A 55,958-nucleotide genomic window follows, 5' to 3' on the forward strand; every position below is an offset into this window, starting at 1 on the left:
CACCGCGATCACGCGGGAGTTCGTGCCCGGCGCGGACGTGCAGGAGGACGTGGTGCACCCCTTCCGCAAGTCCTTCGACGAGATTCAGGTGGGGGACAGCCTCCTCACGCACCGCCGGACCGTCACGGAGGCGGACATCGTGAACTTCGCCGGCCTGACCGGCGACCACTTCTACGCGCACGTCGATGAGATCGGCGCGCGGGAGGGCATCTTCGGGAAGCGCGTGGCGCACGGCTACTTCCTGATCTCGGCGGCGGCGGGGCAGTTCGTGTCGCCCGCGCCGGGGCCGGTGCTCGCCAACTACGGCCTGGAGAACCTGCGGTTCATCGAACCCGTCGGCATCGGGGACACCATCCGCACCCGGCTCACCTGCAAGCGCAAGATCCGCAAGGACCTGCGCCCCGGCGAGACCCGCCCGACCGGCGTGGTCGAGTGGCGCAGCGAGATCACCAACCAGGACGGCGTCCTGGTCGCCACGTACGACATCCTCACGCTCGTCGAGCGGGCGCGCGACGGGTTCGATCCGCCCGCCGGGGAGAGCGGCGTTCAGGCGTAACCCCGGGCCGTGACCGGAGGCGGGGCGTGCCGTGGCGTACGCTCCGCCTATGTCATTCGTCACTGGACTGGATCACGTGCAGATCGAGGCTCCGGCGGGGTGTGAGGCGCAGGCCCGCGCGTTCTTCGGGACGTTCCTGGGGCTGCCGGAACGCGTGAAACCTGAAGCCCTGCGGCGCAATGGTGGCGTATGGTTCGGCCTGCCGGACGGCTGGCAGCAGCCCGTGGGCGTCACGCCGGAGGTCGTGCCGCGCGGGAAGGGTCACCCTGGCCTGCGCTGCGCCGATCTGGCGGCGTTCACCGCGCACGGCGTTCGTCACGGCGTGCCGTACCGCGCCGATCGGGAGGCCGGGGTGGCCCGCGTGTTCCTGACCGATCCGTTCGGGAAGCGGCTGGAGGTCGTGCCGCGCGGCCATCCGGGCGTGCGCCGAGCGGCGGGCGGGTCAAGGAATCGTGAATTCACGCGCCTGACGGGGCCTTCCGGGCGGATGGTACGTTGACCTCATCCGGCAACAACTCCCGCCCGTTCCGCGTGTGCGTCGTGACACGCCCGGGCGGGGTGAGCGGGCGTGGAGGCGCCGGGCACGTCACGGACGGACCGTGAACGCCCCACTGGGAGGACTGCATGGACTTCACCGAACTTCTGCACGCTTTTTTCGATGAGCAGGCGGCCACCCAGCTGGGGCAGGCCGCCGGGCTGGACGCCCCGGCGGCGCGCCGCGCCCTGGACGCGGCGCTGCCCCTGGAACTCGAGGCGCTGGCCGCGCAGGCGGACACCCCGGCCGGCGGGCACATCGCCGAGGCGATCGCCAGCCTACCGCTGTTCGAGAGCGTCCCGGCCGCGCTGAACGAACCGGACGGCGCGTCGAACCTCCAGCAGGCCGGTGAGCTGCTGCTGCCCGCGCTGCTGGGCGATCAGGCCGGGACGCTGGCCGGGCAGGTGGCGGGCCGCGCCGGCATCCCGCAGGAGAGCGCGGCGCGCCTCACGCAGATGACGCTGCCGCTGCTGCTCAGCCTGCTGGGCCGGTTCGGGGTGAACGCCGGCAATGTCGGCGCGCGCCTGGGCGAGGTGCGGGGCGGCCTGGCGCAGCCCGGCGCGGCCCACGTGGAGCCGGCCGGCCTGACGGCGGGCGCGCCCCACGTGACGGCGACGACCCCGGGAATGGCGGCAGTCGGCGCCGCCGGACTGGCGGCCCTGAGCGGCCCCGCCCTGCTGGACTGGCTGCGCGCCCAGTTCAGTGGCAGGACTGCCGAGCGGATCGGGGTGGCCGCCGGGTTCAGTGGCGGCGCGGCGGGCCGGGCGACGCAGGCGGCCCTGCCGGTGCTGCTCGGCGCCCTGGTGCAGCGCGCCGGTTCGGAGGCGGGCGCGCGGGATCTGCTCGACCGCAGCGCCGCTGCCATGGATCTGGTCGGGGCGGACGGCACGCTGAAGACCGGGCTGCTGGGTGACCCGGCCGAGACGGCCCGCGTCGAGGGGCAGGGCCGCACGCTGATCGGCACGCTGTTCCCGGACATGGGCATGGTCACGGGTCGCCTGGGGTCCGCGCTGGGCGGCAGTGGCGCCAGCGCCGGGCGCCTGCTAGCGCTGATGGGCCCCCTGCTGCTGGCCCTGCTGGGCGCCCGCGCCCGCGCGGGACAGCTTGACGCCGCTGGGGTCCGGGGCCTGCTGGCCGGCCTGGAAGGTCACCTGCCGGGCCTGCTCCCGGCGGGCATGACGGGGCTGGGCGCGCTGCTGGGCGCCGGAGCGCTGAGTACCGGAGCGCTGAGTACCGGAGCACCGGGCGCCGCGACCATCCCCGTCACCCCGGCGCCCGCAGCGGCCCGCGTGCCGCCGGGGGCGGCGCCCGTCACGACCTCCCCGCTCACGACGCCCCCGCCCCCGGCGGCTCCGGCCTCGACCCCGCCCGAGCGGCGCCGGGGCTTCCCGTGGTGGCTGCTGGCGCTGCTGCTCCTGCTGGGCCTGGGGGGCTGCTGGCTGGTCAACCAGAACCGCGCGGCGACCCCGGCGGCCACTAGCGCGCAGGCGGCGAGTCTGGTGGTGACGAATCCCACGTCCGGCGCGGACCTGCCCGCCGAGGGGTTCACCATGAGCGGCACCGGCCCGGCGAACACCGAGCTGACCATCTCGGATCAGGGGCAGGAGGTCGGGAAGGCCACCGTCGGCGCGGACGGCAACTGGTCGGCGGACCTGCCCGCCCCCACCCCCGGCGAGCACACCTACAGCGTGGACGGCGGCGGCGCGCGCAGCGAGCTGAAGGTGAACGTCACCGACGCCAGCGGCACGCAGACCGGCAGCGCCGATGCGGGCAGCTCCGACGCGACGGGCACCGACACGAACGGTGCCGACACCGCCAGCACCGACCCTGCCAGCACTGATACCGCCAGCACCGACACCGCCAGTGCGGGGACGGACAGCGCGGACACCGCCGGGACGGGCGCCACCTTCACGATCAGCGAACCCGCGGCGAACGCCACGCTGCCCGCCGGGACGTTCACGCTGCGCGGCACCGGCGCGGCCGGGCAGGCAGTGGAGCTGTTCGAGGACGGCACCAGCCTCGGCACCCTCACCATCAGCGAGGACGGCGCCTGGAGCTTCGACGTGCCCAGCCCGGCCGCCGGGGCGCACACATACACGGTGCGCGGCCCGAACGGCACGGACCTCGGGTCGGTCGCGGCGACCGTCAGTGCGCCCGCAGCCGACGCCAGCGCCGCCGCCTGCGACAGGGACTACACCCTGAGCATCACCGACGGGCAGACCGTGAACGAACCCTTCCGCTTCGGCGGGGTCGGCCAGGGCGAGGGGTACAGCGTGACCGTCAAGCGCGGCGCGCGCACCATCGGCACGAAGGACGTCCCGCTGGACGCCACCTGCGGCTGGAGCTACCAGAGCCGCCCCGGCGCCGGCCGGATCACCTACGAGGTCCGCCCGCTGGGTGACGCGGCCGCCGCGCCCCTGAGCACCGTGAACCTCACCGTCGGCCGGTAAGGAACAGCCTTCACGGCCCGCGCCTCCACCCGGAGGCCGCGGGCCCGGTCCTGTGTGGGGCCGCCAAGGCAACACCCCCGCGCGGGGCGGGGGTGTCGTCCGTGCGGGCGGGGATTAGACCGCGAGCACCTGACGGCCGTTGTAGTAGCCGCAGCTGGGGCAGATGTGGTGGCTGAGCTTCTTCGCGTGGCACTGGGGGCACTCGGTCAGGTTGGGCGCGACGAGGGCGTGGTGGCTGCGGCGCATGTCGCGCTTGCTCTTGCTGGTCTTCTTCTTGGGAACGGGGTGCTTGGCCATGTCTGTTCTCCTGGGCCACACGGCGTTTCTCGCCGGGGCGCGATTCTCGCCGGGGGAACCCAGCCGAGACAACAGCGGGGAGTATACCACAGCCTCGCCGATCCGGGACAGTGAGCCGCGCCTCGCTGTTCATGAAGGTGCGTGGCCCCTCCAGCCGGGCTCCATCTGGGGTGCGTGAAGCCGCGCCGCCGGGGGGCGTCTTACAGTGGGAGGCGTGCATGAACTGGAGTGGGCGCCCATCACGCTGGAGACCGGCCTGCGTGTGCTCGACCTGATCGGCGTGCTGGCCTTCGCGATGTCCGGCGCGCTGCTGGGCGTGCGCAAACGCTTCGACCTGTTCGGCGTGCTCGTGCTGGGCTGCGTGACCGCCGTGGGCGGCGGCGCGATCCGCGACACACTGACCGGGCAGACCCCGCCGCTGTTCCTGCGGGACGAGACGTACCTGTACGCCGCGCTGCTGGGCTCCGGGCTGGCATTCGCGTTCGGCACGCGCCTGGCCCGCTTCGAGCGGACCCTGAGCATCTTCGACACGGCGGGCCTGGGCCTGTTCGCGGCGTCCGGCGCGCTCGGCGCGCTGAACTTCGGGCTGGGCCCGCTGGGCGTGGTGTTCGCCGGGATGCTGTCCGGCGTGGGGGGCGGCGTGATCCGCGACCTGATCGCCAACGAGGTCCCGGAGATCATGTACCGCAGCGAGCAGCTGTACGCCACCGCCGCCGCCGCCGGGGCGCTGACCGTGTGGCTGCTGTACCCCCACGTCACGCCGTTCCAGGCGCAGTTCAGCGGCGCGGTGGTCGTGTGGGGGCTACGCTGGATCTCCCGGCGCGGCTGGGTGCGCCTCCCGGTCCGCCGCCTCCCCGAGGACACCCCGCAGGGCTGAGCCCCGACGTGAGCTGCCAGGGAACGGTCAGCGATCCCACCCCCGCGCGGCCCGCACGGCTGGTACAACGGCAGGCATGATCCATGACGCCCGCGTGCAGCCCCTGCGGCCCGGCACGCCCCGCCGGGAGGGCTTCGTGCTGCTGTGGGTGCAGGCCAGCGTCCGCACCCGCGACAACCACGCCCTGGAATACGCCGTGCGCGAGGCCAACCGCCTGAACCTGCCGCTCGTCGCCGCGTTCGGCCTGACGCCCGGTTACCCCGAGGCGAACGCCCGCCACTACGCCTACCTGCTGGAGGGCCTGCGGGACCTGCGCGCCAACCTCGCCGCGCGGGACGTGCCGCTGCGCGTGACCCTGGGCAGCCCGCCCGAGGTGGCCCTGGATGCGGCGGGGGAGGGCGCAGCGCTCGTCGTGACCGACGTGGGCTACACCCGCCTGCAGCGCGAGTGGCGCGAGTGGCTGGCCGACCGGCTGGACGTGCCGCTGGTGCAGGTGGAATCCGAGGCGGTCATTCCCGTGGGGGTGGTCAGCGGCAAGCAGGAGTACGCGGCGCGCACCATCCGCCCGAAGATCCACCGGCTGTGGCACGACTACCTCGTCCCGCTCGACGCCCACGACCTGAAACGCCGCGCGCGCGACTGGGACGGCGGCGTGGACGTCACCGACCCCGCCCGCCTCTTGAAGACCCTTCCCATCGATCACAGCGTCCCGCCCGGCGAGGAGGAAGGCGGCGAGACCGCCGCGCACGACCTGCTGGAAGACTTCATCACCCGCAAGCTCGACGGGTACGACACTCGCCGGAACGACCCCACCGTGGACGGCAGCAGCCGCCTCAGCGCGCACCTGCACTACGGGCACCTCTCCCCGCTGACCGCCGCGCTCGCCGCGCGCGAACATCCCGGCCCCGACACCGACGCCTTCCTGGAAGAACTCATCGTGCGGCGCGAACTCAGCTTCAACTACTCCACCTACAACCCCGACTACGACCGCTACGCGGGCCTCCCTGCCTGGGCGCGCGCCACGCTGGACGAACACGCCGGGGACCGCCGCGACCACACCTACACCCGCGCCGAACTGGACGGGGCGCAGACGCACGACCCGTACTGGAACGCCGCGCAGCGCCAGATGACCCGCACCGGCCGCATGCACAACTACATGCGCATGTACTGGGGCAAGAAAGTCCTCGAATGGACCCCCACCCCCCAGCAGGCCTTCGATACGCTGCTGTGGCTGAACAACCGCCACGAACAGGACGGCCGCGACCCGAACTCCTGGGTGGGCGTCGGCTGGGTGTTCGGCCTGCACGACCGCCCCTGGACCCGCCGCCCCATCTTCGGCACGGTGCGCTACATGAACGCCGGCGGCCTGAAACGCAAATTCGACATCGACAAGTACGCCCGGCAGTGGGCGGAAAAGGGGAGCCCGGCGCCCCGCAGCCGCTAGAGTCCGCTCATGACCGACGTGGCCTCCCTTCCCGCGCTGCACGTGACGAGTGGCGGCACGCGCGTGTACACGCTGCCGGTGCGGGCCTTCCCGAACTTCCGCGCGAACGTGTACCTGCTCGTGCGCGGTGATGCGCACGCCCCGGCGTATGCGGCCCTGGTGGATACGGGCGGGGCTGGACCGGACAGCCTGGGTGACCTCCAGGCGGGCCTTGCGGCGGTGCGGGATGGGTACGGCGAGGCGGTGAGCCTGGAGACCCTGAGCCGGATCGTGATCACGCACCCGCACCCGGATCACCTGGGCGGCCTGAGCGCCCTGCGGGAGCACACGGAGGCGCCCGTGGCAGCGTTCTACAGCGCCGTGCCGTTCATCGAGCAGCCCGGCTGGGTCCGCGCGGCTTGGCTGACCCCGCCCGATGCGCAGGCCGTGTGGCTGGGGCTGCCGCCCGGCAGCGAGCTGGACGGCCGCATCCGCCGCCGGGGCTCGAATCTGACCGTGCCGCGTGCCCTTCCGGTCGCCACGCCCCTGCGCGACGGGGACGTGCTGGACGACCTGCTGCACGTCATCCACACGCCGGGGCACGAGGGGAACCAGATCTGCCTGCGCATAGACGACGTGCTCCTCAGTGCCGATCACCTGCTGCCGCTGAACTCGCCGCCGCTGATGCCCGCGCGGTTCCTGCCCGGCAGCGGCGTGGCGGCCTTCCTGGCATCGCTGGACCGCGTGGAGGCGCTGGACGGTGTGACCCTCGCCCTGGGCGGACACGACGGCCCCATGCGTGACCCCCGCGCCCGCATCCACGCGCTGCGGACCCGCACGCACGAGAAACTGGACGGTCTACTGGCCGCCTGCACGCAGCCCATGACGGTCCACGACCTGCTCCTCGCGCTGCATCCGCGCCTGCGGCCCATCCAGGCGGTGCTGCTGCTCGACCAGACGGCCGCCCTCGCGGAGTATCTGGCCGGGACGGGTGACCTGAGCGAAAACGTCCGCGAGGACGGCGCGGGGCTGTTCACCCGCGCGTGACCCCGCCCCCTGCCCTGCTGCTGGACTGGGGTCTGCGCGACCCGCAACTCCTGGGGGGCCGCCTGAACCGGCACTGGCAGGTCCGTGCCGGAACGGAGGCCGCCGCGCTGCGCCGCTGGCATGATCCGCACGCCGCGCCGTACGAACTGGACCTGCTAACCCGCCTGACCGGCTGCGGGCTGAATCTGCCCTGGCTGATGCGCGGCCCCACTGAACTGGAGGGAGCGGTGTGGACGCTGCACGCCTGGGTGCCCGGCGACCCCGCCCCCGCGAGGACGCCCGCGCGCGGGGCCGCTGGCTGGCGGACCTGCACGGGCGCTGGGCTTCACTCCCTCTCCCCGAACCCCGCCCCGGCTTCCCGGACGAACTGGTGGTCCTGCACGACCCGTCCAGTGACGCGCTGCTGGACGCCCACGAGGCCGCGCAGCCGGGCTGGGTGGGCCTGCTCCGCGCGCACCTGCATGCGGCCCGCGCCGCCACCGCGCACGTTCAGGTGCGGCCCCGACACCTGATCCACGGGGACCTCACACCCTGGAACCTGCGCGTGCAGGGGAACCGCTGGACGGGGCTGCTCGACCTGGAATTCACGCGGCCCGCCGATCCGCTGGCGGACTTTGCGCTGGCGTGGCGCGGCACGCACGACGACGTCATTCACGGGTACGCCGACGTGCGCCCCCAGAGCGACGAGGACCGCGCGCTGATCCCGGCGCTGTGGTGGGGGCACCTCCTGGGCGGCGCGCTGCGCGACCTGTGAGCCGGGACGCGGGATGACGGCTGGACGGCGCGGATGCTCGCGCGCCGCTCCCCGCTGATGGGCGCGCTCGGGGCGCTCCGCCCGGCGGACGTGCGGTACTCTGGAGCGTTATGACCCCGGAGCGTTACGCCAAGATCCTGCGCGTGCTGAGTAAGCGGCAGCCCACCCTGACCGTCCTGATGGACGAGGTGAACAAACCCCACAACCTCTCCGCGATCGTGCGCACCTGCGACGCGGTGGGCGTGCTCCAGGCGCACGCGGTGCCGCCGCGCGGCGGGCGGCTCGTGGATTTCGACGGGCACACCTTCGAGGCCACCAGCGGCAGCGCGCACAAATGGGTGCCGGTGCAGAAGCACGCGGATGCCGTGGGGGCCGTGCGGGAATTGCAGAGCCAGGGCTTCCAGGTGCTCGCCACGCACCTCTCGCAGCGCAGCGTGGACTACCGCGAGGTGGACTACACCCGCCCCACCTGCGTCCTGCTGGGCGCCGAGAAGTGGGGCGTGGGCGACGAGGCCGCCGACGCCGCCGACCACAACATCATCATCCCGATGTTCGGCATGGTGCAGAGCCTGAATGTGTCGGTGGCCGCCGCGACCATCCTGTTCGAGGCGCAGCGCCAGCGGCTCGCCGCCGGGATGTACGGCGCCCCGCAGCTGAGCGACGAGGACCTGCGCCGCTGGGCGTTCGAGTGGGCGTACCCCGACCTCGCCCCCGGCTACCGCGAGCGTGGCGAGGCCTACCCCGCGCTGGACGAGCACGGGCAGATCCTGGCCTGACGCCCACCTGCCGCCCCCGGACGGGTGTCCCCCGGGGCGTGCCCACCTTGCGTGCAAAACGTTCACGAAGCCTCAGGGTCAGGCCCCGCGCCGCCCGTTAGACTGACCAGACCGCGCCTCTTGAGCCGCCCCCGAGGCGGCTGTGGGGCCAGAGGAATGCCACACATGACCAATACCACCGCACGGGCGGCCCGCGCCGCCACCGGAGCCCGCTGATGTTCGGCCTGGAAATGCCCCCCATCACCCCGGAATTCTGGGCGATCCTGGGCACCCTGATCCTCCTCGAAGGTCTGCTCTCGGCCGACAACGCCCTGGTGCTGGCCGTCATGGTCCGCCACCTCAAGGGGGACCTGCAACGCAAGGCGCTCGCCTACGGCATCGGCGGGGCGGTCGTGCTGCGCATCATCGGGGTGCTGCTCGCCAGCTACATCCTGGAGTACTGGTGGCTGCGCGCCTTCGGGGCCGCGTACCTCGCGTACCTCGCCATCTCGCACTTCGTGAAGAACAAGAGCGCCGAGGACGAGGCCGACGACAAGAGCAAGGGCCGGGGCTTCTGGGCGACCGTCGTGCTGCTGAACCTCACGGACCTCGCGTTCAGCGTGGACTCGATCCTGGCGGGCGTCGCGCTGATTCCCCGCGGCATGCCGCGCGAGCAGGGCCTGACCATCGTCGTGATCGGCGGGATCATCGGCCTGATCCTCATGCGGATCGCGGCCACCGTGTTCCTGAAACTCCTGAACAAGTACCCGGCGTTCGACCACGTCGCCTACGCGCTGGTCGGCTGGATCGCCGTGAAACTCGGCCTGGAGACCCTGGAAGCCGCGCACGAGGTGTTCCCCGCCGTGCCCTACTGGCACATGCCCACCCCGGTCTTCTGGGGCGTCATGGCCGCCATCGGCATCATCGGGTCGTTCCTGGCGACCCGCCAGCCCGCCATGAGTGACGAGGCCGCCGAGGCGAAGGCCGACGCCGTCGTCCACGAGATCGACGACACGGTCGCCGACGCCAGCGACGGCCGCATCGACGGCCGCTGAAGCCGCCCTTCCCCTGCGCGGGCCGCTCCCTTCACCGGGACGCGGCCCGCCTGCTGCTTTGAGGTTGCACCCGGTTCAAGCGAGTGCGAACCCGCTGAGCTGTGCGCCGTCCAGCACGGATAATCCAGCCTCGTCGGCATTCTGGCGACCACCGCACCTGCCCATATGCCCTGACCTGCCCCAGTTCGTGTCCGGCGTACACTGACGGGCATGAGCGACCTTCTGGACACCATCCGCGACCTCGCCAAACCGACCGACAGCAAGATCCTGATGGTCGTCCTCGACGGCGTGGGCGGCCTGCCCCTCGAAACGAACGGCGACACCGAACTCGCCGCCGCGAAGACCCCCAACCTCGACGCCCTGGCCGCGCAGAGCCAGCTCGGGCAGGTCGAACTCGTCGGTGCGGGCATCACCCCCGGCAGCGGCCCCGGCCACCTCAGCCTCTTCGGGTACGACCCCCTGCGCTACGTCGTGGGTCGCGGCGCGCTGAGTGCCGTCGGCATTGGCGTAAAACTCGGCGCGGGCGATGTCGCCGTGCGCGGCAACTTCGCCACCCTCGGCGAAGGCCGCATCGTGCAGGACCGCCGCGCGGGCCGCCCCAGCGACGAGAAGAACGCCGAGATCGTGGGCAAGCTCAAGGCCGCCATCCCCGACATCGACGGCACGCCCGTCGAGATCTACACCGAGTCGGAGCACCGCTTCGTGGTCGTCTTCCGCGCAGGCGGCGGCGCGGCCCTGGGTGCGAACCTCAGCGACGTGGACCCCCAGGCGACCGGCGTGCAACCCATGACCGCCCAGGCCCACGACGACGCCAGCCAGAAGACCGCCGACCTCGTCAACGCCTTCGTGCAGCGCGCCGAAACCGCCCTCAAGGACGAGACGCAGGTCAACGGCGTCCTCTTCCGCGGCTACAGCGACGTCCCCCACTTCCCCAGCTTCGACGCCGCCTACCAGCTCAAGGCCGCCTGCATCGCCAGCTACCCCATGTACAAGGGCCTCGCCAGCCTCGTCGGCATGGACGTCCTCACCGTGCAGGGCGAAGAAGACGCCCTGGACGGCAAGGTCCAGGCCCTCAAGGACAACTGGAGCAAGTACGACTTCTTCTACTTCCACGTCAAGAAGACCGACAGCACCGGCGAGGACGGCGACTTCAAAGCCAAGGTCAAGAAGATCGAACTCTTCGACGCTCTGCTGCCCCAGCTGCTGGCGCTGAACCCCGACGTCATCGCCATCGTCGGCGACCACAGCACCCCCAGCAAACTCGCCACGCACTCCTGGCACCCCGTGCCCCTGCTCATCCGCAGCAACTACGGCCGCCGTGACCTCGCCCAGCGCTACACCGAAGACGAAGCCCTGAAAGGCAGCCTCGGCCTGCGCCGCGGCACCGACCTCATGCCCCTCCTCATGGCCAACGCCCTGAAGCTCAACAAGTACGGCGCGTAACCACACAACCTTCCCCGCACGGCCCCCTCGCCCCCCCCGGCGACGGGGCCGTTTCCTCAGGGCCCACTCAAGCCGCCCTTCAGCCCAGCGTCAGATTCAGGCGGCAAGGTGAACCCATTACGTTCCCACGCGGAACACGGAGGACCACCATGCACAGAGCCATCCTGACCACCGCCCTCGCGGCCACCCTCGGCGCCGCCACCCTCCCCAGCAGCGCCGGCGCCCAGACGCTCAGCGTCAACATCAGCGCCAGCCTCCAGTACCCCAGCGTCATCCAGACCACCGCCACCCTCCTGAATCTCCTCAGCCAGGGCGTCAAAGTCACCCTCCTCACCCCCACCAACCAACCCGCCGCCACCATCAGCAGCGGCGGCGGCATCATCGTCAACCCCGCCTACCCCACTACCCACCTCACCCAGGTCCAGGTCATGACCCAGGTCCCCGGCACCACCACCTACGCCAAAGAGATCTACCCCCTCGCGCGACCCATCACCACCGCCCAACCCCTCAGCGCGCAGAGCATCGTCGTCACCGCCAAAGACGGCACCCGCCAACCCCTCATGAACGTCATGGCCCGCCAGGCCGCCTGGGCCAAAGCCCCCGGCCTGCAAAAGAAACCCGGCGGCATGCCCCCCGGCCAGTACAAGAAAACCCAGGGCCACAAGTAACCCCAGACCCCTCCCGCCCGGAGGGGTTTTTCCTATCCTGACCCATGCCGCCCCGGCCCCTCCTGATCCTCGACCTGGACGAAACCCTCTGGCATGGCGCCCCCGACCCCACCCACACCACCGCGCACATCACCCTCCGCCCCCACCTCCGCGATTTCCTCCACGACACACACGCCGCGTACGACCACGCCATCTGGACCGCCGCCAGCCCCGACTGGATGCACGCCGGACTCCAGCTCATCCACACCCAGATCGGCCTCGACCTCGCCCGCACGGCCGCGTTCCTCTGGCACCGCGACCGCTGCTCCTGGCACCGCGACGAGCACGGCGACCTCCATCCCCGCAAACCCGCCCGGAAACTCCGCGCCACCTGGATTCGGTCCCGCTCCCCCCGCGAACGCATCCTCGCCATCGACGACCGACCACAGAACTGGGCCTCCGGCTACGGCCACCTCGTCCGCGTCACCCCCTGGACCGGCGACCCCACCGACGACGAACTGCCCCGCCTCGCCCGGTACCTGCTGAGCATCGCGGACACACCCGACCTGCGGCGGGTGGAGAAGCGGGGGTGGCGGGGGCGGGTTCTGGAGTGATTGTTGGAGTGGTTGCGCCTGGCGGCGGGCCTCCCCACCCCCCAACCCCCTACCCCAGAGGGGCAGGGGGGGGCTACGTTGGCACTGGGCAAGAGTTTTTACTCCTGTGGCGTGTTTGTGGTGGGCGGTGACGGGTCCGGCTTCGACGCCATCCTGCCGCCCCCTCGCAGGCCCGCGCGCTGCGCGCAAGACGGCCGGTGGGGGTCTGCGGTCAGGTGATCGGTGGGACGCTTCGCGCCGCTGATCGACTTTCAAAACCCCGCTTTTGCCAAAGCGAGAATGAGTAGAACCTTCTGGCCCGCACCAGGTTGTGTGGCCTCAGAATCGTCGTGGCAGACGAGCCCGTCGTGCGCGCAGCGCGCGGGGCGAACGCGGCGCGACCGGAGGCACGCAGCCCCATCCGTGGCCGTCCCCGCCAGTGCCCCACCCAGCAGGCCAGAGAAAGACCTGCCGAGCGCAGCGACCGCTCCCCCGTCCCCCCTGGGGATGGGGGCTGGGGGGTGGGGAGGCCCGCCGCAGGCGCCCACCTTCCAACCCAATTCACGCCAGCCGCTCACTCCCCCGGCTCGTGAACTCCCCCCAAGCCCGCGCGAGCCGCTTGACCGCTTCGGGAATGTGGTCGGGGTGCAGGGTGAAGGGGATACGGAGGTACTGGTCGGGGAGGGGGGTGACGCCCATGCTCGCGCCGGGGTAGAGGCGCAGGCCGTGGCGGGCGGCGTGGTGGGTGTAGGCGCTGGCGGTGGGGGTGGGGAGGGTGATCCAGAGGAACTGACCGCCGGGTGGGGTGGTGAACGTCCAGTCGGGCAGGTGGGTGCGCAGGAGCTGGGCGAGGTGGTCGCGGGCGGGGGTGATGGCGGCGCGGCGCTCGCTGATGAGGGTGGGGAGGTCGCCCAGCAGCTGGAGGGCGAGGTGCTGGGCGGGTTGGCTGCTGCCGAAGTCGGTGAGGGTCTTGGCCTGTTTGAGGGTGGGGGCGAGGGTGGGGGGGAGGCGGAGCCAGCCGATGCGCAGGCCGGCCCAGTAGAGCTTGCTGAGGGAGCCGACGTTGAGGATGGGGGCGTGGGGGGCGAGGGTGCTGAGGCGGGGGGGTGGGGGGTGTCGGTGAAGGGGAGGTCGAGGAGGGTGTCGTCTTCGAGGGTGGGGAGGCGCGTGTCGTGGAGGTGCGCGGCGAGGCGTTGCCGGGCGGGGTGGGGGAGGGTGGTGCCGGTGGGGTTGTGGTGGGTGGGGGTGAGGAACGCGAGGCGGGGGTGGTGGGTGCGGGTCTGGTGCGCGAAGTGGTCGGGGTCGAGGTGCTGGGCGGTGACGGGGGTGCCGGTGAGGTGGGCGCCGGCGGCGCGCATGACGTCGATGGCGCCGAAGTAGGTGGGGGTCTCTAAGAGGGCGGTGTCGCCGCGCCTGAGGAGGGTGTGGGCGGTGAGGGCGATGGCCTGCTGGGCGCCGCTGGTGATGAGGATCTGGTCGGGGGTGGTGGGAAGGCCCGCGCGGGCGTAGTGCTGGGCGATGAGGTCGCGCAGGTCGGGGAGGCCGTGGGGGTGGTAGGGGCTGTCGTACTGGGCGTGTGTGGCGGCGTCGCGCAGGCGGGTGCGCTGCTGGTCGGTGAGGACGGGCACGGCGATGGTGAGGTCGATCTCGCTGGGGTGGGCCGCGCCGACGGGGGTGCGCAGCGTCAGGAGGGGCTGGGCGCGGGGGGCGGTGGGGGCGACGTGCGTGCCGCGTCCGACGTGCCGGGTGAGGTAGCCGCTGGCGGTGAGGTCGTCGAGGGCGGTGACGGCGGTGGCGCGGCTGACCCCGAGCAGCGCGGCGATGGTGCGTTCGGCGGGGAGGCGCTGCCCGGGCGTGAGTTCGCCCCGGTCGATGGCGGCCTGGAGGTGAGTGTGCAGGCGGGTGTGGAGGGGGCCGGGGTGGTCGCGCCAGCCGCGCAGCAGGGCGGCCCAGTGGGGCGCGTCGGGGGGGCCGGACTGGGGGGGCATGGGGTTCAGCTTACGGGCCAATCTGTCTGGATGAGCAGGCCAATGCGCGGGCCATTGCCTCTGCCGTCAGGGGGCCATTCGGGTGCACACTCTGGGGCATGACCACGCTCCCTGCCGCCAGTCGTGCGCCCTCGTTCTGGCGGGATTCGCATCCCAGTGCGGTGCTGGCCGGGCTGATCACCATGCTGATCGGCTGGGCGGGCCCGAACGTGCTGATCTACTCGGTGGCGCAGGCCGCGCACCTCAGTGACGGTCAGGCGATGTCGTGGCTGTGGGCGCACGCGCTGCTGGCGGGCCTGACCGGGATCATCCTGAGCCTGCGCACCCGCATGCCGATTCTGGTGACGTGGAGCACGCCGGGCATCGCGCTGCTCGTGACGGCCCTGCCGGGTATCCCGTTCCCGGAGGCGGTGGGGGCGTTCCTGACATCGGGGCTGCTGGTGCTGGGCCTGGGGCTGTTCCCGCCCCTCACGCGGGCGTTGCAGGCCATTCCGGCGCCGCTGGCGGCCGCGCTGAACGCCGCGATCCTGCTGCCCTTCGGGTTCCGGGCCCTTCAGGCCTTCGGCACGGCCCCGGCGCTGGTGGGCGTGATGATCGTCGCGTACTTCGCGCTGCGGCTCGTCGCGCCGCGCTGGGCGGTGGCGGGCGTGCTGCTGACCGGCGTGGTCGCCAGCGGCGTCCTGAACCTCTGGCACCCGCAACCCGTCGCGCTGGCCCTGACCCGCCCGGAGTTCGTCCTGCCGCAGTTCAGCCTGCATGCCACGCTGAACCTCGCGCTGCCGCTGACGCTCCTGGCCTTCACGGGGCAGTTCGTGCCGGGCTTCGGCGTCCTGAAGACCAGCGGCTACGAACCCGCGCCCGGCCCGATCCTGCGGGCGTGCGGGATCGCCAGCAGCGCCGCCGCGTTCGCCGGGTGCCACAACCTCACCCTGGGGGCGCTGCTGGCGAACATCGTCACGGGTCCCGAGGCGCATCCGGACGCGCGCAAACGCTACACCGCCGCCGTCTGGGCGGGCGTGTTCAACATGATCGTGGCGCTGTTCGCGGGCACCGTGCTGCACCTCCTCGGCATTCTTCCCACCCAGGCCATCGCTGCGCTGGCCGGGCTGGCCCTGCTGGCCGCCATGGGCAGCAGCCTCCAGGCCGCCTTCCAGGGCGCCCAGGCCGGGAGTCTCGCCGCGCCCGTCGTCCTGCTCGTCGCCCTGAGCGGCATCGCCCCACTCGGTATCGGCGCGCCCTTCTGGGGCATCCTGGCCGGGCTGATCGTGTACGCCATCGAGCGGCGGCCGCTCAGACCGGCGGCCCGCTGACAGCCCTGGCCTTGACCTGCGCGGCGATGAGGTGCGCGCAGGCCAGCGCGTCGCGGCCCGTGGTGTCCACCGTCAGGTCGTACTGCACGCCCCGGTGCACCAGTGCCGCCTGCGCGCGGGCCATGCCGGTCACGCGGTCGCCCCGCGCCGCCTCGCGCGCAGCGGCAACCTCCGGATCGCACTGCACACCCACCCACAGCACCTCCAGGTCCGCCAGCGCGGCCTGCCAGCGCGCCTGCGAGGCCGCCCCCCCCAGGAACACCTCGTCCACGATCACGGGCGCGCCCGCCCGGGCGACCTGCGCCACGCCCAGACTCCACGCGGTGTCCACGCGCCGGAACACCTCTCCGGTGGCGACGGTGCCGTCCGCCGCGAACGTGATCCCGTCCCCGGATTCCCGCAGGGACGCGGGCAGCGCCGCGACCAGCGTGTCGGTGCCCAGCGTGAGCCACACGCCGGGAAGCAGCGCCTGAAGGTGGCGGGCTATGCTGGACTTCCCGGCGCTGGACCCGCCGTTGAGGACGATCACCTGAACGCTCATGACCACACCCTACCCGTCCCCTGACAGCCGGATGCCGCGGCGCCGCGCCGCGTGGCGAGCCCTCTCGGCGCTGTTCCTGGACACCGAGGTCGACCCGGCGGACGTGGCGGTGCAGCTGCGCGCCACGGGTTTCAGCCTGCCGGAACTGCGGCAGATCCTCCGGGCCGAGGTGGCGCCGGTGCTGGGGGGCAACCTGCTGAGCGCAGCGGGCGTGTGGGACGCCTTCGACCTGTCGGGTCTGGAGGACCGCTTCCGGGCGGGCCGGGCGCGGCCCACGCTGACCGGCGCGCTGGCCCTGCGGGTGATCCGCGCCGACTGGCAGGCGGTGGAGGCTCGGTTCAGGGCAGAACAGGCGCCCGGCAGTTGACAGATGGCGAAACGCCTGTCATACTTGTATTTCTGACCTGACGAGGTCGTGCCGTGCCTATCCCGCTGGTTCTCACGAGCGAACGTCCACTTCGGACTCTGCGCGAGTTTTCGCGCCCCGGCACTGGAAAGGCATCACTGCACTTGAGGGAGGCGTCCACCTCTGGGATTCACAAAAAACGGACGCGCGAGCAGGTGACGCTGGTCAACCCAGTCCGTCTGCACCATCAGAGCAGCCCCTCAGCGGGCTGCTTTCTCTTTGGGCGTGCAGCCACGTCAGGATGCCGGGCAGTGCGTCGTGCTGGGTGGTGTCCACGGTCAGGCAGGGGGCGTCGCCCAGGTCGAGTGGCGTCCAGCAGCAGTGGGCAGGCAGGGTCGCGTACTCCATCGGAAGGTCAATCCCGGGCCGGCGGCACGACGCCACCCGCGCGTCGTGCCGCGCCTGGAGGACGTCCACAGGCGCTTGGCAGAACACCTGCGCGACCCTCGCCCCGTGGGTCTTGGCAAGCGTGAGGATGTGCCTCTCGCTGACCCCGTGGTAGAAGTGCGATTCCAGCAGGGTATCCACACCAGCGGTGAGGGTGACGCCCGCGACGTGCCACATCACGTCGAAGCTCAGGGGGCCGGAGACGTCCCGCGACAGGTCCGGCAGTCGGGCCAGCAGCAGGGCCTTGTATTCGTCCTTCGTCACGAACGGCAGGTTCAGCGCGGCGGCCAGGCGCGCGCCCAGCGTGGATTTTCCGGAGGCGGGCAGGCCCGACACGATCAGCAGGAGTGGCATGCGGGCCACGTTACTACCGGTGCCGGGCCGCCGCGTCACACCTTGTGGGGACTCACAGCGGTGTCCAGTTCCATTGAAGGGTCGACACCGCGCCCTTCAATGCCACTTCCAACCGCTGATGTCACGGCATCTCGCTCCGCTCGGTTCAGATGTGCTGAGACGATCCATCAGCACATCTGAACACCGCTGTCAGCGCCAGCCCAGGCCCGGCGCGACGTGCGTGAGGATGCTCTCGATCAGGTGCGCGTTGTAGTCCACGCCCAGCTGGTTCGGGACGGTCAGCAGCAGCGTGTCCGCCTCCGCGATGGCCTCGTCCTGCCGCAGCTGCTCGATCAGGCGGTCCGGTTCGTCGGCGTAACTGCGGCCGAACACGGCGCGGTACTGGTCGATCACCCCGAACTGGTCCTGCCCACCCTGCCGTCCGAAGTACATGCGGTCCTGGTCGTTCACGAGCGCGAAGATGCTGCGGCTGACCGACACGCGCCCCTCGCGGGCGTGCCCCGCCTCCTTCCACGCCTCGCGGTACGCGCGGATCTGCTCGGCCTGCTGCACATGGAAGGGCTTGCCGTTCTCGTCCACCTTCAGGGTGGAACTCTGGAGGTTCATGCCCATCTTCGCGGCCCATTCGGCGGTGGCGTTCGACGCGGCGCCCCACCAGATGCGGTCGCGCAGGCCCGCCGAGTACGGCTCCAGCCGCAGCAGACCGGGCGGGTTCGGGAACATCGGGCGGGGGTTGGGCTGCGCGAAGCCTTTGCCCTCGATCATGTCGAGGAACACCTCGGCGTGCCGCCGCGCCATGTCCGCTTCCGTCTCGCCGGGGGCGGGCGCGTATCCGAAGTGCCGCCACCCGTCGATCACCTGTTCCGGCGAGCCCCGGCTGATGCCCAGCTGCAGGCGCCCGCCGGAGATCAGGTCGGCGGAACCGGCATCCTCGGCCATGTACAGCGGGTTCTCGTAGCGCATGTCGATCACGCCGGTGCCCAGCTCGATGCGGTTGGTCTTCGCGCCCATCGCGGCCAGCAGCGGGAACGGCGAGCCCAGCTGCTGCGCGAAGTGATGCACGCGCACGTACGCGCCGTCCGCGCCCAGTTCCTCGGCGGCGACCGCCAGCTCGATGGTCTGGTGCAGCACATCCGCCGCCGAGCGCGTGCCGGACTGCGGGGACGGATTCCAGTGCCCGAACGAGAGAAAGCCGATCTTCTTCATGCCCACAGGCTAGCGCGGACGGTTGAAAAAGTAAAGCGGTTTGGTATGTAAATCTAAATGGACATGCGCCCTGTGTCGGATTCCAGCATCCGGCTCACTGACTTCCATAGAAGAAAGCCGGAGCATCACGCCCCGGCTTTCCCTATTTCAGCCTTCTGCGTTTCTGGTGGCCTCAGACTCGGGGGCGGCCCCTCGTCTTTCTTGACCAGTCAGCGCAGGAGTTACTGCTCTTAGAAGTCCATGCCGCCCATGTCAGGGCCGCCGGCGGGCGCGGCGGGCGCGGCCTTTTCGGGCTTGTCGCTGACGATGGCTTCGGTGGTGAGGATCAGCGCGCCGATGCTGGCGGCGTTCTGCAGCGCGGTGCGGGTGACCTTGGCGGGGTCGACGATGCCGGCGGCGACCATGTCTTCGACGTACTCGCCGGTGGCGGCGTTGAAGCCGAAGCGGGGCTTGTCGCTGTTGATGACGGCGTTCACGATGACGCTGCCTTCTTCACCGGCGTTCGCGGCGATCTGACGGGCGGGCTCTTCGAGCGCGCGGATCAGGATGCGGGCGCCGGTCGCTTCGTCGCCGACGAGGCTCTCGGCGGCCTTGCGCACGGCGGGGATGACGCGCAGCAGGGTGGTGCCGCCGCCCGCGACGATGCCTTCTTCCACGGCGCTGCGCGCGGTGCTCAGGGCGTCCTCGTAGCGGTGCTTCTTCTCTTTCAGTTCGGTTTCGGTGGCGGCACCGACGCGGATGACGGCCACGCCGCCGGCCAGCTTGGCGAGGCGCTCCTGAAGCTTCTCGCGGGCGTAGTCGCTGTCGGTGGTGTCGAGTTCGCCCTTGATGGCGTTGACGCGGGCGTCGATGGCGCTCTGCTCACCGCGGCCGTCCACGATGGTGGTTTCGTCCTTGGTGATGCGGATGCGCGCGGCGCGGCCGAGCATGTCCATGGTGACGTTCTCGAGCTTGTGGCCGAGGTCTTCGCTGACGACTTCCCCGCCGGTGACGGCGGCGATGTCGCGCAGCATTTCCTTGCGGCGGTCACCGAAGCCGGGGGCCTTCACGGCGGCGATGTTCAGGGTGCCGCGCAGCTTGTTGACGACCAGGGTGGCGAGGGCTTCGCCTTCGACGTCCTCGGCGATGATCAGGAGGGGACGGCCGGTCTGGGCGACTTTTTCGAGGATGGGCAGCATGTCCTTGAGGTTGCTGACCTTCTTCTCGTTGATGAGGATGTAGGCGTCTTCGAGGACGGCTTCCATCTTCTCGGGGTTGGTGATGAAGTAGGGGTTGATGAAGCCCTTGTCGAACTGCATGCCTTCGACGACGTCCACTTCGGTGTCGAAGCCCTTGCTCTCTTCGATGGTGATGACGCCTTCCTTGCCGACCTTGTCCATCGCGCTGGCGATTTCCTGACCGACCTGCTCGTCGTTGGCGCTGATGCCCGCGACCTTCTTGATGGCTTCGCTGTCCTCGACGGGCACGGCGAGCTTCTTGATTTCCTCGATGGCGACGGCGACGGCCTTGTCGATGCCGCGCTTCAGGGCGAGGGGGTTGGCGCCGGCGGCGACGTTGCGCAGGCCTTCTTTCACGACGGCCTGGCCGAGGACCGTGGCGGTGGTGGTGCCGTCACCGGTGATGTCGTTGGTCTTGCTGGCGACTTCCTTCAGCAGCTGGGCGCCGATGTTCTCGAGCTTGTCCTCCAGCTCCACTTCCTTGGCGACGGTGACGCCGTCCTTGGTGATGGTGGGGCTGCCGAACTTCTTCTCGATGACGACGTTGCGGCCGCGGGGCCCGAGGGTGACTTTGACGGCGTTGGCGACGGCGTTGACGCCACGCTCGAGGGCGCGGCGGGCCTGTTCATCGAACACGAGCTGTTTAGCCATGATGGTGCTCCTTTGAAGTGAGCGGCGGTGCGCTCAGAGTGGGGGGTGTTGCACGCCTCTCCCCTTGTGGGAGAGGGGGAGCCGCGAAGCGGCGGGGGTGAGGGGGCGGGCGGTCAGGCCAGCTGGTCCCTCACGGCTGGTTTACTCGACGATCGCGAGGATGTCGCGTTCGCTGAGGAGGCTGTAGTTCTTGCCTTCGAGGCTGACTTCGGTGCCGCCGTACTTGGCGAAGTACACGGTGTCGCCTTCCTTGACGTCCAGCGCCACGCGGGTGCCGTTGTCGAGCATCTTGCCGTTGCCGACGGCGATGACCTTGCCGCGCTGGCTCTTCTCTTTGGCGCTGTCGGGGACGTACAGGCCGCCGGCGGTCTTCTGCTCGGCTTCCTCGATGATTTCAACCAGAACGCGGTCACCTAGTGGTTTCAGCATGTTGTGTCCTCCTTGAATGGGGTGGGCCTCGGCAGGGGGCCGGGGTTCCCGGCTTTTTGCCGTTCCGCACGCAAGAATAGGGCTGTACTGGAAGAAATGTCAAACTTCAGAATCCGACAATCTGAGCGTGGTGCGCTCAAGGTGCGCCAGCACGCGGATTCCACATATCCGCTTGCCACGTATATCTCTGAACGTATATATGTAAAGTGAACATACGCCCTGCTTCCCACCTCGCCGCCGCCCCGGAGGACCCCTGCCCATGCCGCGCCCCACCATCCTGACCCGCGCCGACTTCGAGACCGCCTTCGACGCCCTCCGGGGCGCCCCGCTGACCCTGGCCGTGCTGGACCTCGACCACTTCAAGAGCCTCAACGACACGCTCGGGCACGCCGAGGGCGACCGCGTGCTGCGCGGCGTGGAACGCCTGCTGTCCGGCAGCCTCCCCACCGGCAGCGTCATCGGGCGCATCGGCGGGGACGAGTACGCCGCCATCCTCCCCGAGACGGCCGCCGAGACCGCCCTGATCCTCCTGGACGAGGTTATCCGGCACTTCCACATTCACCGCGACCCGCAGTGGCCGCGCGGCCTGGGCCTCAGCGTCGGGCTGGCCGCGCGGCCCGCGCACGCCAGCACCTACGACGACCTCAAGCGCGCCGCCGACGAGGCCATGATCCGCGCCAAACGCGAGGGCCGCGGCCGCGCGTGCATCTACGTGGAAAGCAAGATGGTCCTGAAAAGCAACTACTACCCCAAGAGCCAGCTCGAACGCCTCGCCAAACTGTCCGGCGCGCTGGGCCGCACCGAGGCCAGCCTGCTGCGCGAGGCGCTGGACGACCTGATCGAGAAGAACCGGGGCGAACTGTGAGCGGGGGTGTGGGCGGTGGGGCGTGGGCCGTGGGAGGCGAGGCCGGGGCACCCGGCGCGGGCTGGCACGCGGCCCTGTCGGAGGCGTGGGACGCCTACTGTTCGGGGTCGCTGCCCATCGGGGCGTGCGTGATTGACGCCACTGGGACCGTGATCGCGCGGGGGCGCAACCGCCTGAACGAGCCGCGCGGCGTGGCGGGCGTGATCAGCGGCTCAGACCTGGCGCACGCGGAGATCAACGCGCTGCTGGCCCTGCAAGGCACGCCCCGCCCGGACTGCTACGGGTGGACGGTCCTGACGACCGTGCAGCCCTGCCCGCAGTGTGCCGGGGCGATCGCCATGAGCGGCCTGCGCGGCGTGGCGTACGCGGCGGCAGACCCGTGGGCGGGCTGCACGCACCTGCTGACCCATGACCCGTACGTGTCCCGCAAGCGCATCCGCGTGGAGCGCGCCCCGGCGGACGTGCAGCGCGCGGCGCTGCGGCTGATGCTGCACGCCCTGCTGGACGAACTTCAGACGGGTGGGAGCCGCAACGTGCTGGACAGTTTCGACGCGGCGCACCCGCAGGACGTGGCCTTCGCGAAGGCGCTGCACGCCTCTAACACCCTGACGGCCCTGCGCGACCGCCGCGCCCCGCTGGCCGGGGCGCTGGCGGCGCTGGCATGACCCGCTCCGCCTTCATCGACCTGTCCCCCAGCCTGGACCGGGTGGGCCGCGCCTGCGCGTGGATCGAACGCGAGGACGGCTTCGTCCTGATGACCGGCCTGGAGTGGGGCGGCTGGACGCTGCCGGGCGGCGGCATCCACCCCGGCGAGACGCCCGAGGTGGCGGCGGCCCGTGAGGCGTGGGAGGAGGCGGGCGCGCGCGCCGAGGTCGCGGGCGACCCGTTCCCGATCGTGGGGGTCAGTGGCGCCCCGAGCGTCTGCGTGCCCCTGCACCTGACCCGCCTGGAACCCAGCCCGGAGGGCCGCCCCGTCGCGTGGGTGGATCCCCGCTCGCTGCCGTGGGCGGAGGATCACCAGCTGCGCCAAGGTCTCGCGGCGCGCGGGCAGACGCCGGCGCACCTGCTGGCCCCGCCCCTCGTACAGACGGCCGTGGACGCGGCGCAGACCGCCGGATTCACGCGCTCCTGCTCGCCGGAGGTGGGGGCGCTGCTGCGCACGCTGGCCGCCGCGCGGCCCGGTGGGCGACTGCTGGAACTCGGCACGGGCCTGGGCGTGGGCGCGGCATGGCTGCTCTCGGGCCTGCCCGATTCGGGACGGCTGCTGAGCGTGGACTGGGACGGCACGCGTGTGGGCCGGGCCTGGACGGTGCTGCGCGCCGATCCGCGCGTGCGGGTGCTGCTGGGCGACTGGCACGACGCGCTGCTGGAGGCCCCGTTCGACCTGATCTTCGCGGACTGCGCGGCGGCCAAGACCCCGGACACGCTGCCGGCCCTGGCGCGCGCCCTGCGGCCCGGCGGGACACTGATTCTGGACAACCTCACGCCCCGCGCCCGGCTGGACGGGGCGTGGCACGCGGGCGACCCGCTGCGCGACGCGGCATTCACGCACCCGCAGCTCTGCGTGAGCGAGGTGCAGGTCAGCTCCCGCGAGTGCGTCCTCCTCGCCACGAGGACCACGTGACCGGCGAGCTGCACCTGACCATCCTGCGTCACGGCCGCAGCCGCGCCGACGACGAGAACGTCCACGAGGGCACCTGCGACAGTCCCCTGACCCCGGCCGGGGAGGCGCAGGCGGCGGCGCTGGCCACGTACTGGCAGGCGCACCCGCCGGGGTTCAACCGGGCGTACACCTCCACGCTGGCCCGGGCGCACGACACCGCCCGCATCGTCACGGACGCGCTGGGCGTCCCGCTGACCCCCACCGACCTCCTGCGGGAATGGGACAACGGCCCGCTGGCCGGGATGGGCCGCGAGGAGGCCCTGGCGCGCTACCCCATTCCCGCGTTCCGGCACGACCTCGACCCGTTCACCCCGGACGGCGGCGAGTCGCAGGCGGCCATCCGCGCCCGCGCTCTGCACGCCCTGGAACTCGTCTGGCAGGGCGGCGGGCAGCGCGTGCTGGTCGTCACGCACGGTGGCTTCGGGAACAGCCTGCTGCGCGAACTGCTCGGCGCCTCGCGCGGGTGGGTCGCGTTCGGGGACACCGCCTTCGCCACGCTGCGCCTCAGCCGGGGCCACCACACGGCCGTGCTGACCGGGGTGAACCTCGACCCGCACCTCTAAAGTCTTCCGCAGGGTGAGCGCCCGGGGGGCGCGCGTACACTCCGTGACGTGACCCCGCCCATCCCGAATCGATCGCCGTTCATGCGCTGGTTCCTGGAAACCGGCCAGCCCGAACCGGAAGGCTTCTACGAGCAGGAGCGTCCCGAGACCCAGCAGCACACGCAGCCCTGGTGGAAGGTGATGTGCCTGACCGGAGTGGACTACTTCAGCACCCTGGGCTACCAGCCGGGCATCGCGGCGCTCGCGGCAGGGGCCCTCGCGCCGGTGGCGACGCTGGTCCTCGTGCTGGTGACCCTCTTCGGGGCGCTGCCCATGTACCGCCGCGTGGCGCAGGAGAGCCCGCACGGGGACGGCAGCCTGAGCATGCTCGAGCGGCTCCTGAACTACTGGCCCAGCAAGCTGCTGGTGCTGGCCCTGATCGGCTTCGTCGCCACGGGCTTCGTGATCACCATCACGCTCTCGGCGGCGGATGCCAGCGCTCACCTGATCGAGAACCCGTTCCTGAAAACGGCACTCGACGGACGCGAGGTGCCCATCACGCTGGGACTGATCGCGCTGCTCGCCGCCGTGTTCCTCAAGGGCTTCAAGGAGGCCATCGGGATCGCGGTGGTCATCGTGGCCGCGTACCTGACCCTCAGCCTGATCGTGGTGGGGCACGGCGCGGCCGAGGTGTTCACGCATCCCACCCTCCTGGGCGGCTGGTGGGACGCCCTTATACGCGCCTACACCAGCCCGCTGGCCCTGATCGGCGCGGCGCTGCTGGTGTTCCCCGCGCTGGCGCTGGGCCTGTCGGGCTTCGAGACGGGCGTGGTCGTCATGCCCCTCGTGAAGGGCGACCCGACCGATACGCCGCAGCGGCCCGCCGGGCGCATCCGCAACGCGAAGAAACTGCTCACCACCGCCGCCCTGATCATGAGCGTCCTGCTGATCGGCTCGTCCCTGATCACGACCCTCCTGATTCCCCGGCACGAGTTCTGGGCGGCGACCAGCGTCACGCGCGAGGTCAGCAGCGCCGACCTGACGGCGGGCCGCGCGGTCGTGAACGTCCCCCTGGACAGCCAGACCCGCCCGCGCGAGGTGTACGCCCTGACCCTCCCCGCCGGGCGCAGCGGCACGTACGTCGTGCAGGCCGATACCGTGGGCGGGCGGGTGCCGATCACCGTGACCGTCCGGCCCGGCGGGAGTGCCGCCACCGTCACGGTCGTCACCCCGCCCGGCGAGGCGAACGGGCGCGCCCTGGCGTACCTGGCCCACGAGCGGCTCGGCGAGGGCTTCGGCACGGCGTACGACATCAGCACCATCCTGATCCTGTGGTTCGCCGGCGCGTCCGCCATGGCGGGGCTGCTGAACATCGTGCCGCGTTACCTGCCCCGCTACGGCATGGCGCCCGACTGGGCGCGCGCCACGCGGCCCCTCGTGCTGATCTTCACGCTGATCGCCGCGGGTGTCACCCTGGCGTTCCAGGCGAACGTGGACGCCCAGGCCGGGGCGTACGCGACCGGCGTGCTGGCCCTGATGACCTCGGCGGCCGTCGCGGTGTTCCTCACCGAACTGAGGCGCGGGCACCGGGGCACGGCCGCGCTGTTCGCGCTCGTCAGCCTGATCTTCGTGTACACCAGCGCCGTCACCATCCGCGAGCGCCCCGAGGGCCTGTGGATCGCGCTGGCGTTCATCGCGGGCATCCTGGCCGTCAGCATCTGGTCGCGGATCGGGCGCAGCACCGAACTGCGCGTCTCGCGCGTGGTGCTCGACGAGCGTGCCGGGCAGCTCATCCGTGAGACCGCCGCGCGTGGCCTGCCGCTGCGCTTCATCGCCAACCGCCTGAACGCCGGGGACACCGCCGAGTATCAGGAAAAAGCCCTTGAGGTGCGGCTGGACAACCACCTGCGCCCCAACGAGGCCGCGCTGTTCCTGGAAGTCGAGATCACCGACGCCAGCGAATTCCGCCCCCAGGTGGACGTGACCGGCGTGCAGGTCGGCGCGCACGGCATCCTGCGCGCCCGGGGCAGCTCGGTGCCGAACACGCTGGCCGCCGTGCTGCTGCACGTCCGCGACCTGACCGGCGTGCCGCCCCACGTGTACTTCGAGTGGAGCGAGAAGGGCCCCGCCCAGAACGCCCTGCGCTTCGTCCTGGCCGGCGAGGGCGACATTCCACCCCTCACGCGCGAGGTGCTGCGCGTCGCCGAGCGGAACGCCGCGCGCCGCCCACAGGTGCACGTCGGCGGGTAACGGCAGTCCGAACAGGGGGCCACTGTGGCCCCCCGTCTGTTCGCGCCATCCCCTCCGCCCCGTACAGTGACCTCATGCGCCACGACCTCACCCTTGCGGACGGCCCGTACACCCTGCGCCCCCTGACCGACTCGGACATCACGCCGCTGCTGGCGCTGGCCGCCGCGCACGAGGCCGAGTATGCCCGCATGGGGACGTTTCCCACCCAGGAGCGCTACTACACCGGCGCGCTGGAGGCCGGCGACCAGATGCCCTTCGTGACACTCGTGAACGGCGAACTCGCGGGTGCCACCCGATTCATGGAGATGCGACCGAACCACCGCCGCCTGGAGATCGGCAGCACATGGCTGGCCCCGGCGTTCATGCGCACGCCCGCGAACCGCACCTTCAAACGCCTGCTCCTCAACCACGCCTTCGGGCAGATGGGCGTGCTGCGCGTCGAGATCAAGACGGACATCCTGAACACCCGCAGCCAGCGCGCCATCGAGGGCCTCGGCGCTATGCGCGAGGGCGTCCTGCGCCAGCACATGCCCCGCCCGGACGGCACCCAGCGCGACACGGTCATGTACTCGATCATCGCGGAGGAATGGCCGCAGGTGCGCGCCGCGCTGCTGAACCGGTAGGCGGAGGCGGCCCCAGGTGATCAGGGGGTCGCGTCCGTCATCCGCTACGGCAGGGTGAGGGTGGCCTTCCCGTCCCCGGCGATCAGGGTGTAAGCGCCGGGCAGGAGCTGCCACGCGCCGGGGCCGTAGGCGTCGCCCACCCAGCTGCTCAGGCGCTCGCGGGAGACGGTGACCTGCACGGCGCGGCTCTCGCCGGGCTTCAGGACCGCGCGCAGCACCCCGACCGGGCGCGAGGTGGCCTGCAGGGCGCCGCTGGCGGGCAGGCTGGCGCGCAGCAGCACCGTCACGGTGCCCGCCTTCTCACCCGTATTCGTCAGGGTGGCCTGCGCGGTCATGCCGTCCGGGGCGGGGGTGACGGTCAGGTCACGCGCGACGCTGGTCGTGTAGTCCAGCCCGTACCCGAGCGGGTACAGCGGCAGCGGTGTCTCGCCGGCGCCCTCGGCGGGGCGGTCGCTCCAGAGGCCCACCTGGGTCAGGCTATCCGGCCACGTGAACGGCAGGCGGCCCGGGAAGCCCGCGCGGCCGTACAGCGCGTCGGCCAGGGCGGCGCCGCCCTGCGTGCCGGGCAGGTACGCCATGACCAGCCCTGACAGGCGCGACTGCATGTCGGCGGGGAGGATCAGGGGCCGCCCGGCCATCAGGACCGCCACGACGGGTGTCCCGGTGGCGAGCAGGTCGCGCAGCAGCGTGATCTGCCCGTCCGGCAGGCTCAGCGCGGGGTTGTTCGCCTGCCACTCCGCGCCGGGCGCCTCGCCGACCGCGACGACGATCACGTCCGCGCCCTTCGCGGCGGTCAGCAGTTGCGGGCGTTTGGTCTCCGGCAGGGCGCTGACGGTCACGCCCGCCGGGGCCGACGCCTTCAGCGCGGGGGCCAGCGTGGCGACCTTCGGCACGTCCGGCACGTTGCCCTTGCCGACGCCCTGCCAGTTCACGCTCCAGCCGCCCAGCTGGATGGCGGCGCTGTCCATCGCGGGCCCGGTGACGAGCACGCGGCCTTTACGGATCGGCAGGGTATCCGCCGGGTTCTCCAGCAGCGTCAGGGTGGCCGCCGCCGCCCGCTTGGCGAGGTCGCGGTGGTCGCCCAGCACGCCACTGCCGGTCAGTGGGGCGTCGAGCAGGCCCAGCCGCGCCTTGAAGGTCAGGACGCGCAGGGTCGCCTCGGCCAGGCGGGCCTCGCTGACCAGTCCGCTCTGCACGGCCTCGCGCAGGGCGTTCTGGTACGCCTCGACGCTGTTCGGGACCATGTACACGTCGATGCCTGCGTTCACGCTGGCCGCCGCTGCCCGCACCAGATCGGTGTGGGTGCGGTAGGTCGTGATCAGCCGCTCGATGTCGTTCCAGTCGCTGACGAGCAGGCCCCCGAAGCCCAGTTCGCCGCGCAGCAGGTCCGTCAGCAGCGCGCGCGAGGCGTGCACGGGCACGCCGTTCACGCTGCCGCTGTTCGCCATGACGCTCAGCGCCCCGGCGCGGATGCCCGCGCGGAAGGGCGGCAGGACCACCTCGTGCAGGGCGCGGGCGCTGATCTCGGCGTTCGCGCGGTCCAGCCCCAGGCTGGGCAGCCCGTACCCGGTGAAGTGCTTCAGGGTGGCCGCCACGCCACCGGCTTGCAGGCCGTCCACGGCGGCCCCCACCTGATCAGCGACCAGCCACGGGGACTCCCCGAAGGTCTCGTAGAAGCGGCCCCAGCGGGGGTCACGGCCCACGTCCGCGACCGGGGCGAACGTCCAGCCCATGTTCAGGGCGCGCATGTCCTGGGCGGTCGCCAGGGCCACCTCGCGCGTCAGGGCCGGGTCGAAGGCGGCGCCCAGGCCCAGGTTGTGCGGGTAGAGGATCGCGGCGGGGACGTTGTTCACGCCGTGCACCGCGTCCGTCCCGAACACCGCCGGGAGATTCGCGGGGTTGTTCGCGCGGCCCAGCGCGTCCAGGCGGGCCAGGAAGTCCGCCCAGCCGCGCGGTGTGTTCGGTTGCGGCGCGTCCCCCCGCCGTTCAGGAGCGTGCCGGGCCGCAGGGCGCGGAAGGTGGCGTCCGCGTCCGTGCGGAGGGGCGCGCTGCGGCTCCCCTCGGTGAAGCGGAACACGTGCGCCATGCTGACCTGCCCGATCCGGTCCTCCAGGTTCAGGCGCGGGAGGAGCGCGCGGGCCTGCGCCTCGGCCGCCGCCTGATCCGTCAGGGCGCCCGCGTGCGCGGCCAGCGCGGCGGTCAGCAGCGCCAGGACAGGGCGCCTCACGCGGTTTCCCCCTCGGTGTACTCGGCCCAGTGGAAGGTCGCCTCGCGGCGCTCGCCGCTCAGGTCCTGGCAGGTCAGGGCCAGGAACGTCCCGGTGAAGCTCAGGCCGCCGCAGTGCTCGTCGCTCAGCAGACCCGCGCTGAACGCCGGCCCAACGGGCGTCCATCCGCCCCCCGCCACCTGATACGCGAAGCCGAAGGTGTCGCCGCGGTAGCGGACCTCCAGCCCCACGCGGCCCGATTCGCCCAGCGGGACGTCCTGGGTCAGGTGCTCGCGGTACACGCCGTTCTCGCAGCTCGTGACGTTCAGCGCGCGGCCCGCCGCCTCGTCCCGGCTGACGCGCGCGTACACCCAGTTGCGGCTGTCGTAGTACGCGCACACGCCCGCCATCTGCTGAAAGTCACGCGGGTCGAAGCTCAGTTCGGTCCGCAGCCGCCCGTACAGGCTCTGGAGGCGGCGGCCCACCAGCGCCACGTGGTGACGGCTCATCAGCGCCTCGCGGCCCGGCAGGACCAGCCCGCCCTCAATCAGGCGCACGCCCAGCTCGGCGGCGGGGGCGCGCAGCGTCAGCCACTCGGGGCGCAGCGCCTCGCCCCGGAAGTCGTCGCGGGCAGGCACCTCGGGCCAGGGGTGCGGCGGCAGCGCGGGCAGCGTGGCGTGCAGCGCCGGGTGGTGCCCGCCCCCCGTCAGGCGCGGCCACTCGCCCCCCGGCCAGTCCAGGCCCTGCACTGCCGTCTCGCGGCCCAGCGGGCACTCGCCGCGCGGGGTCAGGGGGCGGCCGCACAGGTGCGCCATCACCCACCGTCCGTCCGGGGTGTCGGTCAGGCTGGCGTGCCCGGCCTTCTGGATGGGCAGGCCGGGGTCGTCCACCGCCGTGAGCAGCGGGTTGTGGGGGTGAACCTCGTACGGCCCGAGCAGCTCGCGCGAGCGGGCCAGGGTCACGGCGTGCTCCCAGCTCGTGCCGCCCTCGGCGGTCAGCAGGTAGTACCAGCCGTCCTTCTTATAGACGTGCGGGCCTTCCGTGACCTTCAGGTGGGTGCCGGTGAAGATGGTCGTGCGCGGGCCCACCAGCCGCCCCTCGGCCGGGCTGTACTCCTGCGCCACGATCCCCGCGAAGGGGTTGCGGCCCGCGCGGTGGTCCCACCGCATGTTCAGCAGCCACTTGCGCCCGTCCCCGCCCTCCGCGACGTCGTGGAAGAGGCTGGGGTCGAAGCCGCTGGAGTTCAGGTACACCGGCTCACTCCAGGGCCCCTCGATCTCAGGCGCCGTGACCAGGTAGTTGTGACTGTCCTTGAACGGCTCGGTGATCCCCCAGCTTTTGACGTCGGTGTAGATCAGGTGGAACTGCTCCCCGTCGTGCGACAGACACGGCGCCCAGATGCCGCCCGAGTCGGCGTTCCCGCGCATGTCCAGCTGCGACAGCCGGCTCAATGGCCGCGCCGCCAGCCGCCAGTGCACCAGATCCCGCGAGTGGGAGATCGCCACGCCCGGGTACCACTGGAAGGTGCTCGTCGCCAGGTAGTAGTCCTCCCCGACGCGCAGGAGACTGGGGTCCGGGTGGAAGCCCGGCAGGACCGGGTTCGTGACCGTCACCGTGGCGGGCGCCGGGGCGGTTCCCGCAGTGGGCTGGGCCGCCGCGAGGGTGTCCGTCACGCGCCGACCGCCTGCCCCGCGCGCGCCAGGAAGTCCCGGTACGTGCGCCCCGACAGTTTCGGCGTGCGCACCTGCGTGTCGAAGTTCACGTGCACGATCCCGAAGCGCTTGTCGTACCCCTCTGCCCACTCGAAGTTGTCCATCAGTGACCACGCGAAGTACCCGGCGACCTTCGCGCCGCGCGCCAGGGCCTCCTGCGTCGCCGCGAGGTGCTCGGTGAGGTACTGGGTGCGTTCCAGGTCGTTCACGTTCCCGTCCTCGTCCGCGACGTCCGGGTAGGTGCTGCCGTTCTCGGTGATGTAGATCGCGTCCGGCGCGTAGTCCTGTTGCAGCCGCACGAGCAGGTCGGTCAGGCTGTCCGGCGCGACCTCCCAGTCGAAGCCCGTGTACGCGCTGCCCTCGGGGCGGATCTGCCGGGCGTGCAGGAACCCCTCGCCGGGCGCGTCCTGCCCCACCGCGCGCGAGTACATGTTCACGCCCAGGAAGTCGGTGGGCTGCCCCATCAGTTCGGTGTCGCCGGGCAGCACCAGCCCCTGCGCCTGCGGGCTCAGGTCGCCCAGCAGGTCCACCATGTCCTGCGGGTAGCCGCGCCCGTACACCGGGTCCAGGTACCAGCGGTTCTGGAAGCCGTCCATGCGGTACGCGGCGGCGCGGTCGGCGGGCGTGTCCGTCGCGGGGTACGTGTGGTGGAGGTTCAGGGTGATGCCCGCCTGCGCGCCCGGCGCCTGCCCGCGGATGGCCTGCATGGCCCGCCCGTGCCCGACGAGCAGGTGGTGCGTGGCGGCGAAACTGGCCCGCAGGTCGTGCCGGCCCGGCGCGTGAATGCCGATGCCGTAGCCCAGGTACGCCGAGCACCACGGCTCGTTCAGCGTGATGAAGTGCTTCACGCGGTCTCCCAGCGCCGCCGCGACGACCGCCGAGTACGTCCCGAAGGCCTCGGCGGTGCCGCGCACGGTCCAGCCGCCCTCGTCTTCCAGGGTCTGCGGGAGGTCCCAGTGGTACAGCGTCGCCCAGGGCGTGATGCCGCGCGTGAGCAGCCCGTCCACGAGCCGCTGGTAGAAGTCCAGGCCCGCCTGGTTCACCGCGCCGCGCCCGTGCGGCAGGATGCGCGGCCAGGAGACGCTGAAGCGGTAGGCGTTCACGCCCAGGTCGCGGATCAGGTCCAGGTCACTGTCCAGGCGGTGGTAGTGGTCGCAGGCGACATCGCCGGTGTCCCCGCCGCGCACCTTGCCGGGCGTGCGGCAGAAGGTGTCCCAGATGCTGGGGCCCTTGCCGTCCTCGCGGGGCGCGCCCTCGATCTGGTAGGAACTCGTGGCGACACCCCAGGTGAAACGGGCGGGGAAACGGGCAGGATCGGGGATGCGGTTGCTCATGTGGAACTCCAGGGGTGAGGCAGGGGAGAGGAGGGCGGTCAGGGCGCGCGCCGGAAGACGACGCGGGTGACGCTCTGGGGCGGCAGGGTCAAGGGTCGGATGATGTTCAGGGCGGAGGGGAAGGTGCCCGCGTCCACGCCTGCCGGGGTGACGGTCTTCGCGCCGATGACCTGCCAGCCGTCCAGCTGCGCGGTCAGCGGCAGGGTCCCGGCACTGGTGTTCAGGGCCAGCAGGGTCAGGCGGTCACCGTCGGTGGCGGCGTGCAGCCACACGCGCGGGTCGTCGCCCGTCACGGGGAAGCTCTGGCCGCGCAACTGGGCCGCCTCGCGCAGCGCGCCGTATCCGAAGCGCGGGAAGGTGGCATCGTCCAGCAGCCCGTGATTCCCGACGCCCATCAGCGCGAAGTACGCGGGGCGGACCCCGGCCTCCAGGAAGCGCAGCGTGGCCTCGGTCGCCCACAGGCCGCCCAGCGCGTCGCTGAGGTGCCGGGCGCGGTCGGTGCGCCACGACAGCGCGAACTCGGTCACGGCCAGCTTCAGCTCGCGGGCCTGCGCGGTGGGGTTGGTGGCCGGGTCGGCCCACAGCTCGCGCAGGTGCGCCACGCTGCCGGTCACGCGCTCGATGCTCGCCAGGGCGGCCTCGTCGGTCGCGCCGCCGTCGGTGGGGTACAGGTGGTACGTGACCAGATCGAAGGCGTCCGCGCACCCGCGCAGCACCTCGTCCAGGAACGCGCCGGGGTTGCTCGTGGCGGGCCCGGCAACGCGCGCCTGCGGGTCTGCGGCCAGGATCGCCGCGCGCTGTGCCCGCACAGTGGCGCAGTACCGCGTGGGCGTCCAGCTGGGGTCGCTGCGGTTCGTGGCGTACAGGTCGGGTTCGTTCCCGATCTCCCAGTACGCCACGCGCAGCCCCAGCTCGCGGGCGTCCCGCACGGCCTGCGCGGCATCCTCCGGCGCGGCGCGGCCCACGCCGCCGCGCGTGAACACGCGGGTCTGCACGATCAGGTCCGGCTGCCCCAGCAGCGTCCAGTTGGTCTTCAGGGTCTGGAGGGCCGCGCGGGTCAGGTCGTTCTCGTCCCCGACGTTCCCGCCGGGCCAGCGCAGCAGCGCGGGCCGCAGGGCGCGCAGTTCGGGGAGCGCTTCCACGACCGGCATCCAGTTCCCCAGGTTGAAGCCCGGCCCACCCAGCAGCGGTCCGCCCAGGGGGCGGCCTTCACCGGGGGCGGGCGTGACGGTCACGGCCTGCCCCGCCCCGGCCAGGGCGGCCAGGGCGAAGGTCAGGGCGGGCAGGGCGCGGCGCACGGCTTCAGTCCTTGACCGCGCCGCTCGTCAGGCCGCTGATCACCTGACGGCTGGCCAGCAGAAACACGATCAGCAGCGGAATGACCGTGATCACGACCAGCATCATGATCGCGCCCCAGTCGACGTTCACGTTCGTGGCTCCGCCGCCCAGGCGGCGCAGGCTCAGCGGCAGGGTCATGGTGTCGGGCTCGCTGAGTTTCATGATCAGCGCGCCCTTGAAGTTGTTCCACGCGCCTACGAACGTCACGACGCCCAGCGTGGCCAGGATCGGGCGGATCAGCGGCAGGACCACCTGACGGTAGATGCCGAACTCGGTCGCGCCGTCCATGCGGGCCGCCTCGATCAGTTCGCGCGGCAGGGCCGAGGAGATGTACTGCCGCATCAGGAAGATCCCGAAGGCGTTCGCCATGCCCGGCACCCACAGCGCGCGCGGCTGGCCTACCCAGTGCAGGACGTTGTTCATGACCAGGAAGCTGGGGATGTCCATCACCAGCGGCGGGATGAGCATGGTGCCCAGGATGAACGCGAACAGCGCGCCCTTGCCCCCGAAGTCGTACATGGCGAAGGCGTACCCGGCCAGCGAGCAGAAGAACAGCGTGGTCAGCGTGGAGATCAGCGCGATGTACAGCGAGTTCCAGAACTGCCTCGGCGCCTGCCCGTCGGTGACCTGCATCAGGCCCTGCCAGTTGCGCGCGAAGGCGTCCCCGAACCACAGGTGCGGCGGGAAGGTGAAGACCTCCGCGCTGGGGTGCGAGGCCCACACGAACATCAGGTAGAACGGCACAACCGACAGGACGCACGCCAGGAGCATCAGCGCCCAGATCGGCACGCGCTGCCAGGGCAGCCGGGCGCGGCGGGTGCGGGCGCGCGGCGCGGCGTGCTGGACGGGGGTGGTGGTCATCGGCGGCCTCCGTCGCGGGAGAAGAGGTAGTTGTTCAGCATGCTCAGCGCGAAGATCGCCAGGAACAGCAGCCAGCTCATGGCGCTGGCGTAGCCCATGTCCAGGTCGCGGAAGGCGGTGTTGAAGATGTGCATGGCGCTCGTCAGGCCCGCGCCACCGCTGCCGCCGCCGTCATTGAGGAGCATGAACGGTTCCTCGAACAGCTGCATGCTGCCCACGATGGTCAGGGTGAAGGCGTAGAACATCATGGGCCGCAGCAGCGGCAGCGTGATGTACCAGAATTTCTGCCACCCATTCGCACCGTCCACCGTGGCGGCCTCGTAGACGTCCTCGCTGATGGCCTGCAGGCCCGAGAGGTACAGCACGGTGTTCCACCCGACGTAGCGCCAGAAGACCACGGCCGCGACCGAGTACGGCACCATGTTCGGGTCGCCCAGCCAGCGCACCGGGTCCAGGCCCACCAGGCCGCCCAGGTAGTTCAGGATGCCCAGCCGCTCGGAGTACAGCGTGGCGAACACGATGGCGATCGCCACGGCGTTCGTGATGTACGGCAGGAACAGGATGGTGCTGAACGCGCCCTGGAAGCGGCGCAGGCTGTGGTGGATAATGAACGCCAGCGGCAGCGCCACGAGGTGCTGCGGAATGCCGGACAGCAGCCCGATCCAGACGGTGTTCTTCAGGGATTTCCAGAACATGTCCGTGGGGCCCAGGGCCAGCTGGAAGTTCTCGAAGCCCACGAATTTCCAGTTGCCGACCCCGTCGAGCGGGCTCCACAGGTGGAAGGCCAGGAACAGGCTGAACAGCAGCGGGAACAGCCCGAACACGGCGAACAGGAGGAAGAACGGGCTGACGAACAGGTACGGCGCGAAGCGCTGCTGGAAGCGGGTATAGCTCCAGGGCGCGCGTGGCGGGGCAGCGGTCGGGGTGCGCTGTGACATGCGGGACGTCCTTGCGTGAACGCGGGGGGCGCGCTGGCCGGCGGTGACCGGCGCGCGTCCCCCCGGGGGCGGGGTGTCAGCGGGCGCGGCGCGCGATCTGGGCGCGGGCGTCGGCGAGCGCCTGCTTGATGTCCTTGCCCTGTTCGAGGACGTTGGTCAGCTCGGTCTGGAGAATCTGATCGGCGACCGAGTCGTACTTGTTCACGTCGATGGGCTGGGTCTTGGCGGCGGCGTCACGCCACAGCACGCGGGCCTTCTGGCCGCCGAGGAACTCGACGGGTTCGCTGAAGGCCTTGTCCTTCTGCGCGGCGATCAGGGCGGGGAAGGCCCCGTTGTCCTCGAAGGCGGTGATCTGCGACTGCTGGTTGAGGGTCATGAACTTGATGAATTCCCAGGCCCACTGCTTGTTCTTGGCCTTGCTGGGAATGCCGTAGAAGCTGCCGCCCCAGGAGGCGAAGCCCTTCTCGGGGAGGTTCTGCACGCGCCACAGGCCCTTGGTGTCGGGGGCCATCCAGTTCTGCAGGGCGCCCTGGAGCCACGCGCCGCTGAACTGCGTGGCGACGGTGCCCTTCTTGAAGGCGTCGTACCACTCGTTGCTCCACTCGCCGATCTTGGCGTCCAGGCCGGCGTCGCGGACCTGCTTGGCGAGGGTCATGGCGCGCACGAAGCGGGCGCTGTCAGGCCCGACGAGGAGGTTGTTCTGCTTGTCGAAGTAGATGCCCTCGCCGGCCTTGAGGTTGGTGCGGATGATGAGGTTGTACACCGAGGCGGCGGTGTTCACGAGGTACGCGCCGGTCTTCTGCTTGATCTTCTTGCCGGACGCGATGTAGTTTTCCCAGCTGCTCTGCATGGTCAGGGGGTTCACGCCGGCCTTGTCGAGCACGTCCTTGCGGTAGAAGAAGGTGCCGGGGCCGATGTCGGTGGGCATGGCGATGAAGCGCCCGTCGGGGCCGGTGGCCTGCGCGATGGTGAAGGGCGTGAAGAGCTTCTTGTACTGCGCGGCGTTGTAGGGGGCGCTGTTCAGGTTCTCCAGGCCCTGGCCTTCGGCGAACTTGCCGACGTAGCCGATCTCGATGGCCATGACGTCCGGGAGGCCCTGGCCGGTGGCGAGCGCGGTGGTCATGGCGTTGTGGTGGTCGGCGAACTGCTGGGCCTGGAGGTTGATGGTGACGTTGGGGTGCAGTTTCGTCCAGGCGGGCAGGATGGCCTTGATGGCGCTGTCCAGGCTGGGGAAGGCCGCGACGGTCAGCGTGACTTTCTCCTGGGCGTGGGCGGTGCCGAGCAGCAGGGCGGTGGCGAGGGCGAACGCGGCGGTTTGTTTCATGGTGACCTCCAGGTCGGTTTGAAAGCGCTTTCAAAGTGGGTGTGGACGGGGGAGGGGTGGCACTCAACCATCCGGGGTGCTCACGGCCTCACCCCCTGCGCGGGCGGCGCGGTCGATTCCCGCACCACCAGTTCCGGTTCGAACACCTGACGCGCCACCGGCTGACCGTCGAGCAGGTTCAGGGCCTCGCGGGCGGCCGTCACGCCGATGTCGTAGATCGCCTGGCGCACCGTCGTCAGCGGCGGCGTCATCAGGGACGAGGTGAACACGTCGTCGAAGCCCGTCAGGGACACGTCCCCGGGCACGTTCACGCCCCGGCGGTACAGCGCCAGGCGCGCGCCCAGCGCCATCTGGTCGTTGGCGCACACCAGGGCCGTGAACGGCACCCCGGCATTCAGGATCGCCTCGGCGGCCTCCAGGCCACCTTCCTCGGTGTAGCGGCCCACCTGGATCAGTTCGGGGGGGACGGTCACGCCGTGCGCCCCGAGGTAGTCCAGGAAGGCCACGCGGCGTTCCATGGCGTCCTGCTGCCGCTCGGCGCCGCTGATGTACGCGAACTGCCGGTGTCCCAGGTCGAGCAGGTGCCGCGCGACCTGCTGCATGGCCTTGGTGTTGTCCAGCACGATGCAGCTGTGATCCAGGCCGCGTACGTCGCGGCCCACCGCGATCAGCGGCACCCGCCGCGCCACGTGCGTCAGGATCTGGTCGTCGAGGATGCCGCCCATCATGATCACGGCGTCCACCCGGCGGGCCAGCAGCAGGTCCAGCGCCTCCTGCTCACGCTCGGTGCGCCACTGCCCGCTGATCACGATGGGGTGGTAGGGCGTGTCGTTCAGGGCCGCCTCGATCCCGGCCAGCGCCTCGCCGTAGAAGGTGGAGTTCAGGGTGGGGGTGATCACGCCGATGGTCAGGCTGCGCCCGCCGGCCAGGGCCTGCGCCTGCGGGTTGGGGCGGTAATTCAGGCGGGTGATGACGGATTCGACACGGGCGCGTTTTTCTGGCGTCACGTTGGCCGTGCCGTTCAGAATGCGTGACACGGTGCTGGGCGACACGCCCGCCTCCCGCGCCACCTGCGCCAGGGTGACTGCTTCCATCATGGGTGCTCCTGCAAGTCAGGCCGGTTGCCTGCTCGGTGAAGAGAAGATTGAGATGCCCGGAGCGTACTCCTGACTGAAAGCGCTGTCAACATGGTGCAGCGGCGACATTATGGTCCGCACCGGACAAAATAGGAGCCTGACAAACAGGTTTTGATCATCCGGCAGAGAAGGTGAGAGGTGGAACTGCTTCCGCAGCCGGCCTTCCTTGATTAGAAGAACTAAATATGACTGCTGGCCGAACAATCCGGTCTGTACTGGCTGAATCGGTTCAGATCAGGCGAAATCCTGTGCAGTAAGGGGAAAGCGCGCATGACTTGACAGGGCATTGATGTCAAGCCTACGCTGCACTTCGTTAAATCAACTAACTAAAGCGAGGCATGATGGCTCCCACCCAAGGCGGCGACCAGCCCTACCTGAAACACCTCAACCGCGCCCACGTGCTCCACCTGCTGCGCACCCACCCCGGCCTCAGCCGCGCCGAACTCGCCGCCCACAGCGGCCTGACCAAGGTCACCGTCGGCAGCCTCGTCACCGGGCTGCTGGACGCGGGCTGGCTCGACGAGGGGGGCGCCCGCCCCGGCGCCACCGGACGCCCGGGCCGCGAACTGCACCTCGGCGAGACCCGGCACGTCCTCCTGGGCGCAGAGATTGGCGTGCTCGGCGCGCGCGCCGTCGCCACCACCCTGCGCGGCACCGTCCTGGCCCGCGCCGAGACCCGCACCCCCACCACCACCCCGCACGCCGCCGCGCAGACCATCACCCGGCTATGCGGGCAACTGCTGCAGGACCCCGCCACGCAGGGCCGCGAGCTGCTGGGCCTGGGCGTGGCCCTGCCCGGCCCGGTCAGCCCGGACGGCACGCGCGTCCTGTACGCCCCCAACCTCGGCTGGGACGACGTGCCCTTCCTGGAGCTGCTGCGCGCCGCGCCCGACATCCCCCCCACCTGCCCACGGAGGCCATCACGCTGGACAACGAGGCCAACGCCGCCGCGTTCGGCGAGAGCTTCCTGCGCCCCGGCGAGCCGCCGCAGCTGCTGGCGTACGTCAGCCTGGGCAGCGGCGTCGGGGCCGGATTCACGGCCCTGAGCGGCACCCCACACGTCCTGCGCGGCGCGCGCGGCCTGGCCGGGGAGATCGGGCACGCGATCATCCAGCCCGGCGGGCTGTACTGCCACTGCGGGAACCGCGGCTGCGTCGAGACCCTGCTGGGCGGCTGGGCGATCCGCGCCGCGCTGAACCTGAACGTCCTCGACCCGCTGGACGAGGCCCTCGCGCCGCGCCTGCGCGAGGCCGCCGTGCAGGTCACCCTCGGCCGCGCCGGGGAGGCGCTGGGGCAGCTGCTCGTGAACCTGCACCAGACCCTCGGCCCGGACGAGATCGTCATCGGCGGCGCCCTGACCCGCCTGGACGGCGCCGTGCTGGGCCCCGCGCTGGACGTGTACCACGCCCGGCAGTGGCGCCCGGCCGCGCCGCCCGCGCGCGTCACGGTCCGCCAGGACAGCCTGTACCTGCCCGCGCTGGGCGCCGCCGCGCAGTTGCTCGCGCGCGTGATCGACACCCCACAGGAGCCCGCATGACCCCCACCACCCCTACGCCCCTCACGCCCGTCACGCTGGGACTGGACGTCGGCACCAGCGGCGTCAAGGCCGTCGCCGTCACCGCCAGTGGCGACACCCTGGCCGAGAGCACCCACCCCTACCCCCTCCTGACCCCCCGCCCCGGCTGGACCGAGCAGCGCCCGGCGGACTGGCTGGCGGGCGTGCGCGCCGCGCTGCGCGACCTGAGCGGCGCACTGGAGGGGAAGGCGCAGCCCCTGGCGCTGGGGCTCAGCGGGCAGATGCACGGCCTCGTCCCCCTGGACGCCCAGGGCGAGGTGCTGCGCCCCGCGCTGCTGTGGAACGACCAGCGGACCGGCGCGCAGGTCGAGCAGATCGAGGCCCGCGTCCCCCGCGCCGACCTGGTCGCGCGGACCGGGAACCGCGCCGTGACTGGCTTCCAGCTGCCCAAGATCCTCTGGCTGCGGGACGAGGAACCCGAGGTCTTCGCCCGGCTGCGCCACGCGCTGATCCCCAAGGACTACGTCGGCTTCGCCCTGACCGGCATGATGGCCGCTGAACCCAGCGACGCCAGCGGGGTGGGCGCGCTGAACCTCGCGCGCGGCGCGTGGGACGCGGACGTGCTGGGTGCACTCGACCTGACGCCCGACCTGTTCCCGCCGCTGCTGCGCTCCACCGACGTCGTCGGGACGCTGACCCGCGAGTGGGCCGCCGCGACCGGCCTCCCCGAGGGGCTGCCTGTCGTCGCGGGGGGCGGGGACAACGCCGCCGCCGGGATCGCCCTGGGCCTCTCGGGTGACCGGCCCGACGTGGGCAGCGTCAGCCTGGGCACCAGCGGCGTGATCTTCAGCCCCCTGCGCCACCCCACCCCCGACCCGGGGGGCCGCGTGCACCTGTTCGCGCACGCCGACGGCGGCTACCACCTGCTCGGCGTGACCCTCTCCGCCGCCGGGTCCCTGGAATGGCTGCACGCGAAACTCGCGCCTGACACGCCCATCTCCGTGCTGCTGGAGGAGGCCGCGCAGGTCCCCCCGGGCGCCGGCGGGGTGACGTTCCTGCCGTACCTGTCGGGCGAACGCAGTCCCCTGATGAACCCCCACGCCCGCGCGGCCTTCACCGGCCTGAGCCTCGCGCACGGCCGCGCCCACCTGACCCGCGCCGTGCTGGAGGGCAGCGTCGCCGCGCTGGCCGACGCGTACCGCGTCATGCAGGCCATCGCCCCGCTGAACACCCTGATCTCCACCGGGGGCGGCGCCCGCTCGGATCTGTGGCTGGGCCTCGCCAGCAGCGCCCTGAACCTCCCCCTCCACCCCACTGCCCAGCGCCCCGGCGCGGCCCACGGCGCCGCCATTCTCGCCATGCCCGCCGCCGGACTCCACCCGGGCCTCACGGCCGCCATGGACGCCACCCGCCCCGACCTCCACCCGCCCGTCCCGCCCGTGGACATGGCGGACGCCCTGAGCGCCTACGCCGCTGCCCGCACTGCCCTCTACGGGGGCTGAGCGTCCAGGACGCCGCTGCCCCTTCCCGTCCGACCTCTCGATCCCTCTCAAGGAGCCCCGCATGCCTGACTTCACCCCCACACTCGCAGACCGGTTCACGTTCGGCCTCTGGACGGTCGGCAACACCGGCCGCGACCCGTTCGGCGAGGCGACCCGCCCGGTCCTGAGGGCGCCGTACCTCGTGGAGAAGCTGGCCGCGCTGGGCGCGTACGGCGTGAACCTGCACGACAACGACCTCGTGCCGATCGACGCGACCGCCGCGCAGCGCGACGCCCTGGTGCGCGAGTTCCAGCAGGCGCTCTCCGATCACGGGCTGGTCGTGCCGATGGCGACCACGAACCTGTTCAGCGACCCGGCGTTCAAGGACGGCGCGTTCACGAGCGCCGACGCCCGCGTGCGCGCCTACGCGCTGAGCAAGACCATGCACGCCATGGACCTCGGCGCGGAACTCGGCGCCGACACGTACGTGCTGTGGGGCGGCCGCGAGGGGACCGAGGTGGACGCCGGGGGCAAGCTTCTGGACGCGCTGGGCTGGTTCCGGGACAGCCTGAATTACCTCGCGGCGTATAGCGAGTCGCAGGGCTACGGGTACCGCTTCGCGCTGGAACCCAAACCGAACGAGCCGCGCGCCGACATCTTCCTGCCCACCGTGGGCAGCGCGCTGGGCTTCATCGCCACGCTGGAGCGCCCGGAGTTGTTCGGCCTGAACCCGGAGTTCGCGCACGAGACCATGGCGGGCCTGAGCTTCCCGCACGCCGTCGCGCAGGCCATCGACGCCGGGAAGCTGTTCCACATCGACCTGAACGACCAGAAGATGGGCCGTTTCGACCAGGACCTGCGCTTCGGCGCGGAGAACCCCAAGGGCGCGTTCTTCCTCGTCCAGCTGCTCGAAGACAGCGGGTACGCCGGGCCGAAGCACTTCGACGCGCACGCCCTGCGCACCGAGGACGAGGCGGGGGTGTGGGCCTTCGCGCGCGGCTGCATGCGCACCTACCTGATCCTGAAGGACAAGGTGCAGCGCTTCGCGCAGGACGCCGAGATCCAGGCGGCCATCGCCGCGTACCGCGTGCAGGACGCCGAACTGGAGGCCCTGACCGGCACCTTCACTCCCGAGAACGCCGGGGCGCTGAAGGCCCACGCCTTCGACCGCGCCGCGCTGGGCACGCGCGGGCCCGGCCTGGAGGCGCTGGACCAGTTGACCATGGAACTCCTGCTCGGCGTGCGCTGAGCGGCGCTACCCTCGGCCCATGACCACGCCCGCAGTCCACACCCGCACCTGGGGCTCTGCGCCCGACGGGCAGCCCATCACGCAGTTCACGCTGACGCTGCCCGGCGGCGTGCAGGCCCATCTGACCGACCTGGGCGCCACCCTCACCAGCCTGCACGTCCCCGACCGCAGTGGCACGCCGGGCGAGGTCGTGCTGGGCTTCGACCACCCTGAACCCTACCTGAGCCGCGACAGGGCGCCGTTCCTGGGCAGTACCGTGGGCCGCTTCGCCAACCGCATTGCCCAGGCCCGCTACACGCTGGACGGGCAGGCGATCCACCTGACCCCCAGCGACGGCCCGCACGCCCTGCATGGCGGCCCGCGCGGCTTCGACCTGCACCTCTGGCACGGGCACGCGGAGGTGGCAGGCGAGGGCGCGCAGGTGACGTTTACCCGCACCAGCCCCCACGGCGAGGAGGGGTACCCCGGCACCCTGCACGTGCAGGTCACGTACCGCCTGACCGCCGATCCCTCCCCGACCCTGAGCATCGAGTACCGCGCCACCACCGACGCGCCCACCCACGTCAACCTGACGAACCACACCTACTGGAACCTCAGTCCCGACGCGCACGAGGGTGTTCACGCGCACCACCTCACCCTGCCCGCCGATGCGTTCACGCCCACCCACGCGGACGGCATTCCCACCGGGATCATGCAAGACGTGACCGGCACGCCACTGGACTTCCGCACCCCCCGCACCCTGGGCGACGCGCTGGCCGAGCAGCCCGGCGGCTTCGACCACAACCTGCTGCTGCGCGGGCAGCCCGGCACCCTGCGCCCCGCCGCCACCCTGCACCACCCCGCCAGCGGCCGCACCCTGGAGATCCGCACCACCGAACCCGCCCTCCAGCTGTACACCGCGAACTTCCTGGACGGCCGGCACACCGGGCACGCGGGCCGCGTCCACGCCCCACAGGCCGCCGTGTGCCTGGAAACGCAGCACGTCCCGGACTCGCCCAACCAGCCGCAGTTCCCCACCACCCGCCTCGACCCGGGGCAGACCTTCACGTCCCGCACGGTGCACACCTTCCGAATTCAGTGAGTGCAGGGGAGGCCGGTCAGGGGACGCAGCGCACCGACTCGACGCCCGGCGTGAGCGTCACCCGGCAGGCCGGGGCCGCCGCGCCGTCGAGCGTCACCGGGGCCACCAGCGGCGCCCCGAAGGCGGGAATGAGCGCCCAGCCCTCGTCGTCCGTGCGGCGGGTGCCCTGCACGTCCAGGGTCGCGTAGGGCAGCGGCGCGCCGTCCGCCCCCAGCAGGCGCACCCACACGAACGCCTCGAAATTCCCCGTCCAGTCGACTACCGCCGCGCCCTGACCCGCGAGCGTCACGTCCCGCCGCTCCTCACGCACGCTCACCGTGACCGGCAGCGCGTCGAAATCCGGCGTGACACTCACCGCCTGCGTGCCCGGCGAGAGCAGCACCAGCGCCTCCCCACGCGCGTCCGACACCACCCGCACGCCATTGACCCGCAGCGGCACGCCCGGCAGCCCCACCCGCACCAGCACGCCGGGGCCCGGATCGTCCGGGGTCAGGTACGCCCGCCCCGCCACCCAGGCCACCCCCGCCCGGCCCGAGGCGCTCCAGCCGCCGTCGGTACTCGCCGAGGCGGTCAGGGCCACCGGGCCCGCGTAGGCGTACCCCAGGCGCGCCGAGCGCTGCGGCAGCGTGCTGAACTGCGCGGCGGCCGTCACGGTGTGGCCCGGCGCGGGTTGCCAGCGGGCCTCCGTGACCGCAGAGAACGTGCCCGCAGCCAGCGGCGCGTTCCGCTGCGCCAGCGCGGCGCCCGTGACCGACAGCGTGTCCCGGGGCGTCCAGGTGAGGCTGAGCCCGGCCTGCCAGCCCAGCTGCCCCGCCTCGGCTGCCAGCTGCGCGCGCGCGGCTGCCGTCAGCTGCGGCGTGACCTGACGGCTGACCGAGGCGCCCGCCGCGTACTGGGCCTGACCGGGCGTGGCCTGCGCCGTCACGCTGACGGTCGTGCCGCTCCCGCTCCCGGCCCACCCGGCCGACGCCGAGACGCTGCTGGCCCGGAGGTTCAGCGGCACGAGACGCGCCGCGCCGCTCAGGCGCCACTCGTCCCGCAGCAGCGTCACGTCGCCGGTCAGCGCCGTATCCTGCGGCCGGGCCGAGCGGTACGCCAGATTCACGCCCGCGCTGTAGGACAGGTCCGCGTACCGCGCCCCCAGCTGCCCCTGCCAGTCGCCGGGCTGCCACTGCGCCTCGCCCGAGAGGCTCCAGCGGTCCGTCACCCCGTACACGCCGTTCAGGGTCGCGGCGCCTGCCCGGCCCTTCACGCCCGCCTCGGCCTGCACGGCCAGCGCGTGCGCGGTCACGAGCACGTCGCCCGGCCCGTACACCCGGGATTCCGTCCGTTCGCCCGTGGCGTCCACGATGACCGCCTGCAGCGTGCCGGCCGGGGCGTTCACGCCCACGTTCCGCAGGATCAGCTGCCCGGCCCGCACGCGCACCGGCGGCAGGTCGTCCCCGTTCACCCGCAGGCGCACCTCGGCGTCCAGCGGCAGGGGCATGGTCCACAGCGGCAGCCGGTAGGCCCGCGCGTCCCCCCAGTTGATCCTCACCCCGCTGATCCGCTGATCGTTCAGGCGGGTCTCGCCGTCCACGCGCTGCGCGTACGCCTGCGCCGTCACGGTGAGGCGGGGTGAGACCTGATACACCGCGCCGAGCTGCGCCTCGACCTGGGGGGCCGCCTGGCCCTGCGCGCGCACGCTGACCCCCACCGCGCCGGTCAGCGGACCGGACTGCGCGCCCGCCTGCACGCCCAGCTCGCGCGAGAGGTCCTCGGTGCCGGGCGTGCGCTCCAGGCGGCCCTGCACGCCCAGCGTGACCAGTGGCAGCGTGGCGTCCGGCCCGGGCGCACTGGAGTGCCGGTCGGCCAGGTTCAGGGTGTTGCCGGGCAGCAGCGCCAGCTGCGGGCGCACGGTCAACGTGAGTTCCGACGGGTCGAAGTCGAGGTCCAGCTCGCCGCTCAGCTGCACGAACGCGCCCAGGTCGCAGGTGGCCTGCGCCACCGCGTACGCGGACTCGGACGGCCGCAGCAGCCGGGATTCGACCCACACCGCGCCCGGCGGCAGGAGGGCCAGCCCGCCCCCGCGCGCCTCGCCGTTGATCGTGGCGTCCACGAACACCGGTTCCGCAGCGCAGGGCGACGGGCTGGCCGCGCTCTCCTGCGCCGCCGCGTGACCGGCCAGCAGGGCCGCCAGCAGCCACGCCCCGCGCAGATCAGGGCAGCGTGAGCGTCTCACGTCCGACCTTGCCGCTCGCGTCCGTGAACTGCACGGTCACGCTGCGGGCCCCGCCCAGCTCGCCCAGCGGCACACTCAGGGTGCTGCGGCCCAGCACGGCGGTGCTGCCCAGGTTCACGCTGCGGTCCCCGATCAGGGCGCTCAGGACCCGGTAGGTCTGGTGGGCGTTGCCGCTGTTCACGAGATCGAGCGTGCCCTGCGTGCCCGACTGGCGCACCTGGAACGCCACGCGGGGCGCGCTGCCCGGCGGCGTGACGTACACCGGCAGCGACAGCTGCACCAGCTGGCGCACGTTCATCTGGGCGTCCGGCGTGCTGCTGGACTCCGACGGCGTGTCGCTGCCCGGCACCTGCTGCACGAAGACCCGGTAGGTCAGCTCGTCCGCGCCGGCCTTCTTCAGGAGCCCCAGCCGGATCACCTGCGCCTCGCCACGTTTCAGCGTGAAGCTCGCGGGATTCACGATCACGTCCCGGGTCGGTTCGTACACGTGCTCCCCGCCCTGGGTTCCCCAGCGGCGCACCTCCACCTGAAAGGTCATGGGGCCCCCCGAGGGATTCTCAAAGCGCACCTGCGCCGTGTTCGTCCGCTCCGGGTTCAGGTTGAACGCCGTGGGACTCACGCTGAAGCCCTGGGCGGCGGCCACGCCCAGCGCCAGCAGCAGACCCGCGAGGCGCCTCACGGCCGGCCCCCGTCCACAGCCTCGGTGGTCACGGCGAACAGCACCTGATACGTGCCGCCCGGCGCGGCCCACTGCCCGGCGGGCACCACCAGCGGCAGGTCGAACGCGCGCGACCCCTGCACCCGCAGGTCGAGCGGGACGCCCTGAATCTCGCCGCGCACCTCGCCGCGCTCGCCGCGCAGCACCACCGGGCCGCCCGGCGCGAGCAGCGGGCCGGCGGGCGTGCTGAACTGCACGCGGTACCAGCCGGTGCCCGGGCAGGAGACGCGCACGCTGATCTGCCCCCGCGCACTGTCCGGCGCGGAGTAGGTCACGGGCGCACTGAGAAGCTGCGTCACCTGGCAGGGCGCAGGCGCGGCCTGGGCCGCACAGAGCAGGGACAGAAGGGCAAGTACACGCACGGGCTGACTCCTGAAAGGCTCCCGCCGCGGCGGCAGGGCAAAGGGGGACGGGGGGCGGTGAAGCAGGGCGGGCAGCCGGGCGTCGCTGGGACGCCCGCGCTGCCCGTACCCGCGCTTTACTCGTTGTATTCGAACTTGACGACCATGTCGCCGGTGTACGTGCCGCCGGGGATCGTCCAGGCCACGTTCGGGTTCTGACCGGCGCCGCCCAGCTTGAAGCTGGCCTTGACCTCGTAGTACTCGTACTTGCCGCCCAGCATGGCCGGCTCGTACGACCCGGCGGTGCTGAAGCTCATGTGCATGGGGTTCGTGGCGCTCCAGGGGTTGGTGGTGATGTTGAAGCTGTACTTCTTGTCCGCGCGGGTCATGGTGACGCTGGTGGGCGTGATGATCTTCAGCGCGGTGTCGTAGTTGCAGTCCACGGCCATGACCAGCTTGTCGGCGGTGACGTTGTTGCTGATGGCGCTCACGGTGCCCAAGTCAATCTTGTCCCAGGTGCGGCTCATGCCGGCCGCGCCGTTCCAGCCGGGGTTGGTGTAGGCCGTGATGCACACGTTCTTGACATTCACGGTCAGCGGGGTGCTCTGGCTGCCACTCACGGTGGCGGCGGCGGCGGTGCTCAGGGTAGCGGACAGGGCCAGCAGGGCGATTTTCCTCATCTTCTTCTCCGGAGGCCAGGGTGACGCTGGCCGGCGCGCGTGACCATGCGGTGGTCTGACCGTGAACGCCCCTTCACCGGCAGGCGGGCGCTCAACGAGAACAGGGGCCGGTGCAGTGCGGCCCCACGCTGTAGGTCTCCCCACCCCGGCGTGTACCGCTGCTGTAACAGTAACGTAGAAAAACTCACGTTAACTACGCGTTAACGCCAGAAATTTCACTACCCCCATCGGGTGGCTCACGGGCGGATGAACGGATAGGGGTTGATCGCGCCGCCACCCGCATAGATGCCGTAATGCAGGTGCGGCGGCGTGCCCTTCGCGTTCCCGCTGTCCCCCACGTAGCCCACCACGTCCCCCGCCTGCACCCAGTCCCCGCGCCTGAGGTCCGGGTACCGCTCCAGGTGCGCGTAGTAGTGCCGCTGCCCCGCCGGACCCAGGATCATCACCGTGCGGCCTCCCAGGGTGTTCGGCCCGACGTTCAGCACCACGCCGCGCGTCGTGGCGCGGATCGGCGTGCCGCGCGGCGCGAAGATGTCCACGCCCTCGTGCCGCCGCCCCTCACTGCGCGCCCCGCCCCAGGTGTCCGCGAAGCGCTGCCCCGGCAGAGGATTCGGGAGGCTGCCTGCCACCGGCGCGGGCTCGGCCATCAGCGCCGCCATCCGCTGCGCGCCCTGAATCAGCGGCCATAGCAGGTACGCCCCGCCCGCCAGCACCAGCACCGTCACGATCAGCCCGACCACCCTGCGCATATGCCCGCCAGCATGCCCTGCGCGCCCACACCGGAAACCGGGCAAAAGTTGCAGACCCGCCAACCATGAACGCGGCCACAAGGCATGTGCCGACGCGCGCTAGACTGCCCGGATGCCCGTCCGTCCCCCGCCCAGTTCCCCCGCCCACCTGTGGACCCTGCCCGGCGGCCTGACCGTCGTCTTCGAGCGCCGCCACACGCCCGGCTTCGCGTTCGACCTGCGCGTCCCGGTCGGCAGCGCCCATGACCCTGCCGGGGCGGAGGGGACGGGCGGCGTGCTGGAGGAATGGCTGTTCAAGGGCGCTGCCGGGATGGACGCCCGCGCCCTCCAGGACGCCTTCGACGACCTCGGTGTGCGCCGGGGCGGCGGCGTGGGCCCCGAGGCGACCCGCATCGGCGTGAGCGGCCTGCGGGCCGACCTGCGCGCCGCACTGGCCCTCACTGCTGACGTCCTCAGCCGCCCCGAACTGCCCGAGGACGAATTCGAGATTCTCACGGACCTCGCCCGGCAGGATATTGAGGGCCTGGAGGACAGCCCCGCCGACCGGCTCGCCACCCGCGCCCGGCAGATCGCCTTCCCCCGCCCGGCCGCTTCCCCCTACGCCGGGTACGCGCACCCGGCGAGCGGTACCCCAGGCGGCCTGGACGCCCTCACCCCGCAGGGCGTCCGGGAGCACCTCACCCGCTACGGGCAGGCGGGCAGCGTGCTGGGACTCGTCGCCGACCTCGACCCAGGTGACGCCCTCGCCCTCGTCGAGGAGACCCTCGGCGGCCTGCGACCCGGCCTCGACGAACCCGTCCCCGCGCCCTTCCAGGCCCACGCGCAGGCGCACGAACCCCACCCAGACGGCGAGCAGACGCACCTCAGCCTCACCGCGCCCGGCGTCGGCCCCCGCGACGCGCACTGGCTGGCGTGGCAGGTCGCCCTGACCGCCCTGAGCGGCGGCAGCGCCAGCCGCCTGTTCCACGCCGTCCGCGAGGAACGCGGCCTCGCGTACGCCGTCAGCGCCAGCCCCATCCTCCTCGGCGGGCACGGCTACCTCAGCGCGTACGCCGCCAGCACCCCCGAACGCGCCCCCGAAACCCTCCAAGTGCTCCGCGCGGAACTCACCCGCCTCCCGCAGGGCCTCACCCCCGCGGAGTTCGAACGGGCCCGCACCGGCCTCGCCATCAGCGTCATCTTCGGCGCCGAGAGCCTGCGCGGCCGCGCCCACGCCCTCACCCGCGACGTCGCCCTGTTCGGCCACCCCCGCTCCGTCCAGACCCTGCGCGAGAGCATCCAGGCCCTCACCCTGACGCACGTCAACGACTTCCTGAGCAGCTACGACCCCACCCGGGACGCCACCACCGTCACCCTCGGCCCCAGCGACCCCACCCTCAACCCGGACCCCACCCATGCCTGACCTGCCCCACACTCAACTGCACCACCACACCCTCCCCAACGGCCTCACCCTCCTGCTCGAACCCGACCCGGACGCGCAGACCATCGCCGCCGGGTACTTCGTCAACACCGGCAGCCGCGAAGAAACCCCCCAGGACATGGGTGCGAGCCACTTCATCGAACACCTGCTGTTCAAAGGCAGCGACGAAGTGGGCGCCCGCGAACTCAACGAACGCCTCGACGACCTCGGCGGGCACGCCAACGCCTTCACGAGCGAAGAAGCCACCGTCTACCACGCCGCCACCCTCCCCGAACACACCCCCGAACTGCTGCACACCCTCACCGAACTGATGCGCCCCGCCCTGCGCGACACCGACATCCACACCGAACGCGGCGTCATCCTCGAAGAGATCGCCATGTACGCCGACCAGCCCAGCGTCTGCGTCACCGACCAGCTCCGCGCCGACTACTGGGGCGACCACCCCCTCGGCCAGCCCATCCTCGGCACCACCCACACCGTCACCACCCTCAGCCCCGACACCCTCCGTGCCCACCACCACGCCCGCTACGGCGCCCGGCGCGTCACCCTCACCGTCACCGGCCAGTTCGACCCGCACCAGCTCACCACCTGGGCCCAGCAGCACCTGAAGGACTGGCCCGCCGGCACCCCCACCCCCGGCCCCGACCCCCGCCCCCCCGCCTGGCCCGACCAGACCCGCACCCTCACCGACCCCGACCTCACCCGCGTCCACCTCGCCGCCACCAGCCCCGGCCTCGGCGCCCACCACCCCCTGCGCGAAGCCGCGCACGTCCTGGCCGACCTCATCGGCGGCGAAAACGGCGCGCTCTACTGGACCCTCATCGACACCGGCACCTGCGACAGCGCCGACCTCGCCCACCTCGAATACCACGCGTGCGGCACCTTCGAAGGCGGCTTCACCAGCGACCCCGACCGCGCCCCCCAGGCCCTCGCCACCTACCGGCAGGTTCTCGCGGACGCCCACACCCTCATCACCCCCCAGGCCGTGCGCCGCGCCGCCCGCAAACTCGCTGTCAGCACGCTCCTGCGCGCCGAAACCCCCCAGGGCCGCCTCTTCACCCTCGGCATGGAATACCTCGCCACCGGGCGCACCCTCAGCACCGACGACCTCGTGAAACGCTACGAGAACGTCACCGTGCAGGACGTGCAGGAAGTGCTGCGGTTGTGCCCCATGGACCGACTGACGGCCGTGGCGCTCGGGCCTATCTCGGAACTCTGATTTCGTTTGGGGGTACTTCCCCGTTGGAAGGGTTGCGCCTGCGGCGGGCTGCCCCACCCCCCAGCCCCCTACCCCAGAGGGGCAGGGGGGGCTTACGTTGCACTGGGCAAGAGTTTTTACTGATGGTGGCGGGGTTGCTGTATGCGGTGACGGGTCCGGCTTCGACGCCATCCTGCCGCCCCCTCGCAGGCCCGCGCGCTGCGCGCACGACGGCCGGTGGTGGTCTGCGGTCAGGTGATCGGTGGGACGCTCCGCGCCGCTGATCGACTTTCAAAACCGCCGCTATTGCCAAAGCGAGAATGAATAGAACATTCCGGGTCGCACCACGATGTGGGGCCAACCCATCGTCGTGGCAACGCGGCCCGTCGTGCGCGCAGCGCGCGGGGCGCCCGCAGCGAACCCGGAGGTCTGCAACCCCATACGTGGCCGTCCCCGCCAGTTACCCGCTGACCAAGCCCGAGAAATACCTGCCGAGCGCAGCGACCGCTCCCCCTGCCCCTCTGGGGGACTCGTATGAGCCGCTTGCGGAGGGGGCTGGGGGGTGGGGAGGCCCGCCGCCGGCGCAGCCCCACGACGTCACCCCCGATGTGTTGCCGAATAAAGCGCGAGAACCTCGCGCGCCTCGTCCACGTGCATCTGTTCCACGAGCGCGCCCTGGTGCGTGGCGATGCTTTTCCCTTCGTTGCGCGCGGCGTCCCACGCGTCGATGAGGGCCTGTGCTTCTGCCGCTTCGGTTGCGGTGACCCCGAACGCCTGGTTGGCGGGTTCGATCTGGTTGGGGTGGATGAGGGTTTTGCCGCTGAAGCCGAGGGCGCGGCCCTGCTGGCATTCGCGCGTGAATCCGGTGTCGTCTCGGATGTCGTTGTACACGGCGTCGATGGGGGTCTTACCGTGGGCGCGGGCGGCGAGGACGACGCTGCTCAGCGCGTGCAGGAGGGGGGTGCGGTCCGGGTGGGGTTGGGTGCGCAGGGTGCGGGCGAGGTCGTTGGCGCCGACGATGAGGGTGGTGACGCCGGGCACGGCGGCGATGTGGGGGGCGTTGAGGACGCCTTGGGGCGTTTCGATCATGGCCCAGAGGGGAAGGCCGAGGCTGAGGGCGTGGGCGTCCTCGGCACGTTCGACTTTGGGCAGGACGATGCCGCTGGCGCCGGCGGTCAGCGCCAGTTCGCGGTCGTCGTGTTCCCAGGGGGTGTTCAGGGCGTTGACGCGGATGAGGACGGGGACGGGCCAGGGGGTCTGGAGGGCCTGGCGGATGTGGTCGCGGGCGGCGGGTTTGTGTTCGGGGGCGACGGCGTCTTCGAGGTCGAGGATGATGGCGTCGGCGCCCAGGGTGCGGGCTTTGTCGATGGCGCGGGGTTTGTCGCCGGGGACGTACAGGACGGAGCGGGGGGGGTGGGCTGGGGGCATGCGTTCAGTATCGGGCGGTGCGGCCGGTGATGGGGCCTGAGGGTTGGGTACTGGGGGTATGGTGGCGGTATGGCTGCCCTGCGTCCACGTGTGCATTTCACCGCCCGGCGGTTCTGGTTGAACGACCCGAACGGGCTGGTGTTCGCGGGGGGGCGGTATCACGTGTTCTTCCAGCACAATCCGCGCGCGGGGAATCACGGGTACATGAGCTGGGGGCACGCGTCGAGCGTGGACCTGCTGCGCTGGGAGGAGCATGAGGTGGCCCTGCCGTGGCGGGAGGGGCGGGACGTGTTCTCGGGGAGCGCGGTGGTGGACTGGCGGAACTCGTCGGGCCTGGGGGACGCGGGGGACGCGGGGCCGCCGGTGGTGGCGATGTTCACGGGGAACGGCTTCTACCATCAGGCGCAGTACCTGGCGGTCAGCCGGGACGGTGGGGAGACGTGGGCGTTCGGGCCGCCGGAGCCGGTGCTGGATGAGGGCAAGCAGGATTTCCGTGATCCGAAGGTGTTCTGGTACGCGCCGTGCGGCTCCTGGGTGAGCGTGGTGGTGCACCCGGACGAGCGGCAGGTGGGGGTGTACACGTCACCGGACCTGCGGGTGTGGTCGCGGGCGGGTGTGTTCGGCCCGGCGGGTGGCGTGGCGGGCATCTGGGAGGTGCCGGACCTGTTTCCGCTGGTGGTGGCGGGGCAGGAGCGGTGGGTGTTGAAGGTGGACGTGTTCGAGGGCGGGCCGCAGGGGGGTACGGGCGCGCAGTACTGGGTGGGCGACTTCGACGGGCGGGTGTTCACGCCGTCGCAGGGGGCGCGCTGGGCGGACGCGGGGAAGGATTTCTACGCGGCGATCACGTTCAGTGACCTGCCGCAGCCGGGGCGGCGGGTGTGGCTGGGGTGGCTGAACAACTGGGTGTACGCGAACCATCTGCCAACCCAACCGTGGCAGGGGGTGCTGACGCTGCCGCGTGAGCTGAGTCTGGTCCCGGACGGCCCGGAGTGGGCGCTGGCGCAGGTGCCGGTGCCGGAACTGGAGGCGCTGCGGGACGAGGCGCTGGCGCTGCCCGGCGGTCAGCGGGTCGAGGTGGGCGAGGGGGTGCCGCTGGATCTCACGCTGCCCATGACGTCCTGGACACTCCAGCTGCTGTCCGCCGGGGGAGAGGAGGCGCGGCTGTGGCTGAATGGCGGGAGCCTGCACTTCACCCGCGCGGCGCCGGTGGGGCTGGACGGGTTCGCCGGGACGTTCAGTGCGCCGCTCCCGGACACGGTGGGCGAGGTGCGGGTGCTGCTCGACACCTGCACGCTGGAGGTCTTCGCGGCAGGGGGGCGCGTGGCGTTCACGCAGCTGCTGCTGCCGCACGCGCCAATCTCGGCGCTGCGGCTCAGGGGCGCGGACGGGCGCGGCTGGACGCTGCGGCCCACCCAGGCGCCGTAGGGTCTCTCTGGCTCAGGTCAGGCCCCAGATGCGCGGCGGGGCGAGTTCCAGCACGTTCCCGGCCGGGTCGTGGAAGTACAGGCTCTCGCCCCGGTCCCCCCAGGCGTACCGCGTGACGTGCAGGCCGGCGGCGCGCAGCCTCGCTTCCCAGGCGCCGGTCTGGGCGGGGTCCAGGGTCAGGCAGGCGTGCCCGCCGGGCGTTCCGGCGTGCGGGGGCACGTCGCCGGGCTGGGCGCTGGCGCGCGGGTCGAAGATCAGCAGCATGCTGCCGTCTAGCCGGTAGAACAGGTGCCGGCCCGGGACCCTGCTGTGCAGCGTGAGGCCGAGCACCCCGCTGTAGAAGTGCTCGGCGGCGGTCAGGTCGTGGGTGTACAGGCAGGTTTCCAGGACGCGCATGGGCGCAGCTTAGGGCAGCAGCAGCCGGGGTTCGGGGGCGGGGCCCAGCGCGCGGCGCTGCACGTCCCGCAGGACGCTGGGCCCGTCGGTGTGGATGCCGTGCTTGCGGAAGCTGGTGGCGAGGCTCTGGGTGTCCCGGGCGAGCAGGTCGCGGAAGTGCGGGTTCTGACGGGTCGCCAGTTGCGGGAAATCGATGATGGTCACGGTGTCCTCCTGCCAGAGCAGGTTGTAGGTGCTGTAGTCGCCGTGCGCGTACCCCAGGCGCAGCAGGTGGGCCATGCCGGTCAGGCTCTGCTCCCAGGCGCTGCGGGCCTGCTCGGGGGTCAGGTGCGCGTCGCTGAGGCGCGGAGCGACGTGATCCTCGGTGCCGATCAACCGCATCAGGACGGCGGGGTACGTGGCGGTGTAGTCGTAGGGGTGGGGGCCGACCAGGGGTTCGGGGACGGGCAGGCCGGCCTGCCACAGCGCCCACAGGTGCGCGTACTCGGCGGCCACCCAGCCCTGCTGGAGCATCTCCAGGCCCGCGCGGGTGCGGCCCTCGACAGCGCGGCGGTCACGGTCCTTGACGATGACCTGCCCGGCGCGGTACACGCCGTCGTCCTTGAAGGAGCGGGCCTGCAGGTCGCGGTAGAGCTTCACGAGGACGCTGCCGCGCGGCCCGCGGGCGACGTACGCGGTGGCTTCCTTGCCGCTCTTGAGTTCCGCGACGATCTCGGTGACGTGGCCCAGGTCTTTCAGGCGGCGGATCACGTCGTCCTGTTCGCTGTCCCCGTCGGCGGTCAGCTGGGCGAGCTGTCGCCTGCCGACGGGTTTCTTCCGGCCGCGCCGGCGGGGTTCGGCAGCGTCGGTCCAGGGGTCGTCCAGCCAGTCCGGATCGGTCCAGTCCTGGGCGGATGGGGCGTGGGTGTGGGCGCTCATGGGCGCCTCCGGGGGTCAGTCCAGGGTGTGGCGCCCGAAGGCAGAGGCGGCCAGTGGGGTTGCGTCAAAATCACTCCAGGGTGCGGAAACGAGAACTTCGTGCGCGGCGGTCTGGATTTCAGTGATGTCGGTCATAGCTGGCACCTCCTTTCGGTGATGGGTCAAGCGTAGCAGCAGAGCGTGGCGCCTGTCACGAACGAAACGGGGCGCTAGGCCATCACGCCTAGCGCCCCGCCTGCCTGCGGCGCCCCGCTTATTTCAGCGTCTTGCTGATGTAGGCGTTGGAGTAGTAGTCGGTGGCCTTCGCGCCGGCCGGGAGTTTGCCCTGTTTCACGAGGGCCGCGACCGCTTTCGTCCACGCACTGGGATTCATGGCGCCCAGGCCGTTCGCCTGCGTGTACGGGCCGGTCATCAGGGGCACGCTGGCCTTCAGGACGTCCAGGCTGCCGCTCGCGCCGAACACGGGCTGCGCCAGCTTGAACGCGCGGGCCGGGTCGGCGACCGTGAATTTCAGGCCGCGCTGGCTGGCGCGCACGACCTTCTTCGCCAGGTCCCCGGTCAGGCTCTTGCCGGTGCCGATCAGGCCCACGCCGACCATCGGGTAGGCGTCCGTGACGTCCAGCGTGTACACCTTCTTGCCGCTGGTGCGGGCCAGTTGCAGCACGTCGTTGTTCGCGTACCCCACGGCGGCGTCCACGCGGCCGGCGCGCACGGCGTCCACCTGCGTGAAGCCGATGGAGTTCAGGCGCACGTCGCGGCCCTCATTCAGGTTCGCGCTGTCCAGCAGCGCCTGGATCGCGTGGTACGAACTGCCGAACGGCCCCGGGATACCCACCGACTTGCCCTTCAGGCTCTCCGGGCCGTTCAGGGGCGAGAGGCTGAACACCGTCACCGGGTTCTTCTGGTACATCGTCATGACGTAGCGCACGTCCGCCCCCTGGTTGCGCGCGAAGATCGCGTCCTCCGGGTCGCCCACCACGAAGTCCAGCTTGCCCTGCAGCAGCAGCGGCAGCAGCTGCGACACGTACCCGTGCTGGTACTTCACGCTCAGGCCCTCGGCGCGGAAGTAGCCCAGTTTGTCCGCGACGTAGAAGGGCGTGAACTGCACGTCCGGGTTGTACCCCAGCCCGATGTTCACGGTGCGCTGCGCGGACGCGGAGGTCGCCAGCAGGCCCAGCAGGAGGAAAGCGGCACGCTTCATGAGAGGCAGTATAGGCGGGGCAGCTGACCGCGCCGTGACCCGGCTTGCCCTTCGCGCCCCATCACGCGCCGTGATGACGGGCCTCCGGTTTCCTGATAGCGCCCCGGGGACGGGACACCCGGCGGGGCCCGCGCGTGTCAGGCTGCATGTATGGACCTGAACTCCTGGACGCCGGACGACAACGCCCGCCGCTTCGCCACGCTGATCGCCACGGCGTCCGCCG

General features: G+C 71.6%; 54 protein-coding genes (2 of these 54 running past the window's edge). 29 read left to right on the forward strand and 25 right to left on the reverse strand.

Annotation, left to right across the window (positions count from 1 at the left end; all coding sequences use genetic code 11):
* From paaZ to AUC44_RS01180, 3 genes are all read left to right on the forward strand, one after another.
* On the forward strand, positions 1-556 hold the end of the coding sequence (gene paaZ / locus AUC44_RS01170; protein ID WP_062157026.1) for a phenylacetic acid degradation bifunctional protein PaaZ. It extends 1,544 nt beyond the left edge of the window; the window shows 556 of its 2,100 coding nt (coding positions 1,545-2,100); the start codon falls outside the window, past its left edge; it ends in the stop codon at positions 554-556.
* A 49-nt stretch (positions 557-605) separates the two neighbouring features.
* A complete protein-coding gene (locus AUC44_RS16030) occupies positions 606-1,055 on the forward strand; it encodes a VOC family protein (protein ID WP_082688898.1) in 450 nt (149 codons plus the stop codon).
* Positions 1,056-1,180: 125 nt separating this feature from the next.
* Positions 1,181-3,541: a DUF937 domain-containing protein gene (locus AUC44_RS01180; protein ID WP_062157028.1), complete on the forward strand. Its 2,361-nt coding sequence runs from the start codon at positions 1,181-1,183 to the stop codon at positions 3,539-3,541.
* A 114-nt stretch (positions 3,542-3,655) separates the two neighbouring features.
* Here the strand turns inward: AUC44_RS01180 and rpmF are convergent, their stop codons facing one another.
* Positions 3,656-3,838, reverse strand: a complete 183-nt coding sequence (rpmF, locus tag AUC44_RS01185) for a 50S ribosomal protein L32 (protein WP_046843905.1) — start codon at positions 3,836-3,838, stop codon at positions 3,656-3,658.
* Between the two features lie 214 nt (positions 3,839-4,052).
* Here rpmF and AUC44_RS01190 point away from each other — a divergent pair, with 214 nt between their 5' ends.
* From AUC44_RS01190 to AUC44_RS01230, 9 genes are all read left to right on the forward strand, one after another.
* The gene (locus AUC44_RS01190; protein ID WP_062157029.1) at positions 4,053-4,715 is read left to right on the forward strand and encodes a trimeric intracellular cation channel family protein; all 663 of its coding nucleotides are present in this window, start codon (positions 4,053-4,055) and stop codon (positions 4,713-4,715) included.
* A gap of 76 nt (positions 4,716-4,791) precedes the next feature.
* Positions 4,792-6,159, forward strand: a complete 1,368-nt coding sequence (locus tag AUC44_RS01195) for a deoxyribodipyrimidine photo-lyase (protein WP_062157030.1) — start codon at positions 4,792-4,794, stop codon at positions 6,157-6,159.
* Positions 6,160-6,168: 9 nt separating this feature from the next.
* Positions 6,169-7,185 carry an MBL fold metallo-hydrolase gene (locus AUC44_RS01200; RefSeq protein ID WP_062157031.1) on the forward strand — a complete coding sequence of 339 codons (1,017 nt, stop codon included), beginning with the start codon at positions 6,169-6,171 and terminating at the stop codon, positions 7,183-7,185.
* Between the two features lie 229 nt (positions 7,186-7,414).
* The gene (locus AUC44_RS01205) at positions 7,415-7,939 is read left to right on the forward strand and encodes a phosphotransferase (protein ID WP_062157032.1); all 525 of its coding nucleotides are present in this window, start codon (positions 7,415-7,417) and stop codon (positions 7,937-7,939) included.
* A gap of 110 nt (positions 7,940-8,049) precedes the next feature.
* A complete protein-coding gene (trmH, locus tag AUC44_RS01210; RefSeq protein WP_062157033.1) occupies positions 8,050-8,715 on the forward strand; it encodes a tRNA (guanosine(18)-2'-O)-methyltransferase TrmH in 666 nt (221 codons plus the stop codon).
* A 215-nt stretch (positions 8,716-8,930) separates the two neighbouring features.
* The gene (locus AUC44_RS01215) at positions 8,931-9,749 is read left to right on the forward strand and encodes a TerC family protein (protein WP_062157034.1); all 819 of its coding nucleotides are present in this window, start codon (positions 8,931-8,933) and stop codon (positions 9,747-9,749) included.
* A 210-nt stretch (positions 9,750-9,959) separates the two neighbouring features.
* Positions 9,960-11,192 carry a 2,3-bisphosphoglycerate-independent phosphoglycerate mutase gene (locus AUC44_RS01220; RefSeq protein WP_062157035.1) on the forward strand — a complete coding sequence of 411 codons (1,233 nt, stop codon included), beginning with the start codon at positions 9,960-9,962 and terminating at the stop codon, positions 11,190-11,192.
* Between the two features lie 149 nt (positions 11,193-11,341).
* Positions 11,342-11,860, forward strand: a complete 519-nt coding sequence (locus tag AUC44_RS01225) for a hypothetical protein (RefSeq protein ID WP_082688899.1) — start codon at positions 11,342-11,344, stop codon at positions 11,858-11,860.
* Between the two features lie 44 nt (positions 11,861-11,904).
* Complete coding sequence (locus AUC44_RS01230; RefSeq protein WP_062157036.1) at positions 11,905-12,453, forward strand: HAD family hydrolase; 549 nt, start codon at positions 11,905-11,907, stop codon at positions 12,451-12,453.
* Positions 12,454-12,704: 251 nt separating this feature from the next.
* Here AUC44_RS01230 and AUC44_RS16035 read toward each other — a convergent pair whose 3' ends face one another.
* Positions 12,705-14,420, reverse strand: coding sequence for an aminotransferase-like domain-containing protein (locus AUC44_RS16035; protein ID WP_231724497.1), 1,716 nt, complete (start codon positions 14,418-14,420; stop codon positions 12,705-12,707).
* Positions 14,421-14,518: 98 nt separating this feature from the next.
* Between AUC44_RS16035 and AUC44_RS01245 the strand changes: the two genes are divergently transcribed.
* Positions 14,519-15,730 (forward strand): benzoate/H(+) symporter BenE family transporter, encoded by a 1,212-nt coding sequence (locus tag AUC44_RS01245; RefSeq protein ID WP_082688900.1) that lies wholly within the window; start codon positions 14,519-14,521, stop codon positions 15,728-15,730.
* Here AUC44_RS01245 and cpt read toward each other — a convergent pair.
* Entirely contained in the window at positions 15,711-16,271 is a 561-nt protein-coding gene (gene cpt, locus AUC44_RS01250) for a chloramphenicol phosphotransferase CPT (protein ID WP_062157040.1), read from the reverse strand. The genes AUC44_RS01245 and cpt overlap by 20 nt on opposite strands.
* Here cpt and AUC44_RS01255 point away from each other — a divergent pair.
* Positions 16,270-16,638: a DUF7079 family protein gene (locus AUC44_RS01255; protein ID WP_157445119.1), complete on the forward strand. Its 369-nt coding sequence runs from the start codon at positions 16,270-16,272 to the stop codon at positions 16,636-16,638. The two genes, cpt and AUC44_RS01255, sit on opposite strands and share 2 nt — an antisense overlap.
* 204 nt (positions 16,639-16,842) lie before the next feature.
* Here AUC44_RS01255 and AUC44_RS01260 read toward each other — a convergent pair whose 3' ends face one another.
* The 4 genes from AUC44_RS01260 to groES all read right to left on the reverse strand — a co-directional run bounded on the left by AUC44_RS01260 (position 16,843) and on the right by groES (position 20,921).
* Positions 16,843-17,418 carry a P-loop nucleotide/nucleoside kinase family protein gene (locus AUC44_RS01260; protein WP_062157042.1) on the reverse strand — a complete coding sequence of 192 codons (576 nt, stop codon included), beginning with the start codon at positions 17,416-17,418 and terminating at the stop codon, positions 16,843-16,845.
* Positions 17,419-17,607: 189 nt separating this feature from the next.
* Positions 17,608-18,624 carry an LLM class flavin-dependent oxidoreductase gene (locus tag AUC44_RS01265; protein ID WP_062157043.1) on the reverse strand — a complete coding sequence of 339 codons (1,017 nt, stop codon included), beginning with the start codon at positions 18,622-18,624 and terminating at the stop codon, positions 17,608-17,610.
* Positions 18,625-18,854: 230 nt separating this feature from the next.
* Positions 18,855-20,492, reverse strand: coding sequence for a chaperonin GroEL (groL, locus tag AUC44_RS01270; RefSeq protein ID WP_062157044.1), 1,638 nt, complete (start codon positions 20,490-20,492; stop codon positions 18,855-18,857).
* A 141-nt stretch (positions 20,493-20,633) separates the two neighbouring features.
* Entirely contained in the window at positions 20,634-20,921 is a 288-nt protein-coding gene (groES, locus tag AUC44_RS01275) for a co-chaperone GroES (protein ID WP_046843919.1), read from the reverse strand.
* A gap of 259 nt (positions 20,922-21,180) precedes the next feature.
* On the opposite strand from groES, the gene AUC44_RS01280 reads away from it, so the two are divergent.
* The 6 genes from AUC44_RS01280 (at position 21,181) to AUC44_RS01300 (ending at position 26,864) form a co-directional block, all read left to right on the forward strand.
* Positions 21,181-21,786: a GGDEF domain-containing protein gene (locus AUC44_RS01280; RefSeq protein WP_062157045.1), complete on the forward strand. Its 606-nt coding sequence runs from the start codon at positions 21,181-21,183 to the stop codon at positions 21,784-21,786.
* Between the two features lie 29 nt (positions 21,787-21,815).
* Positions 21,816-22,451, forward strand: a complete 636-nt coding sequence (locus tag AUC44_RS16935) for a nucleoside deaminase (protein WP_231724567.1) — start codon at positions 21,816-21,818, stop codon at positions 22,449-22,451.
* A complete protein-coding gene (locus AUC44_RS16940) occupies positions 22,448-23,410 on the forward strand; it encodes an NUDIX domain-containing protein (RefSeq protein WP_082688901.1) in 963 nt (320 codons plus the stop codon). Before AUC44_RS16935 ends, AUC44_RS16940 begins: the two co-directional genes overlap by 4 nt.
* A complete protein-coding gene (locus tag AUC44_RS01290) occupies positions 23,407-24,012 on the forward strand; it encodes a histidine phosphatase family protein (RefSeq protein ID WP_231724498.1) in 606 nt (201 codons plus the stop codon). The genes AUC44_RS16940 and AUC44_RS01290 overlap by 4 nt, the downstream gene beginning before the upstream one ends.
* Positions 24,013-24,192: 180 nt before the next feature.
* On the forward strand, positions 24,193-26,241 hold the full coding sequence (locus AUC44_RS01295) for an APC family permease (RefSeq protein ID WP_470290474.1): 2,049 nt from the start codon (positions 24,193-24,195) through the stop codon (positions 26,239-26,241).
* Positions 26,242-26,315: 74 nt separating this feature from the next.
* Positions 26,316-26,864, forward strand: a complete 549-nt coding sequence (locus AUC44_RS01300) for a GNAT family N-acetyltransferase (RefSeq protein WP_062157046.1) — start codon at positions 26,316-26,318, stop codon at positions 26,862-26,864.
* Between the two features lie 44 nt (positions 26,865-26,908).
* Here the strand turns inward: AUC44_RS01300 and AUC44_RS01305 are convergent, their stop codons facing one another.
* The 9 genes from AUC44_RS01305 to AUC44_RS01345 form a co-directional block, all read right to left on the reverse strand.
* Positions 26,909-28,717 carry a beta-glucosidase gene (locus tag AUC44_RS01305; RefSeq protein ID WP_157445120.1) on the reverse strand — a complete coding sequence of 603 codons (1,809 nt, stop codon included), beginning with the start codon at positions 28,715-28,717 and terminating at the stop codon, positions 26,909-26,911.
* On the reverse strand, positions 28,714-29,091 hold the full coding sequence (locus AUC44_RS01310; RefSeq protein WP_062157048.1) for a hypothetical protein: 378 nt from the start codon (positions 29,089-29,091) through the stop codon (positions 28,714-28,716). Before AUC44_RS01310 ends, AUC44_RS01305 begins: the two co-directional genes overlap by 4 nt.
* The gene (locus AUC44_RS01315) at positions 29,088-30,743 is read right to left on the reverse strand and encodes a glycoside hydrolase family 43 protein (RefSeq protein WP_197408562.1); all 1,656 of its coding nucleotides are present in this window, start codon (positions 30,741-30,743) and stop codon (positions 29,088-29,090) included. The genes AUC44_RS01310 and AUC44_RS01315 overlap by 4 nt, the downstream gene beginning before the upstream one ends.
* The gene (locus AUC44_RS01320) at positions 30,740-32,116 is read right to left on the reverse strand and encodes a GH1 family beta-glucosidase (RefSeq protein ID WP_062157049.1); all 1,377 of its coding nucleotides are present in this window, start codon (positions 32,114-32,116) and stop codon (positions 30,740-30,742) included. The genes AUC44_RS01315 and AUC44_RS01320 overlap by 4 nt, the downstream gene beginning before the upstream one ends.
* 38 nt (positions 32,117-32,154) lie before the next feature.
* Positions 32,155-33,414: a hypothetical protein gene (locus AUC44_RS01325; protein ID WP_062157050.1), complete on the reverse strand. Its 1,260-nt coding sequence runs from the start codon at positions 33,412-33,414 to the stop codon at positions 32,155-32,157.
* A 4-nt stretch (positions 33,415-33,418) separates the two neighbouring features.
* On the reverse strand, positions 33,419-34,315 hold the full coding sequence (locus AUC44_RS01330; protein WP_062157051.1) for a carbohydrate ABC transporter permease: 897 nt from the start codon (positions 34,313-34,315) through the stop codon (positions 33,419-33,421).
* Positions 34,312-35,253 carry a carbohydrate ABC transporter permease gene (locus AUC44_RS01335; protein ID WP_062157052.1) on the reverse strand — a complete coding sequence of 314 codons (942 nt, stop codon included), beginning with the start codon at positions 35,251-35,253 and terminating at the stop codon, positions 34,312-34,314. The genes AUC44_RS01330 and AUC44_RS01335 overlap by 4 nt, the downstream gene beginning before the upstream one ends.
* Positions 35,254-35,329: 76 nt before the next feature.
* Entirely contained in the window at positions 35,330-36,577 is a 1,248-nt protein-coding gene (locus AUC44_RS01340; protein WP_062157053.1) for an ABC transporter substrate-binding protein, read from the reverse strand.
* An 80-nt stretch (positions 36,578-36,657) separates the two neighbouring features.
* Positions 36,658-37,674: a LacI family DNA-binding transcriptional regulator gene (locus AUC44_RS01345; protein WP_062157054.1), complete on the reverse strand. Its 1,017-nt coding sequence runs from the start codon at positions 37,672-37,674 to the stop codon at positions 36,658-36,660.
* Between the two features lie 377 nt (positions 37,675-38,051).
* Here AUC44_RS01345 and AUC44_RS17140 point away from each other — a divergent pair, with 377 nt between their 5' ends.
* The 5 genes from AUC44_RS17140 to AUC44_RS01365 all read left to right on the forward strand — a co-directional run bounded on the left by AUC44_RS17140 (position 38,052) and on the right by AUC44_RS01365 (position 43,040).
* Complete coding sequence (locus AUC44_RS17140) at positions 38,052-38,759, forward strand: ROK family transcriptional regulator (RefSeq protein WP_197408563.1); 708 nt, start codon at positions 38,052-38,054, stop codon at positions 38,757-38,759.
* Positions 38,681-39,250, forward strand: a complete 570-nt coding sequence (locus AUC44_RS17145) for an ROK family protein (protein ID WP_250636660.1) — start codon at positions 38,681-38,683, stop codon at positions 39,248-39,250. Before AUC44_RS17140 ends, AUC44_RS17145 begins: the two co-directional genes overlap by 79 nt.
* On the forward strand, positions 39,247-40,731 hold the full coding sequence (gene xylB / locus AUC44_RS01355) for a xylulokinase (RefSeq protein ID WP_062157055.1): 1,485 nt from the start codon (positions 39,247-39,249) through the stop codon (positions 40,729-40,731). Before AUC44_RS17145 ends, xylB begins: the two co-directional genes overlap by 4 nt.
* A 61-nt stretch (positions 40,732-40,792) precedes the next feature.
* The gene (gene xylA / locus AUC44_RS01360; RefSeq protein ID WP_062157056.1) at positions 40,793-41,959 is read left to right on the forward strand and encodes a xylose isomerase; all 1,167 of its coding nucleotides are present in this window, start codon (positions 40,793-40,795) and stop codon (positions 41,957-41,959) included.
* 19 nt (positions 41,960-41,978) lie between these two features.
* Positions 41,979-43,040, forward strand: a complete 1,062-nt coding sequence (locus AUC44_RS01365) for an aldose epimerase family protein (protein ID WP_062157057.1) — start codon at positions 41,979-41,981, stop codon at positions 43,038-43,040.
* Positions 43,041-43,056: 16 nt separating this feature from the next.
* On the opposite strand, the gene AUC44_RS01370 is transcribed toward AUC44_RS01365, so the two are convergent.
* From AUC44_RS01370 to AUC44_RS01390, 5 genes are all read right to left on the reverse strand, one after another.
* Positions 43,057-45,261, reverse strand: a complete 2,205-nt coding sequence (locus AUC44_RS01370; protein ID WP_062157058.1) for a hypothetical protein — start codon at positions 45,259-45,261, stop codon at positions 43,057-43,059.
* Complete coding sequence (locus AUC44_RS01375) at positions 45,239-45,940, reverse strand: fimbrial biogenesis chaperone (protein ID WP_062157059.1); 702 nt, start codon at positions 45,938-45,940, stop codon at positions 45,239-45,241. Before AUC44_RS01375 ends, AUC44_RS01370 begins: the two co-directional genes overlap by 23 nt.
* Positions 45,937-46,341 carry a hypothetical protein gene (locus tag AUC44_RS16750; RefSeq protein ID WP_197408564.1) on the reverse strand — a complete coding sequence of 135 codons (405 nt, stop codon included), beginning with the start codon at positions 46,339-46,341 and terminating at the stop codon, positions 45,937-45,939. The genes AUC44_RS01375 and AUC44_RS16750 overlap by 4 nt, the downstream gene beginning before the upstream one ends.
* A 116-nt stretch (positions 46,342-46,457) precedes the next feature.
* Complete coding sequence (locus tag AUC44_RS01385) at positions 46,458-47,000, reverse strand: hypothetical protein (RefSeq protein ID WP_062157061.1); 543 nt, start codon at positions 46,998-47,000, stop codon at positions 46,458-46,460.
* Positions 47,001-47,236: 236 nt separating this feature from the next.
* Positions 47,237-47,749: a M23 family metallopeptidase gene (locus AUC44_RS01390; RefSeq protein ID WP_062157062.1), complete on the reverse strand. Its 513-nt coding sequence runs from the start codon at positions 47,747-47,749 to the stop codon at positions 47,237-47,239.
* Positions 47,750-47,861: 112 nt separating this feature from the next.
* Here AUC44_RS01390 and AUC44_RS01395 point away from each other — a divergent pair, with 112 nt between their 5' ends.
* Together AUC44_RS01395 and AUC44_RS01400 are read left to right on the forward strand one after the other, a co-directional pair.
* Positions 47,862-49,151: a M16 family metallopeptidase gene (locus tag AUC44_RS01395; protein WP_062157063.1), complete on the forward strand. Its 1,290-nt coding sequence runs from the start codon at positions 47,862-47,864 to the stop codon at positions 49,149-49,151.
* Positions 49,144-50,388: a M16 family metallopeptidase gene (locus AUC44_RS01400; RefSeq protein ID WP_062157064.1), complete on the forward strand. Its 1,245-nt coding sequence runs from the start codon at positions 49,144-49,146 to the stop codon at positions 50,386-50,388. The genes AUC44_RS01395 and AUC44_RS01400 overlap by 8 nt, the downstream gene beginning before the upstream one ends.
* A 576-nt stretch (positions 50,389-50,964) precedes the next feature.
* Here AUC44_RS01400 and AUC44_RS01405 read toward each other — a convergent pair.
* Positions 50,965-51,795: an HpcH/HpaI aldolase/citrate lyase family protein gene (locus AUC44_RS01405; protein WP_062157065.1), complete on the reverse strand. Its 831-nt coding sequence runs from the start codon at positions 51,793-51,795 to the stop codon at positions 50,965-50,967.
* Positions 51,796-51,864: 69 nt separating this feature from the next.
* On the opposite strand from AUC44_RS01405, the gene AUC44_RS01410 reads away from it, so the two are divergent.
* Positions 51,865-53,220 (forward strand): glycoside hydrolase family 32 protein, encoded by a 1,356-nt coding sequence (locus AUC44_RS01410; RefSeq protein ID WP_062157066.1) that lies wholly within the window; start codon positions 51,865-51,867, stop codon positions 53,218-53,220.
* A 12-nt stretch (positions 53,221-53,232) separates the two neighbouring features.
* Here the strand turns inward: AUC44_RS01410 and AUC44_RS01415 are convergent, their stop codons facing one another.
* The 3 genes from AUC44_RS01415 to AUC44_RS01425 all read right to left on the reverse strand — a co-directional run bounded on the left by AUC44_RS01415 (position 53,233) and on the right by AUC44_RS01425 (position 55,735).
* A complete protein-coding gene (locus AUC44_RS01415) occupies positions 53,233-53,616 on the reverse strand; it encodes a VOC family protein (RefSeq protein ID WP_062157067.1) in 384 nt (127 codons plus the stop codon).
* Between the two features lie 9 nt (positions 53,617-53,625).
* Positions 53,626-54,534, reverse strand: a complete 909-nt coding sequence (locus tag AUC44_RS01420; protein WP_062157068.1) for an RIO1 family regulatory kinase/ATPase domain-containing protein — start codon at positions 54,532-54,534, stop codon at positions 53,626-53,628.
* A gap of 253 nt (positions 54,535-54,787) precedes the next feature.
* Complete coding sequence (locus AUC44_RS01425; protein WP_062157069.1) at positions 54,788-55,735, reverse strand: ABC transporter substrate-binding protein; 948 nt, start codon at positions 55,733-55,735, stop codon at positions 54,788-54,790.
* A 150-nt stretch (positions 55,736-55,885) separates the two neighbouring features.
* Between AUC44_RS01425 and AUC44_RS01430 the strand changes: the two genes are divergently transcribed.
* On the forward strand, positions 55,886-55,958 hold the 5' portion of the coding sequence (locus tag AUC44_RS01430) for a hypothetical protein (protein ID WP_062157070.1). Its footprint extends 131 nt past the window's final position; the window shows 73 of its 204 coding nt (coding positions 1-73); the start codon lies at positions 55,886-55,888; its stop codon lies beyond the right edge, outside the window.

Source organism: Deinococcus actinosclerus (genome assembly GCF_001507665.1).
In the GTDB taxonomy this organism is placed as follows: domain Bacteria; phylum Deinococcota; class Deinococci; order Deinococcales; family Deinococcaceae; genus Deinococcus; species Deinococcus actinosclerus.

Bases quoted from the DNA above. Each gene is read 5' to 3' on its own strand.
- AUC44_RS16030 (WP_082688898.1), top strand. From the start codon at position 606: ATGTCATTCGTCACTGGACTGGATCACGTGCAGATCGAGGCTCCGGCG.
- AUC44_RS01180 (WP_062157028.1), top strand. From the start codon at position 1,181: ATGGACTTCACCGAACTTCTGCACGCTTTTTTCGATGAGCAGGCGGCC.
- rpmF (WP_046843905.1), bottom strand. From the start codon at position 3,838: ATGGCCAAGCACCCCGTTCCCAAGAAGAAGACCAGCAAGAGCAAGCGC.
- AUC44_RS01195 (WP_062157030.1), top strand. From the start codon at position 4,792: ATGATCCATGACGCCCGCGTGCAGCCCCTGCGGCCCGGCACGCCCCGC.
- AUC44_RS01200 (WP_062157031.1), top strand. From the start codon at position 6,169: ATGACCGACGTGGCCTCCCTTCCCGCGCTGCACGTGACGAGTGGCGGC.
- trmH (WP_062157033.1), top strand. From the start codon at position 8,050: ATGACCCCGGAGCGTTACGCCAAGATCCTGCGCGTGCTGAGTAAGCGG.
- AUC44_RS01215 (WP_062157034.1), top strand. From the start codon at position 8,931: ATGTTCGGCCTGGAAATGCCCCCCATCACCCCGGAATTCTGGGCGATC.
- AUC44_RS01220 (WP_062157035.1), top strand. From the start codon at position 9,960: ATGAGCGACCTTCTGGACACCATCCGCGACCTCGCCAAACCGACCGAC.
- AUC44_RS01225 (WP_082688899.1), top strand. From the start codon at position 11,342: ATGCACAGAGCCATCCTGACCACCGCCCTCGCGGCCACCCTCGGCGCC.
- AUC44_RS01230 (WP_062157036.1), top strand. From the start codon at position 11,905: ATGCCGCCCCGGCCCCTCCTGATCCTCGACCTGGACGAAACCCTCTGG.
- AUC44_RS16035 (WP_231724497.1), bottom strand. From the start codon at position 14,420: ATGCCCCCCCAGTCCGGCCCCCCCGACGCGCCCCACTGGGCCGCCCTG.
- AUC44_RS01245 (WP_082688900.1), top strand. From the start codon at position 14,519: ATGACCACGCTCCCTGCCGCCAGTCGTGCGCCCTCGTTCTGGCGGGAT.
- AUC44_RS01255 (WP_157445119.1), top strand. From the start codon at position 16,270: ATGACCACACCCTACCCGTCCCCTGACAGCCGGATGCCGCGGCGCCGC.
- cpt (WP_062157040.1), bottom strand. From the start codon at position 16,271: ATGAGCGTTCAGGTGATCGTCCTCAACGGCGGGTCCAGCGCCGGGAAG.
- AUC44_RS01260 (WP_062157042.1), bottom strand. From the start codon at position 17,418: ATGCCACTCCTGCTGATCGTGTCGGGCCTGCCCGCCTCCGGAAAATCC.
- AUC44_RS01265 (WP_062157043.1), bottom strand. From the start codon at position 18,624: ATGAAGAAGATCGGCTTTCTCTCGTTCGGGCACTGGAATCCGTCCCCG.
- groL (WP_062157044.1), bottom strand. From the start codon at position 20,492: ATGGCTAAACAGCTCGTGTTCGATGAACAGGCCCGCCGCGCCCTCGAG.
- groES (WP_046843919.1), bottom strand. From the start codon at position 20,921: ATGCTGAAACCACTAGGTGACCGCGTTCTGGTTGAAATCATCGAGGAA.
- AUC44_RS01280 (WP_062157045.1), top strand. From the start codon at position 21,181: ATGCCGCGCCCCACCATCCTGACCCGCGCCGACTTCGAGACCGCCTTC.
- AUC44_RS16940 (WP_082688901.1), top strand. From the start codon at position 22,448: ATGACCCGCTCCGCCTTCATCGACCTGTCCCCCAGCCTGGACCGGGTG.
- AUC44_RS01295 (WP_470290474.1), top strand. From the start codon at position 24,193: ATGTGCCTGACCGGAGTGGACTACTTCAGCACCCTGGGCTACCAGCCG.
- AUC44_RS01300 (WP_062157046.1), top strand. From the start codon at position 26,316: ATGCGCCACGACCTCACCCTTGCGGACGGCCCGTACACCCTGCGCCCC.
- AUC44_RS01320 (WP_062157049.1), bottom strand. From the start codon at position 32,116: ATGAGCAACCGCATCCCCGATCCTGCCCGTTTCCCCGCCCGTTTCACC.
- AUC44_RS01330 (WP_062157051.1), bottom strand. From the start codon at position 34,315: ATGACCACCACCCCCGTCCAGCACGCCGCGCCGCGCGCCCGCACCCGC.
- AUC44_RS01335 (WP_062157052.1), bottom strand. From the start codon at position 35,253: ATGTCACAGCGCACCCCGACCGCTGCCCCGCCACGCGCGCCCTGGAGC.
- AUC44_RS01340 (WP_062157053.1), bottom strand. From the start codon at position 36,577: ATGAAACAAACCGCCGCGTTCGCCCTCGCCACCGCCCTGCTGCTCGGC.
- AUC44_RS01345 (WP_062157054.1), bottom strand. From the start codon at position 37,674: ATGATGGAAGCAGTCACCCTGGCGCAGGTGGCGCGGGAGGCGGGCGTG.
- AUC44_RS17140 (WP_197408563.1), top strand. From the start codon at position 38,052: ATGATGGCTCCCACCCAAGGCGGCGACCAGCCCTACCTGAAACACCTC.
- xylB (WP_062157055.1), top strand. From the start codon at position 39,247: ATGACCCCCACCACCCCTACGCCCCTCACGCCCGTCACGCTGGGACTG.
- xylA (WP_062157056.1), top strand. From the start codon at position 40,793: ATGCCTGACTTCACCCCCACACTCGCAGACCGGTTCACGTTCGGCCTC.
- AUC44_RS01365 (WP_062157057.1), top strand. From the start codon at position 41,979: ATGACCACGCCCGCAGTCCACACCCGCACCTGGGGCTCTGCGCCCGAC.
- AUC44_RS01385 (WP_062157061.1), bottom strand. From the start codon at position 47,000: ATGAGGAAAATCGCCCTGCTGGCCCTGTCCGCTACCCTGAGCACCGCC.
- AUC44_RS01390 (WP_062157062.1), bottom strand. From the start codon at position 47,749: ATGCGCAGGGTGGTCGGGCTGATCGTGACGGTGCTGGTGCTGGCGGGC.
- AUC44_RS01395 (WP_062157063.1), top strand. From the start codon at position 47,862: ATGCCCGTCCGTCCCCCGCCCAGTTCCCCCGCCCACCTGTGGACCCTG.
- AUC44_RS01400 (WP_062157064.1), top strand. From the start codon at position 49,144: ATGCCTGACCTGCCCCACACTCAACTGCACCACCACACCCTCCCCAAC.
- AUC44_RS01405 (WP_062157065.1), bottom strand. From the start codon at position 51,795: ATGCCCCCAGCCCACCCCCCCCGCTCCGTCCTGTACGTCCCCGGCGAC.
- AUC44_RS01410 (WP_062157066.1), top strand. From the start codon at position 51,865: ATGGCTGCCCTGCGTCCACGTGTGCATTTCACCGCCCGGCGGTTCTGG.
- AUC44_RS01415 (WP_062157067.1), bottom strand. From the start codon at position 53,616: ATGCGCGTCCTGGAAACCTGCCTGTACACCCACGACCTGACCGCCGCC.
- AUC44_RS01420 (WP_062157068.1), bottom strand. From the start codon at position 54,534: ATGAGCGCCCACACCCACGCCCCATCCGCCCAGGACTGGACCGATCCG.
- AUC44_RS01425 (WP_062157069.1), bottom strand. From the start codon at position 55,735: ATGAAGCGTGCCGCTTTCCTCCTGCTGGGCCTGCTGGCGACCTCCGCG.